58 protein-coding genes (1 of these 58 only partly in view) are annotated in these 55052 nt (G+C 61.4%); 35 read left to right on the top strand and 23 right to left on the bottom strand.

The window, feature by feature from the left end:
- Positions 1–723, bottom strand: the 5' portion of a protein-coding gene (locus ACZ9XP_RS13075) for a DHH family phosphoesterase (protein ID WP_147687909.1). 210 nt of this gene lie to the left of the window's left edge; 723 of the gene's 933 nt are visible here — the first part of the coding sequence; it begins with the start codon at positions 721–723; the stop codon falls past the left edge of the window.
- A 304-nt stretch (positions 724–1027) separates the two neighbouring features.
- Here ACZ9XP_RS13075 and ACZ9XP_RS13070 point away from each other — a divergent pair, with 304 nt between their 5' ends.
- The 5 genes from ACZ9XP_RS13070 to ACZ9XP_RS13050 are packed head-to-tail and all read left to right on the top strand — an operon-like array spanning position 1028 to position 3715.
- Positions 1028–1561 carry a septation protein A gene (locus tag ACZ9XP_RS13070; RefSeq protein ID WP_147687908.1) on the top strand — a complete coding sequence of 178 codons (534 nt, stop codon included), beginning with the start codon at positions 1028–1030 and terminating at the stop codon, positions 1559–1561.
- On the top strand, positions 1561–1863 hold the full coding sequence (locus ACZ9XP_RS13065; RefSeq protein ID WP_147688004.1) for a YciI family protein: 303 nt from the start codon (positions 1561–1563) through the stop codon (positions 1861–1863). The genes ACZ9XP_RS13070 and ACZ9XP_RS13065 overlap by 1 nt, the downstream gene beginning before the upstream one ends.
- Positions 1860–2120, top strand: coding sequence for a BolA family protein (locus ACZ9XP_RS13060; protein ID WP_147687907.1), 261 nt, complete (start codon positions 1860–1862; stop codon positions 2118–2120). Before ACZ9XP_RS13065 ends, ACZ9XP_RS13060 begins: the two co-directional genes overlap by 4 nt.
- Positions 2121–2122: 2 nt before the next feature.
- On the top strand, positions 2123–2914 hold the full coding sequence (locus tag ACZ9XP_RS13055) for a peptidyl-prolyl cis-trans isomerase (RefSeq protein ID WP_147687906.1): 792 nt from the start codon (positions 2123–2125) through the stop codon (positions 2912–2914).
- Between the two features lie 18 nt (positions 2915–2932).
- Complete coding sequence (locus ACZ9XP_RS13050) at positions 2933–3715, top strand: peptidylprolyl isomerase (RefSeq protein ID WP_147687905.1); 783 nt, start codon at positions 2933–2935, stop codon at positions 3713–3715.
- Positions 3716–3792: 77 nt separating this feature from the next.
- On the opposite strand, the gene ACZ9XP_RS13045 is transcribed toward ACZ9XP_RS13050, so the two are convergent.
- Positions 3793–4575, bottom strand: coding sequence for an enoyl-CoA hydratase (locus ACZ9XP_RS13045; protein WP_147687904.1), 783 nt, complete (start codon positions 4573–4575; stop codon positions 3793–3795).
- Between the two features lie 297 nt (positions 4576–4872).
- Here ACZ9XP_RS13045 and ACZ9XP_RS13040 point away from each other — a divergent pair, with 297 nt between their 5' ends.
- The gene (locus ACZ9XP_RS13040) at positions 4873–5535 is read left to right on the top strand and encodes a sulfite exporter TauE/SafE family protein (RefSeq protein WP_147687903.1); all 663 of its coding nucleotides are present in this window, start codon (positions 4873–4875) and stop codon (positions 5533–5535) included.
- Here the strand turns inward: ACZ9XP_RS13040 and ACZ9XP_RS13035 are convergent.
- From ACZ9XP_RS13035 to ACZ9XP_RS13015, 5 genes are all read right to left on the bottom strand, one after another.
- A complete protein-coding gene (locus tag ACZ9XP_RS13035) occupies positions 5525–6421 on the bottom strand; it encodes a metal ABC transporter solute-binding protein, Zn/Mn family (RefSeq protein WP_147687902.1) in 897 nt (298 codons plus the stop codon). The genes ACZ9XP_RS13040 and ACZ9XP_RS13035 overlap by 11 nt on opposite strands.
- Positions 6422–6429: 8 nt before the next feature.
- On the bottom strand, positions 6430–7305 hold the full coding sequence (locus ACZ9XP_RS13030; protein WP_147687901.1) for a metal ABC transporter permease: 876 nt from the start codon (positions 7303–7305) through the stop codon (positions 6430–6432).
- Positions 7305–8045, bottom strand: coding sequence for an ABC transporter ATP-binding protein (locus ACZ9XP_RS13025; protein ID WP_147687900.1), 741 nt, complete (start codon positions 8043–8045; stop codon positions 7305–7307). The genes ACZ9XP_RS13030 and ACZ9XP_RS13025 overlap by 1 nt, the downstream gene beginning before the upstream one ends.
- Positions 8046–8245: 200 nt before the next feature.
- Complete coding sequence (locus tag ACZ9XP_RS13020) at positions 8246–9178, bottom strand: CobW family GTP-binding protein (RefSeq protein ID WP_206211368.1); 933 nt, start codon at positions 9176–9178, stop codon at positions 8246–8248.
- A complete protein-coding gene (locus tag ACZ9XP_RS13015) occupies positions 9166–9600 on the bottom strand; it encodes a Fur family transcriptional regulator (protein ID WP_147687898.1) in 435 nt (144 codons plus the stop codon). The genes ACZ9XP_RS13020 and ACZ9XP_RS13015 overlap by 13 nt, the downstream gene beginning before the upstream one ends.
- Before the next feature lie 152 nt (positions 9601–9752).
- Between ACZ9XP_RS13015 and ACZ9XP_RS13010 the strand changes: the two genes are divergently transcribed.
- On the top strand, positions 9753–10184 hold the full coding sequence (locus tag ACZ9XP_RS13010; RefSeq protein ID WP_147687897.1) for a cytochrome c: 432 nt from the start codon (positions 9753–9755) through the stop codon (positions 10182–10184).
- Between the two features lie 106 nt (positions 10185–10290).
- Here the strand turns inward: ACZ9XP_RS13010 and ACZ9XP_RS13005 are convergent, their stop codons facing one another.
- Both ACZ9XP_RS13005 and ACZ9XP_RS13000 read right to left on the bottom strand, forming a co-directional pair.
- Positions 10291–10722, bottom strand: coding sequence for a cytochrome c (locus ACZ9XP_RS13005; protein ID WP_147687896.1), 432 nt, complete (start codon positions 10720–10722; stop codon positions 10291–10293).
- Positions 10723–10780: 58 nt separating this feature from the next.
- Positions 10781–11266, bottom strand: a complete 486-nt coding sequence (locus ACZ9XP_RS13000) for an AtaL-like protein (RefSeq protein ID WP_465188564.1) — start codon at positions 11264–11266, stop codon at positions 10781–10783.
- 339 nt (positions 11267–11605) lie between these two features.
- On the opposite strand from ACZ9XP_RS13000, the gene ACZ9XP_RS12995 reads away from it, so the two are divergent.
- Positions 11606–12487 (top strand): hypothetical protein, encoded by an 882-nt coding sequence (locus ACZ9XP_RS12995; protein ID WP_465188563.1) that lies wholly within the window; start codon positions 11606–11608, stop codon positions 12485–12487.
- Positions 12488–12531: 44 nt separating this feature from the next.
- On the opposite strand, the gene ACZ9XP_RS12990 is transcribed toward ACZ9XP_RS12995, so the two are convergent.
- Entirely contained in the window at positions 12532–13155 is a 624-nt protein-coding gene (locus ACZ9XP_RS12990) for a helix-turn-helix transcriptional regulator (protein ID WP_465188562.1), read from the bottom strand.
- A complete protein-coding gene (locus ACZ9XP_RS12985; protein WP_465188561.1) occupies positions 13155–14381 on the bottom strand; it encodes an MFS transporter in 1227 nt (408 codons plus the stop codon). The genes ACZ9XP_RS12990 and ACZ9XP_RS12985 overlap by 1 nt, the downstream gene beginning before the upstream one ends.
- 157 nt (positions 14382–14538) lie before the next feature.
- Here ACZ9XP_RS12985 and ACZ9XP_RS12980 point away from each other — a divergent pair, with 157 nt between their 5' ends.
- The 4 genes from ACZ9XP_RS12980 to msrB all read left to right on the top strand — a co-directional run bounded on the left by ACZ9XP_RS12980 (position 14539) and on the right by msrB (position 18033).
- Complete coding sequence (locus tag ACZ9XP_RS12980) at positions 14539–15903, top strand: deoxyguanosinetriphosphate triphosphohydrolase (RefSeq protein ID WP_465188560.1); 1365 nt, start codon at positions 14539–14541, stop codon at positions 15901–15903.
- A 121-nt stretch (positions 15904–16024) separates the two neighbouring features.
- Complete coding sequence (locus tag ACZ9XP_RS12975; RefSeq protein WP_465188559.1) at positions 16025–16900, top strand: AEC family transporter; 876 nt, start codon at positions 16025–16027, stop codon at positions 16898–16900.
- A gap of 46 nt (positions 16901–16946) precedes the next feature.
- Positions 16947–17594: a histidine phosphatase family protein gene (locus tag ACZ9XP_RS12970; protein ID WP_465188558.1), complete on the top strand. Its 648-nt coding sequence runs from the start codon at positions 16947–16949 to the stop codon at positions 17592–17594.
- 43 nt (positions 17595–17637) lie between these two features.
- Positions 17638–18033 carry a peptide-methionine (R)-S-oxide reductase MsrB gene (gene msrB / locus ACZ9XP_RS12965; protein ID WP_465188557.1) on the top strand — a complete coding sequence of 132 codons (396 nt, stop codon included), beginning with the start codon at positions 17638–17640 and terminating at the stop codon, positions 18031–18033.
- A gap of 88 nt (positions 18034–18121) precedes the next feature.
- Here the strand turns inward: msrB and ACZ9XP_RS12960 are convergent, their stop codons facing one another.
- The 4 genes from ACZ9XP_RS12960 to ACZ9XP_RS12945 are packed head-to-tail and all read right to left on the bottom strand — an operon-like array spanning position 18122 to position 24803.
- Positions 18122–18616 (bottom strand): MarR family winged helix-turn-helix transcriptional regulator, encoded by a 495-nt coding sequence (locus ACZ9XP_RS12960; RefSeq protein WP_465188556.1) that lies wholly within the window; start codon positions 18614–18616, stop codon positions 18122–18124.
- A 59-nt stretch (positions 18617–18675) separates the two neighbouring features.
- Positions 18676–20112: a metalloprotease TldD gene (gene tldD, locus ACZ9XP_RS12955; RefSeq protein ID WP_147687887.1), complete on the bottom strand. Its 1437-nt coding sequence runs from the start codon at positions 20110–20112 to the stop codon at positions 18676–18678.
- 11 nt (positions 20113–20123) lie between these two features.
- On the bottom strand, positions 20124–20933 hold the full coding sequence (locus ACZ9XP_RS12950; protein ID WP_147687886.1) for a carbon-nitrogen hydrolase family protein: 810 nt from the start codon (positions 20931–20933) through the stop codon (positions 20124–20126).
- Positions 20934–20948: 15 nt separating this feature from the next.
- Complete coding sequence (locus ACZ9XP_RS12945) at positions 20949–24803, bottom strand: YhdP family protein (protein WP_465188555.1); 3855 nt, start codon at positions 24801–24803, stop codon at positions 20949–20951.
- A 28-nt stretch (positions 24804–24831) separates the two neighbouring features.
- Between ACZ9XP_RS12945 and glnE the strand changes: the two genes are divergently transcribed.
- The 7 genes from glnE (at position 24832) to ACZ9XP_RS12910 (ending at position 31523) form a co-directional block, all read left to right on the top strand.
- Positions 24832–27528, top strand: a complete 2697-nt coding sequence (gene glnE, locus ACZ9XP_RS12940; RefSeq protein WP_147687884.1) for a bifunctional [glutamate--ammonia ligase]-adenylyl-L-tyrosine phosphorylase/[glutamate--ammonia-ligase] adenylyltransferase — start codon at positions 24832–24834, stop codon at positions 27526–27528.
- Positions 27529–27578: 50 nt separating this feature from the next.
- Positions 27579–28502: a branched-chain amino acid transaminase gene (locus tag ACZ9XP_RS12935; RefSeq protein ID WP_147687883.1), complete on the top strand. Its 924-nt coding sequence runs from the start codon at positions 27579–27581 to the stop codon at positions 28500–28502.
- Between the two features lie 48 nt (positions 28503–28550).
- Positions 28551–28757, top strand: coding sequence for a zinc-finger domain-containing protein (locus ACZ9XP_RS12930; RefSeq protein WP_017508367.1), 207 nt, complete (start codon positions 28551–28553; stop codon positions 28755–28757).
- A gap of 61 nt (positions 28758–28818) precedes the next feature.
- The gene (waaF, locus tag ACZ9XP_RS12925) at positions 28819–29874 is read left to right on the top strand and encodes a lipopolysaccharide heptosyltransferase II (RefSeq protein ID WP_147687882.1); all 1056 of its coding nucleotides are present in this window, start codon (positions 28819–28821) and stop codon (positions 29872–29874) included.
- Positions 29871–30464 carry a TetR/AcrR family transcriptional regulator gene (locus tag ACZ9XP_RS12920; protein WP_147687881.1) on the top strand — a complete coding sequence of 198 codons (594 nt, stop codon included), beginning with the start codon at positions 29871–29873 and terminating at the stop codon, positions 30462–30464. The genes waaF and ACZ9XP_RS12920 overlap by 4 nt, the downstream gene beginning before the upstream one ends.
- Positions 30465–30520: 56 nt before the next feature.
- On the top strand, positions 30521–30982 hold the full coding sequence (locus ACZ9XP_RS12915) for a YbaN family protein (protein ID WP_147687880.1): 462 nt from the start codon (positions 30521–30523) through the stop codon (positions 30980–30982).
- Positions 30963–31523, top strand: coding sequence for a hypothetical protein (locus ACZ9XP_RS12910; protein ID WP_147687879.1), 561 nt, complete (start codon positions 30963–30965; stop codon positions 31521–31523). The genes ACZ9XP_RS12915 and ACZ9XP_RS12910 overlap by 20 nt, the downstream gene beginning before the upstream one ends.
- Before the next feature lie 60 nt (positions 31524–31583).
- On the opposite strand, the gene ACZ9XP_RS12905 is transcribed toward ACZ9XP_RS12910, so the two are convergent.
- Complete coding sequence (locus ACZ9XP_RS12905) at positions 31584–31763, bottom strand: YjfB family protein (RefSeq protein WP_170253714.1); 180 nt, start codon at positions 31761–31763, stop codon at positions 31584–31586.
- A 116-nt stretch (positions 31764–31879) separates the two neighbouring features.
- On the opposite strand from ACZ9XP_RS12905, the gene trxB reads away from it, so the two are divergent.
- The 6 genes from trxB (at position 31880) to ACZ9XP_RS12875 (ending at position 37189) form a co-directional block, all read left to right on the top strand.
- Complete coding sequence (gene trxB / locus ACZ9XP_RS12900) at positions 31880–32830, top strand: thioredoxin-disulfide reductase (RefSeq protein WP_017508361.1); 951 nt, start codon at positions 31880–31882, stop codon at positions 32828–32830.
- Positions 32831–32902: 72 nt separating this feature from the next.
- A complete protein-coding gene (locus tag ACZ9XP_RS12895; RefSeq protein ID WP_240803468.1) occupies positions 32903–33442 on the top strand; it encodes a Smr/MutS family protein in 540 nt (179 codons plus the stop codon).
- A gap of 14 nt (positions 33443–33456) precedes the next feature.
- The gene (locus ACZ9XP_RS12890) at positions 33457–33900 is read left to right on the top strand and encodes a peroxiredoxin (RefSeq protein WP_147687874.1); all 444 of its coding nucleotides are present in this window, start codon (positions 33457–33459) and stop codon (positions 33898–33900) included.
- A 51-nt stretch (positions 33901–33951) separates the two neighbouring features.
- Positions 33952–35355 (top strand): PhoH family protein, encoded by a 1404-nt coding sequence (locus ACZ9XP_RS12885; RefSeq protein ID WP_147687872.1) that lies wholly within the window; start codon positions 33952–33954, stop codon positions 35353–35355.
- Positions 35352–36152 carry an alpha/beta fold hydrolase gene (locus ACZ9XP_RS12880; protein ID WP_147687870.1) on the top strand — a complete coding sequence of 267 codons (801 nt, stop codon included), beginning with the start codon at positions 35352–35354 and terminating at the stop codon, positions 36150–36152. The genes ACZ9XP_RS12885 and ACZ9XP_RS12880 overlap by 4 nt, the downstream gene beginning before the upstream one ends.
- A 101-nt stretch (positions 36153–36253) precedes the next feature.
- A complete protein-coding gene (locus tag ACZ9XP_RS12875; RefSeq protein WP_147687868.1) occupies positions 36254–37189 on the top strand; it encodes a DUF808 domain-containing protein in 936 nt (311 codons plus the stop codon).
- Between the two features lie 79 nt (positions 37190–37268).
- Here ACZ9XP_RS12875 and ACZ9XP_RS12870 read toward each other — a convergent pair whose 3' ends face one another.
- Together ACZ9XP_RS12870 and ACZ9XP_RS12865 are read right to left on the bottom strand one after the other, a co-directional pair.
- On the bottom strand, positions 37269–38528 hold the full coding sequence (locus ACZ9XP_RS12870) for an Hsp70 family protein (protein ID WP_240803464.1): 1260 nt from the start codon (positions 38526–38528) through the stop codon (positions 37269–37271).
- A gap of 40 nt (positions 38529–38568) precedes the next feature.
- A complete protein-coding gene (locus ACZ9XP_RS12865) occupies positions 38569–39081 on the bottom strand; it encodes an Mpo1-like protein (RefSeq protein WP_147687866.1) in 513 nt (170 codons plus the stop codon).
- 30 nt (positions 39082–39111) lie between these two features.
- On the opposite strand from ACZ9XP_RS12865, the gene ACZ9XP_RS12860 reads away from it, so the two are divergent.
- Together ACZ9XP_RS12860 and ACZ9XP_RS12855 are read left to right on the top strand one after the other, a co-directional pair.
- Positions 39112–39810 carry a Crp/Fnr family transcriptional regulator gene (locus tag ACZ9XP_RS12860; protein ID WP_170253713.1) on the top strand — a complete coding sequence of 233 codons (699 nt, stop codon included), beginning with the start codon at positions 39112–39114 and terminating at the stop codon, positions 39808–39810.
- Positions 39811–39858: 48 nt separating this feature from the next.
- Positions 39859–40887, top strand: coding sequence for a potassium channel family protein (locus ACZ9XP_RS12855; RefSeq protein ID WP_147687862.1), 1029 nt, complete (start codon positions 39859–39861; stop codon positions 40885–40887).
- Between the two features lie 45 nt (positions 40888–40932).
- Here ACZ9XP_RS12855 and ppnP read toward each other — a convergent pair whose 3' ends face one another.
- Together ppnP and ACZ9XP_RS12845 are read right to left on the bottom strand one after the other, a co-directional pair.
- Positions 40933–41244 carry a pyrimidine/purine nucleoside phosphorylase gene (gene ppnP / locus ACZ9XP_RS12850; protein ID WP_147687860.1) on the bottom strand — a complete coding sequence of 104 codons (312 nt, stop codon included), beginning with the start codon at positions 41242–41244 and terminating at the stop codon, positions 40933–40935.
- Positions 41245–41411: 167 nt separating this feature from the next.
- Complete coding sequence (locus tag ACZ9XP_RS12845) at positions 41412–42500, bottom strand: HD domain-containing phosphohydrolase (protein ID WP_170253712.1); 1089 nt, start codon at positions 42498–42500, stop codon at positions 41412–41414.
- Between the two features lie 317 nt (positions 42501–42817).
- Here ACZ9XP_RS12845 and ACZ9XP_RS12840 point away from each other — a divergent pair, with 317 nt between their 5' ends.
- Positions 42818–43021: a cold-shock protein gene (locus tag ACZ9XP_RS12840; protein WP_026107859.1), complete on the top strand. Its 204-nt coding sequence runs from the start codon at positions 42818–42820 to the stop codon at positions 43019–43021.
- A gap of 109 nt (positions 43022–43130) precedes the next feature.
- Complete coding sequence (locus tag ACZ9XP_RS12835; protein WP_147687856.1) at positions 43131–43691, top strand: DUF1415 domain-containing protein; 561 nt, start codon at positions 43131–43133, stop codon at positions 43689–43691.
- 115 nt (positions 43692–43806) lie between these two features.
- Here the strand turns inward: ACZ9XP_RS12835 and ACZ9XP_RS12830 are convergent, their stop codons facing one another.
- Positions 43807–44382: a lysophospholipid acyltransferase family protein gene (locus ACZ9XP_RS12830; protein ID WP_170253711.1), complete on the bottom strand. Its 576-nt coding sequence runs from the start codon at positions 44380–44382 to the stop codon at positions 43807–43809.
- Between the two features lie 260 nt (positions 44383–44642).
- Between ACZ9XP_RS12830 and ACZ9XP_RS12825 the strand changes: the two genes are divergently transcribed.
- The gene (locus ACZ9XP_RS12825; protein ID WP_017508347.1) at positions 44643–44810 is read left to right on the top strand and encodes a hypothetical protein; all 168 of its coding nucleotides are present in this window, start codon (positions 44643–44645) and stop codon (positions 44808–44810) included.
- Between the two features lie 156 nt (positions 44811–44966).
- Here ACZ9XP_RS12825 and ACZ9XP_RS12820 read toward each other — a convergent pair whose 3' ends face one another.
- Both ACZ9XP_RS12820 and ACZ9XP_RS12815 read right to left on the bottom strand, forming a co-directional pair.
- Complete coding sequence (locus ACZ9XP_RS12820) at positions 44967–46988, bottom strand: cache domain-containing protein (protein WP_147687854.1); 2022 nt, start codon at positions 46986–46988, stop codon at positions 44967–44969.
- Positions 46989–47008: 20 nt separating this feature from the next.
- Positions 47009–48424, bottom strand: a complete 1416-nt coding sequence (locus ACZ9XP_RS12815) for a sigma-54-dependent transcriptional regulator (RefSeq protein WP_147687852.1) — start codon at positions 48422–48424, stop codon at positions 47009–47011.
- Positions 48425–48642: 218 nt separating this feature from the next.
- Between ACZ9XP_RS12815 and fdnG the strand changes: the two genes are divergently transcribed.
- The 5 genes from fdnG to fdhE are packed head-to-tail and all read left to right on the top strand — an operon-like array spanning position 48643 to position 54963.
- Positions 48643–51699, top strand: a complete 3057-nt coding sequence (gene fdnG / locus ACZ9XP_RS12810) for a formate dehydrogenase-N subunit alpha (RefSeq protein WP_147687849.1) — start codon at positions 48643–48645, stop codon at positions 51697–51699.
- A 13-nt stretch (positions 51700–51712) separates the two neighbouring features.
- Positions 51713–52615, top strand: a complete 903-nt coding sequence (fdxH, locus tag ACZ9XP_RS12805; RefSeq protein ID WP_147687847.1) for a formate dehydrogenase subunit beta — start codon at positions 51713–51715, stop codon at positions 52613–52615.
- Entirely contained in the window at positions 52612–53232 is a 621-nt protein-coding gene (locus ACZ9XP_RS12800; protein ID WP_147687845.1) for a formate dehydrogenase subunit gamma, read from the top strand. The genes fdxH and ACZ9XP_RS12800 overlap by 4 nt, the downstream gene beginning before the upstream one ends.
- On the top strand, positions 53229–54089 hold the full coding sequence (gene fdhD, locus ACZ9XP_RS12795) for a formate dehydrogenase accessory sulfurtransferase FdhD (protein WP_147687843.1): 861 nt from the start codon (positions 53229–53231) through the stop codon (positions 54087–54089). Before ACZ9XP_RS12800 ends, fdhD begins: the two co-directional genes overlap by 4 nt.
- Positions 54079–54963, top strand: a complete 885-nt coding sequence (fdhE, locus tag ACZ9XP_RS12790) for a formate dehydrogenase accessory protein FdhE domain-containing protein (protein ID WP_147687841.1) — start codon at positions 54079–54081, stop codon at positions 54961–54963. Before fdhD ends, fdhE begins: the two co-directional genes overlap by 11 nt.
- Positions 54964–55052: the final 89 nt, after the last annotated feature.

The following is a 55052-nucleotide window of genomic DNA, read 5'->3' as shown; positions in this document are numbered from 1 at the left end:
GGAAATATTGCACTGCGGGTACATGGCATAGATGGCAAAGCGGTTGATCGGGTGGATCAGGTCTTCTTCACGCAGGTCCAGCACTACCAGGTTGCCGTGCACCGTGGCGCAACGCTCGATCTGCTCCCGCGCTTTGGGCTCATGCTCGAAATACAGCTCCACCCGCTCTTTTACGTCGGGCAGGGCCAGGATTTCTTCGATGGTATGGTTACGGCAATACTGGATCAGGTCCATCATCAGCGCGTAGTTGCTGATGCGAAATTCACGGAAACGCCCCAGACCGGTACGCGCATCCATCAGGTAGTTCAGCAATACCCAGTCTTTGGGCGCCAGAATCTCGTCACGGCTGAACTGGGCTGCATCCGCCTTGTCTACCGCCTCCATCATGTCGTCGCTAATGCCGGTAAAGCGCGCCTTGCCGCCATAGTAGTCGTACACCACACGGGCCGCCGAGGGCGCATCCGGGTCGATGATATGGTTGGTGATCTCACCACTATTGCGCAAAGTTTCGGAAAAGTGATGGTCAAATGCCAGGTAGGCACCCGGGACATAAGGCAGGTTTGTAGTGATGTCACGGTTGGTGATCTCTACCTTGCCGTCTTGCATGTCCTTCGGGTGAACAAACTTGATCTCGTCAATCAGATCCAGCTCATTGAGCAGGACAGCGCAGACCAAACCGTCAAAGTCACTGCGGGTTACCAAACGATACTTTTCATAGGCCATAATGGTTCTCCAGCTCGATGCCGTATTAATCAGGCGAACAGCTCATGATAGCGTGCTGCTTGCCTTTTGCGCGCAGGAAATCAGCTGACAATGACAGCCCGATACGCCTTGAAACCAGAATTTCCTTGTCATTCATCCACTTCAGCACTGCACCCACGCCCCGGACAACACACAAGCTGTGACCTAAATGATGCACACGACACCACCCGCCCGCCCCAACTGCGGCGATTAGCGGCAAATGAACAAAAAGCCTGCACCTTTGTCACACTTGTCTTGCATTTAGCCTGCCCCCATAATCCTGCACATGAAATTTCTCTCCGACCTGTTTCCAGTCATTCTGTTCTTTGGCTGCTACTGGCTGACCAAGGACATGTTCCTGGCCACCGGCATTGCCATCGTCGCCACCACCATCATGGTGGCCCTGACCTGGTTCAAACACAAAAAAGTGGAAACCATGCAATGGATCAGCCTGGGGCTGATCGTTGTCATGGGCGGTGCAACACTCTTGCTGCACGACAAGCATTTCATCATGTGGAAACCCACCGTGCTGTACTGGCTGATGGGTGTTGGCCTGTTAATCGGCCAGCTTACCGGCCGCTTTGGCATGAAAAGCCTGATGGGTGGCCAACTACAGCTTCCCGACGCCGTATGGAAAAAGCTGAATCTGGCCTGGGCTGCATTCTTCATCACCTTGGGCGGTGTCAATCTGTTTGTTGCCTTTACCTTCAGTGAAGAAACCTGGGTCAGTTTCAAGCTTTTTGGCGGATTTGGCCTGATGATCGCCTTTGTCATTGCACAAAGCCTGTACCTGTCAAAATATATTGAGGAGACACCTTGATGCTGTACGCCATTACCGGCCAGGACGTAGCCGACTCGCTAGCCCAGCGGCTGGCTGCCCGCCCCGCCCATCTGGAGCGCCTGCAAGCACTGCAGGCAGAAGGCCGATTGATACTGGCTGGCCCCTTTCCTGCTATCGACAGCAACGATCCGGGCAGTGCAGGTTTCAGTGGCAGCCTGATCGTCGCCGAATTCAGCAGCCTGCAAGCCGCGCAAAGCTGGGCCGAAGCCGACCCCTACGTCGCAGCAGGCGTGTATGCGTCGGTCAGCGTCAAGCCATTCCGCAAAGTATTGCCAGCATGAGCATCATCCATGCCATGGAAAGCCGCTTGGCCGTTCTCGCGCCAAGCCACCTCGACATACACGACGATAGCGCAGCCCATGCCGGCCATGCCGGCGCTGGCGCTGGCGGGCACTACGACCTGCTGATCGTATCCGCAGCCTTCAGCGGGAAAAACCGCGTTCAACGCCAACGTCTGGTTTACCAGGCACTGGGCGACCTGATGCAAAACGGCATCCACGCCTTGGCCATGCGCACCCTTACTCCAGAAGAAATCTGAACATGACAAAACTGAATAAAGCACTGGGCATCAGCATGCTCTGCTTCGCGGCCAACCTGGCCATCGCGGCACCAGTAGCCACCGTGAACGGTACCGTCATCGACCAAGCCGTGCTGGATAAAGCTGTCAGCCAGATTGTCAGCGCAAACGGCGGCCGCATCCAGGACAGCCCAGCCCTGCGCGAAGATGTACGCCAGCGCCTGATCAACCGTGAGCTCGTGCTGCAGGCAGCCAATAAAGCCGGCCTGGACAAGAGCCCCGAGTTCGCCAGCCGTCTGGCAGAAGCCCGCAATGACCTGCTGCAGCAGGCATTCTTCGAGGCAGCCAGCAAGAACCGTCCGGTAAGCGATGCCGATGTCAAAGCCGAATACGACCGCTACGCCAGCCAATTCAAGGATGTGAAAGAAGTCCAAGTCCGCCAGATCATCCTCGCGGATGAAGCTGCGGCCAACAAGGCTATCGCTGCACTCAAAAAAGGCGCCAAGTTCGACCAGATGGCCAAAGCCCAATCGCTGGATACTGCCAGCAAAGAACGCGGTGGCGACCTGGGCTGGGGTAATCTTGCCGCCATGGAACCACCACTGGCCGAAGCACTGAAAGCCATCGGCAAAGGCCAGATCAGCGCCAAACCACTGCAATCGCAAATGGGCTGGCACATTTTCAAAGTAGAAGATATCCGCAATGCCCAGCCCTTGGCGTTTGACAGCATCAAGGCACGTATTGCCCAGGATCTTCAGGAAAAAGCCGTCCGCGACGCTGTTCTCGAGCTGCGCCAGAAGGCCAACATTCAATAATCCGATTGGAACAGACTGATGAATACTCGCTTCAAGCACTCCCTGATTGCCGCCACCCTGCTGCTGGCCGGCTCCGCCGCCATGGCAACCCCATCCGTCAATGGCGTGACCATCAGCCAGCAACGCATTGACGCTATTGCCCGTATGATGGAAGCGCAAGGCCAACCCGCCAACCCGCAGATGAAAGAGATGATCACCGACCAGCTGATCACCGCCGAAATCCTGCGTCAGGAAGCCGTGAAAAAAGGCATGGATAAGTCTGCTGATTTCCAGGCTGAAATGGAAAACGCACAAGCCATGGCGCTGGCGAACCGCTTCATCAAGGAACACGTACGCACCAACCCGATTACCGATGCCCAGATCAAGGCAGAGTACGACAAGGTGAAAGCCGAGTTCCCGGAGAAGAAAAGCTACCGTGCACGCCACATCCTGGTCAAAACCGAATCCGAAGCGCAGGCAGTACTGTCGGCACTGAAAAAAGGCAAACCGTTTGACCAGCTGGCCAAAGAGAAATCCATCGACCCGGGCAGCAAGGTCAACGGTGGCGATCTGGGCTGGAACGAGCCTGCGACCTTTGTTGCACCGTTCTCCGAAGCAATGATCAAGCTGGCCAAAGGCCAGGTAACGGCCACACCAGTCAAAACCCAGTTTGGTTTCCACATCATCAAGCTGGACGATGTTAAAGTAGAAGCTGCGCCACCGGTAGATGCCCTGCGCCCACAACTGGAGCAGCGCATTCAGTCCCAGCGCATCGAAGCATTGATCAAAGACCTGAAGGCCAAGGCCAAGGTTCAGCAGTAAGCCTCATGGCCGCTATCGCGGCCATGAGCAATAAAAAAGCCAGCACTAGCGCTGGCTTTTTTATTGGCTTAAACCAATCAATCTTCATCGTCTTGCCATGAAGGCGGGCGTTTTTCCAGAAATGCCGCCACACCTTCGCGCTGCTCGTCACCGCCCACCAACTCCAGGAAAGCGGCTCTTTCCAGCAACAATTGCCGCTCCAGCGTATTCTGCGCACTCACCTCAATCAGGCGACGCGCCGCCAGCACAGCACTACGTGACTGGTTAGCTACTTTGCCGGCAAGGCTGATGGCCACGATTTTAGCCAGACCAGCATCGACGATCTCTTCGGCCAGGCCTATTTTCAACGCCGTATCGGCGTCAACCAGCTCGCCCCCCAGAATGATGCGCTTGGCCCAAGACACACCCACACGCTCGGTAAGCGCCTTGGTTCCACCTGCAGCAGGGATCAGCCCGACCAGCGCCTCTGGCAAGCCCAGCTTGGCACCACGCTCTATCACGATGTAGTCACACGCCAGAGCACACTCCAGCCCGCCCCCCAGCGCAAAGCCGTTTACCGCCGCCACGGTCACCCCACGGAACTGGCGAACACTATTGAAGGCCGCAGCAAAAGCATCAATCACACGCGCAGCCTGCTCGCGGTCTGCAGAGGCAAACTGGGCCAGATCGGCTCCCGCAGAAAAGAAGCGCTCCCCTGCACCGGTCAGTACGACGCTACGGACTTGTGAATCTGCATCCAGCGCCTCCATGGCCAGTGTAAGTGCCTTCAACGACTCCAGCGTCCAGGCATTGGCTGGTGGGTTGTTGATGGTAACAATGGCCGACTGACCCAATCGTTCAACCACAATATACTTGCTCATTCGTTACCTCCCCACCTGTGCTACACGGCTATTCGACTTTCTTGCCGTGCCTGTACGTCTAGACATTGAAACCACCCCATTCACGGAAAGGCGACCATTTTGTGACGAAATGTCGATATTTTCTAGTACTAAAAATGGACTATCACCATGATTTTTCAAGTATTTCCAACGCGTTGAAACCAATGTCATTATTAGTCAAATGTAATAAACCATAGGCGTATTTAGCCAAAAAAATAGCGGTTTTCGTTAATATCACTGCTACAATCTTTTTTTAGTTTTAGAACTGTTTTCACCAAAATGCTGGAAATCAGTCTGTTCTCCCTCTTCATTACCGGCCTGCTCGGCGGCGTGCACTGCCTGGGCATGTGCGGTGGCATTGTCACGGCCATCTCCGTTACCGGCACCGGCCAGAAACCATTACTGCTACTGGGGTATAACCTGGGCAGGCTGGGCAGCTATACGCTGATGGGGGCGCTACTGGGCGGCTTGAGCGAGTGGGGTATGGCACAGGCCAGCTATCGCCCGCTGCAAGTAAGCCTTTTTGCTCTGGCAAACGTTTTGCTGATCTTGCTTGGCCTGTACCTGGCAGGCTTCTCTGCCATGGTTGGCCGCATAGAGAAACTGGGATCGCCACTTTGGCAGTTTTTACAGCCGCTGGCACGGCGCTTTCTGCCGGTACGCCACCCGCTGCATAGTATCGTCGTTGGCGCCATCTGGGGCTGGGTACCTTGTGGCCTGGTCTATACCGCCAGCCTGGCCGCACTGGCCACGCAGTCGGCCAGCGGTGGTGCGCTAGCCATGCTGAGTTTCGGCTTGGGCACCCTGCCCAACCTGCTGCTGATGGGCGCCTTTGCGGCCAGGCTGCAGCAGCTAAAGCAACAACGGCCAGTCCGGCTGTTTGCCGGGCTGACCGTTTGCGCTATCGGGCTATGGCACTTGGCCAGCCTGTTTACTTCATAGCAGCCACCAGGGCACCCACATTGGACTTGAACAGCTGCAGATAGCTGGAAGCTTCCGGTGAGGCAGACAGCGCATCGGAGTACAGTTTGCCACCCACTTTCACCCCGGCCTCGCGGCTGAGCTGATCCAGCAAACGGCGATCAGCCATATTCTCGAAGAACACCGCCCCCACTTTTTCTTTGCGTACCTGGCGGATCAATGCTGCTACGCCTTTAGCCGAGGCCTCAGCATCAGTACTGACGCCTTGTGGCGCCATGAAACGTAGCTGGTAGCGTGCCGCCAGATAAGCAAAAGCGTCGTGCGAGGTCAGGACTTTGCGGCGTTCGGCCGGGATGGCAGCAAAACTCTTTGCTGCCCAGCCATCCAGCTCCAGCAACTGCGCTTTATAAGCCTGGGCGCGCTGACGGTAGTATGCGGCACCTGCAGGGTCGGCCTTGGCAAAACCCGCGGCCATCGCTTCGGCATACAGCACCACATTCTGCGGGTTATGCCAGGCATGCGGGTCTTGCCTGCCATGGTCGTGATCATGGCCATGATGATCGTCGTGCTCTTCGTGCTCGGCCATGGCTAATGGTTTTACCTTGGCCGCGGCGGTGACGGTCAAACCCTTGAACGCAGCAGATTTGCTCAGCCGTGCCATCCAGCCCTCAAAACCCAGGCCATTCACCACAAACACTTTGGCTGCGGCCAACTTGCGCACGTCGGCTGGCGATGGCTGAAACACGTGGGCATCCTGATCGGGCGCTACCAGCGACACCACCTCTACCCGCTCGCCACCAACCTCACGTGCCACGTCGGCAACAATACTGAAGCTCGCCACCACGGGCAGCTTGGCGCAAGCCAGCAGGGGCGACATGGCCAGGGTGAGGGCAAATAGTTTACGCATGACTCTTCCTAATTGGTGAAATGACGGGCACGCACCAGCTGTGGCAGCAAACCACCCTGGGGTGCAAACAACAGTGACAGCAGGTAGACCAGCCCCGCCAGCAGGATGATGGCCGGGCCGGATGGCAGCTCGTAGTGATACGACAGCAACAGCCCACCCACACCGGACAAAGCCGCAATGGCAAACGAAGTCATCAGCATGCCGCCCACGGAGGCCGCCCACAGGCGCGAGGCAATCGCCGGCAGCATCATCAGGCCCACCGACATCAGCGTACCCAGCGCCTGGAAGCCGGCTACCAGGTTCAGCACTACCAGCAGCAGGAACAGCATGTGCCAGATACCGCCACGCGCACCAATCGCCCGCATGAACACCGGGTCCAGGCTCTCCAGCAGCAGCGGCCGGTAAATCACGGCCAATACCAGCAAGGTGAAAGTAGCCACTCCGGCCACCAGCAACAGGGCAGCATCGTCTACCGCCAGCACCGAGCCGAACAACAGATGCATCAGGTCGACATTGCTGCCGGACTTCGACACCAGTAACACCCCCAAGGACAGCGACAGCAGATAAAAAGCCGCAAAGCTCGCGTCTTCTTTTACCTCGGTATAGCGCGTGGCCAGGCCAGCCAGCACCGCCACCAGCACCCCAGCCACAAAACCACCCAGGCTCATGGCCGGCAAACTCAGGCCCGCCAAGAGGTAAGCAACGGCGGCGCCTGGCAGCACGGCATGGCTCATGGCATCGCCCATCAGGCTCATGCGGCGCATCACCAGAAACAGGCCCACCGGCGCGCTGCCCAGCGCCAATGCCAGGCAACCCACCAGCGCACGGCGCATGAAGGCAAAATCGGCAAAGGGGGAAATCAGCATCTCTTGCAACCAGTTCATCACACCCCCTCCCCGTCTACCTGGCACAGCGGTGCCCTGGCCAGCCAGTGGGCGGCCGTTTCGCTGGCCTGGCGCAAGCGCTCTTCGGTTAGCACCGCCGCGGTATCGCCCCAGGCGATAACCTCGCGCGCCATCAATAATGTCTGGGGAAAATGGCTGCGTACCTGGGCAATGTCATGCAGCACGGCAATGACTGTGCGCCCTTCCTGCTGCCAGCGCGCAACCAGCTGCAACAGGTCTTGGGTGGTGCGGGCATCCACGGCATTAAAGGGTTCATCAAGCATGATCAACCGGGCATCCTGCACCAGAATGCGGGCAAACAGCACACGCTGAAACTGCCCGCTAGACAGCGCCGACACGGGCCGCGTGGCAAAATCTTCCAGCCCCACTGCCACCAGCGCGTCCCAGCTGGCTTCGTCGTGCCCGCGGCCAACCTGGCCAAACAGGCCACTGTGGCGCCAGTGGCCGCTGCTGACCAGGTCGATCACCGACACAGGCAGGGAGCGGTCGATCTCGGACTGCTGCGGCAAGTAAGCCAGATCGCGCCGGCTGATACCTTTGAACGCCACTTGGCCACTATCCGGCTTCAGCGCCCCCATGATGGTTTTCAGCAGCGTGCTTTTACCGGCACCATTCGGCCCGAAGATGGCGGTAGCGGTGGCGGCGGCAAAGCGCCCGCTCACATGGTGCACCGCCGGGTGGCGCTGGTAGGACACCGTCAGATTATCCAGCTCGATCATGCCTCCCCTCCCAGTGCCCAGCCTACCAGCAGCCAAAGCAGGCATAGGGGTACGGCAGCCAGCAACAGGCGCTGCCACGCAGACATGGCCAAGAGGCGCCAGCGCGGCAGATGGTTTTCCTCGCCCGCGCCGTGCGGATGGGGGTGAGAGTGGGCATGGTGGGTGTGACTATGGTGATGGGGCATGCAATACGTTCTTTATTATTTTGGTAAGACACAAGCGTGCAGCGCCGCCTCAACGCGGGCGACATCAATCTGGCTGGCAATCAGCTCAAAGCGGTTATCACGACGCCAGGCCACCTGGTTTGCCGCCCAACGGCCCTCTGTCCAGTTCAGCCACAGCCAGGTATCCAGCACGCGGAATACGCCTTTGGCGCGCACCAAGCCTGACACCATGTCGGGCAAGGCATCAAAGAAGGCGGTCAAGGCCTCGCCGGAAAACTCGGTATCCGGTGGCAAGGTCCAGCCTTGCGACTGCCAGCCGGCCTGATCTTCGCTTTTCACCGCAGGGCGATAACGTGCTTTGGGTTGCACCGCCGCATCTAGCCAGGCCGGGTTGGCCGCACCTTCATGGATTTCGGCCACCACAGACTTGGGTGGAAAGAGCCCTGCCGCCTTCTGGCGGTAGGCTTCCAGCGTGTCGGCATCGCACAAATCCGCCTTGGTAGCCAACAGCACGTCGGCAATCATGACCTGATCGCGATACAGTGGCTGGCGGAAGTAATCGTTATTGGCAAACTGGCGCGGATCGACTAGTGTCATCACGGCGCCCACTTCCAGTGCGTTGCCCAAAGGCTCGGCGCGCAGCTCGTCAATCAGCCCCGCAGCGTGCGCCAGGCCGCTGGCCTCGATAATCAGCCGGTCTGGCCGCTCGCGGCGCACCAGGTTAGCTACAGTCACCGTCATTTGCGGACCAGCCACGCAGCACAGGCAGCCACCGGCAATCTCGGCCACCGGCAGCTCGCCATTGTCCAGCACGGCGCCGTCAATACCGATTTCGCCAAACTCGTTAACGATGATGGCCCATTTTTCGTGTGCAGGGCGGTTGGCTATCATGTATCGCAGCGCCGTGGTTTTACCCACGCCCAGAAAGCCCGTCAGCACGTTGACTAATGTTTTTTTCATGTCCGACACGCCTCGCAACGCCCTGTCAGCATCAGATTCTGCTGGCTGATGGCAAACCCCGCACCACCGGCTTGCTGGCGCAGCACATCCAGCACCGGCGTCGCATCCAGCTCTTCTACACGGCCGCAGTCGCCGCACACCAGAATCAGCCCTTCGTGGCTACACCCTACGTGGTGGCAAACGATGTAGCCATTCAAGGCATCCACCTTGTGCAGCAACCCGGCGGCCACCAGAAAATCCAGCGCGCGATACACTGTTGGCGGCGCAGCAATGCCACGCTGTTTTTGCAGGTCGGCCAGCACCTGATACGCCTTGACTACGCCGCTGTAACTCAATACGAGCTCTAGCACCTGGCGACGCAGTGCAGTCAGCTTCACGCCCTGCTGCTGGCAATGGCGGTCAGCCGCCTCGATAAAACAGGCGATTTCCATAAGATGTAGGCATCCAAACAAAAGGAGTTCTCAAATGTTACGGTATAACAGGGTGATTAACAAGGCTTAATATTTACCTAAGCCAGCGCGTAAGCTTGCTGTGCTATGCTTTGTGGAAATCCAACCGTTAACCCGTAACCGCGAGGTGAAAGATGAAAAAACTGCTTCTGGCTTTATTGTCCTGCGCCATCCTGACCCCAGCACTGGCGGCCGACCCGATCAAGGCCCGCAAAGATGTGTTTGAGCAATACAAGAAAACCGTTGGGCCAATGTCCAAAGTCGTGAAAGGCGAAAGCCCTTTCAACAAAGACGAATTCGCCAAAATGGCTGCCCATCTGGATGAGCTTGCCCAGCAACCCTGGCAGTACTTCACACCAGGCAGCGATAAAGGCAAAACAGATGCCAAGGCAGAAATCTGGTCCAAGCCAGCAGAATTCAAAGCGGCCGTTGACAGCCACAAAGCTGAAGTTGCCAAGCTGAAACAAGCAGCAGCAGGCGCCAAGACCCTCGACGACATCAAGCCACAATTCGGTGCCGTCATGAAGACCTGTAAAACCTGCCACGATAGCTTCCGCGCAGACTAAACCCCGCCGCAATGCAAGCCAGCATTGCCGCCACAAAACAAACCCTGCTTGCTTGCGCCAGCAGGGTTTGTTTATTACGGCACCATGCAATTATGCGCCAATGTGCTTATTTCTTGGGGCCGCGAAACGCGTCGTGACAGCTTTTACAGCTCTGACTAATTGCGTTGTACTTATTGCGTACCGTCGCCAGGTCATCGTTCGCCGCACCAGCCTGCAAGGCAGAAACCGCCTGCAAGAAGCGGGTTTCTTCTTGCTTCCAGCGCGCAGGCTGCTGCCATATTTCCGGCTTTGCACGGCTAACATCATCAATAGTGCCGGGTGCAAACTGGCTGAAAGGCACGGGCGCCGCCAGTTTTAATGCATTGGCATGTTTAATGAATTGATCCTTGCGGAATGGACCATCCCGTAGCATCACGCCAATTGGCTCATAGCTCAGCAGCATTTTCTTGAAGCTTTTCTGCCGATCTTCACCCACCCCTGCCAGCGCCTGCATCCCTACAGCAGCCAGCACGAAAGCAATCATCAGTTTTTTCATCATTACCCAAATCAGTTTGACAAGTTTGCGGCCAACCTGGCACCTCACCCACCATCCGGCATCAAGCAGAACCCAGTACACCCTCTTGCGCCAGCGACAGGATAGTCTGGGCAGTCAAAGTATCCGCCTGCTGATACGCCGATTTCAGGTACGGCACATAGTAGCCAGGATCGTTCGTATCGCTTGTGACCGGCCCATCGGGCAAATCGTTCTCGTAGACGAAGCGGATAAACAGATGCCCCGGCTGCGGCTCTTCGATGAACATATCCAGCTTACTGGCAGTGTAATGCTCGCTAGGCTGTGTTTCGTACGCCACCTGGGTATCCGCGACAAAACGCACACGCTCCTTCACCACCAGGCTGCCAAACACCACCTCGCGCTGCATTTCCTGCTGGTCGTAAGACACGATGCGCGCCTCCGTGATGTTCTCGTCAAAGCGGCATGGATCTTCCGCACGCAACACCAGACCAAGCCATAGCTGGCGACGCGAAATCAGCGGCGCTGCGGCGCGCTCATCAAACATCTTTACCAGGTGCTCAAACCTCATCTTTCCGCCTTTCGTCACCAAACAAGCCGCAATTGTACGCCGGGTTGCCAAAAAGCAACAAAACCGGCAAAAAAAATTTAACGAAAATTTTGTCCAAAATAGCCAAACTTAAAAGCTTCTCTAAAAGTTCTTAAATCAAATAGTTTAATATTCAATGTCTTTGTCATTTAAAATTTGCTATCAAAATACAATTGCATATTGAAGGGTTGTGAAAAGAAATGAATGTGAGAGAATATAAATTGAGCCACGCACAAATGCCTTATTACAGAATGCTGGCCCAAACACGTAACGCTTAAGCACAACTTACCGCTCTCTGCTACTAGGGTCCTGTTCAAATATATGAATTTAACAAGCAAAACAGAATATCTTCAGCGTCAGCCTGTCCAGGATTTCATTGGACAGCTCACAAGCTGGATGGACGGTGAAAGTTTCGGGGAACATGCATTCAAGGTACGTGACAAGATCCTGCCGGCTAATTACGACCGGGATTTTTTTGCCAACACCCTGGAACAAGCATTTTCCCGCTTTTACTGGAATGGCAACTACTTCAAGGAAAATCAGGTTCAACTAAGCAGCATGCGCATCCGTTTGCGCCATGCACTGGCCACCGATGATGCTGCAGCTCTGGTAGCCGTCATTGACGATATCCTGCTGTGGGGATCCGGTGGCAAGGTCATCAAACTTTACACACTGAACCGCGACTGGGCGCGGCATAACCAGCACCAATTGGTGAGCAAGATCAAACAGGCATTGGACATCTTGCAGTCTGACGAGCCCGATGTGGCGCGGTTTGACGGCGAGTTGCGCATGAATGCCGGCTTTACCAAGGTGTATGCACTGGCAGCCGACAACGTCATGATCTACGACGGACGTACTGGCGCAGCCATGGGCTATCTGGTACGCCAGTTCTGTGAAAGCCGCCGCATGCTATTGCCGGAAGAGCTTTGCTTTCCGTGGGCACCCGGCGCTTCCACCATGAACAGAAACCCCAGCACCGAATTGCTGCACTTCAAACAGCTGGCCAATCGCAGCCGCTTCCATGCCGAGTGGAAAATCCGTGCGGGCTGGGTAGTCAATGCCGCACTGGCGCAATCCACTGCCGACTGGTGCCAACAGCCCGATGCGCTGCGCAAATTTGAATCAGCCATGTTTATGCTGGGTTATGAAATACCGACCAGCAGCCCTGGCAAAAACCAGTCACGCGTTACTGTCACCATCTGAGACATGTACACGCCAACTTCACACCCCGCTGCGGCGGGGTTTTTTCATGCTTGCACCAACGGGATAATCTGATAAACACACCGCTGCCCACCATCCAGCAAATGCTCGGCGCGACTCACCGTGGCGCCTGATAACAACTGCTGAAACTGCTGCAATTCGGAACGGCAAAACCCCTGGCACGCCTTTGCCGCAGCACAAATGGGGCAGTGATTTTCCACCAACAGCCAGCCCTGCTCCTGCGGCTGCAGCTCGGCCATATAACCTTCCTCGGTCCGCGCCTGCACCAGCTGTACCAACCGTTCTTGCAATGAGTGCGCACCAGCCAGCCTTTCTTGATAGTGGCTTAAGGCTTGCTGCTCCCGTGCCGCCACCAGCGTTTCCAGCGCTTCCTCGCCCAGGCTACTGCGCAGCAGGGTAATAAGCTGGGCGGTAAGCTCGCCATGGCGGTCTGGGAACCGCGCATGGCCGGCATCGCTGAGCAGCCAGAACCTGGCCGGCCTGCCCTTGCCTGCAGCTCTGTCCTCCACCACGACCAGGCCACGCTGCTGCAGCTGCTGCAGGTGCTTGCGGGCACCCATGCTGGTCAGTTCCATGGCCTCTGCTACCGCCTGTGCCGTCAAGGCACTCCGCGTTTTCAGCAGATACAATACTTCGTCCTGGCTACGCATCACGCTCTCCCGGCTACCGCACTGGCCCGCAGCAAGCGGTTCAACATCACCACGGCCAACAGACACATGCAACCACCCAGTGCGATGGTCAAACGGGTATCCACCAGCGTCAGCACACTGCCAAAAACGGCAATCAGCACATTGCTGATGCAAAAGATCGTACTCAGCAGGCCCATGACACTCCCCTGGCCATACGCCGAAAACCGCTCGGCGCACCAGCTGGGCAGCACCGCGTTATAGATGGATAGCGGCAAACCGATGACCACAAGCAAGCCAACGCCTGGCACTGCTGGCAGCAGCGCGAGTAAAACCAAGCTACTTCCCACCAGCACCGCCTGCTGCCGCGCACGATGCAAAGGGTCTGCCCCCAGCCCCAGCTTGCCCACCAGCGTGCTGGTCAGTGCCATGATCAGACACAGGCCTGCGGTTACCCAGGCAATGCCACTGCTACCCAGCCCGGCATACTCCACCAGCCACAGCGGGTAAAACTCGTAGAAGGCATTGACCCCCAGCGCGAAAGTCAGCTGCATCCAGAACAGCGCCGCCAGCAGCTTGTCCTGGCGCAGCAGGCGAAAGGCATGCTGCTCACGCACGGCGGCCAACAGGCTCATACCCTGCAAACCCTTGGCCTCCCCCGTTTCGGGCAGCACCCATAGCAAAATGGCCAGACAAGGCAGCAAGGCAAAGGCACCGATCAGGAACGGCACCGGCTCCCCCAGTGGCAAAGTAAAGCCACCAATCATCGGCCCCACCAGCCAGCCCACATACAGCACCGCATTCAGCGTGGCAAAGCTGCGCGTGCGGTCCAGCTGCGGGTGCAGGTCCGCCACGATCGCCCGTGCTACCGCGACATTGCCCTCGGTTACACCGGTCAGGAAACGGGCAAACACAAATAGCAGATAGCAACGCAGATCCAGCGCCCAGGCGGTCAGCAAGTAACCCGCCAGGGTCAAGGTCAAGGTAGATAGCAGCACGCGGCGCCGGCCCAGGCGGTCGGACAGCGCGCCGATAAACGTACTGCCCAGCAGAATGCCCAGCGGGTTGGCCGCCAAAGCCAGCCCCAGCAGCAGTTTGGGCGGCAAACCGGCAAAATGATTGAACCCGTCGGCCGGCGCATCGACAAAAATGGGGGCCAGTATCGGGTAGGGCATGGCCACCCCGGCCGTACTCATCAGCGCCACCAGGCACACGGCCAGTAAAATCAGTTTCGGATGCGCTACCGTCATGCCCGTCTTCCCGCAGCGTGGCTGCATTCATTGAATCCAGGCTGCAGGCTAAAAGACGCAGTTCATTTTGTAAACAAAAAAGTTTACTATCATGACAAGCGCTGCAAGCCAGCCGGTTTCTGGCATGATATTGGCAGCCTCCCAACGGAACACCACCATGAACACACCCCGCATGCAGTGGCAACAGCTGCTTTCCACCCGCCGCTTCAAGCTGATCGACCAGGAAGTACGCCAGACCCGCACCCCCGCCACGCTGGAAGGCGCCGCCGGCCTGCGTAGCGACTTTCACATCGACCACGACCGCGTGGTGTTTTCCAGCGCCTTTCGCCGCCTGGGCCGCAAAACCCAGGTACACCCGCTAGCCCACAACGACCACACCCACAACCGCCTGACCCACAGCGTAGAAGTTGCCAGCGTTGGCCGCAGCCTGGGTAACCGCGTGGGCGCCATGATGCAGGCACAGGGCCTACTGCCGGATGGCTACACCCCGTTCGATATTGGCGGCGCCGTACAGGTCGCCTGCCTGGCACACGATATCGGCAACCCACCCTTTGGCCACACCGGCGAAGACGCCCTGCGCGAGTGGTTCCGACACCCGCAGCACCAGCACCTGCTGGCCGGCCTGAGCCCTGCCGAGCGGCAAGACATCCAGACCTACGAAGGCAACGCCCACAGCCTGCGCATGGTAGCTAGCCTGGAAATGTACCAGGGCGAAGGTGGCATGCGCCTGACCAGTGCCGCGCTGGGCGCGCTGATCAAATACCCGTGGACCTCCGACGCACCGCGCGCGCAGGCACGGGGCAAATTCAACATCTACCGCGCCGAGCTGCCGTATTTCGAGCATGTGGCCGCCGAGCTGGGCCTGCTGCGCAAGGGCGAAAACGAATGGGCACGGCACCCGCTGTCGTACCTGATGGAGGCTGCCGACGATATCTGCTACGCCATTCTGGACCTGGAAGACGCCGTGGAAATCGGCATTCTGGACGTGCGCGAGTTCGAGATGCTGTTCAGCCACTTTGGCGAAACCGAGCGCATCTGGCAAACCCACGACATCAGCCAGAAATGCGCCATGTTGCGCGGTATTGCCGTAGGCCGCTGCGTGGCCGAAGTCGCCGAAAAATTCATGCTGCACCAGGACACCCTGCTAGCGGGCACCTTCCCCGGCAAAGACCTGATCGACGTGTGCGCCCCCGAGATCAAACACACCCTGCTCAACGCCAAGGCGCTGGCCAGCCAGAAGGTCTACCGCCACCGCACCAAGCTGGTCACCGAGCTGGCATCCTACCCCTGCATCGGCACCGTGCTGGATATCCTGGTACCCGCCGTACACACCCGCATCACCCAAGGGGACAGCGCCCTGAATGCCCGCCAGGCACTGGCACTGGGCCTGCTGCCCCAGCCACTGGCCGAGGGACAGACCCTGTACCAGGCCTATATGGGTGTACTGGATTACATTGGCGCCATGACCGACAACTATGCGGCCAACCTGGCGCGCGAAATATCCGGCGTCGGCATTCTGTAGCGGCGACAGGCTGTTTGCCGAACAGCCTGTTCCCCGCCACACACCACAACCAAGGGTAAACCCTCAGTCACGCCAGGTAGCCACCCAGCGACAATGCCTATCCCCCACCCGGCACGCCATCATGATTGAACGCATCCTCACCATCATCCTGCCCGTCCTCATCATCGTGCTGATAGGCTGGCTGTACGCCCGCCGCGTGCGGCCCGACATGCGCGCGGCCAACAAGCTCAATATGGATGTCTGCGTACCACTGCTGGTATTCAGCGCGCTGTCGGCAAAAGACTTTCAGCTGGTCGCACAATGGAAACTGATGCCTGCCGCCGTCGTCGTGGTGCTGCTGTCCGGCCTGCTCGCCTGGCCTGTTGCCCGCCTGGCCGGGGCCAGCCCGCGCACCCTGCTACCGCCGGTCATGTTCAACAACTGTGGCAATATGGGGCTGCCACTGGCCCTGCTAGCCTTTGGCCGCGACGGCTTCAACGCTTTTGTGGTGCTGTTTGTGGTGTCCAACCTGCTGCACTTTACCCTGGGCGCTTTTATTTTCAGCCGCCACACCAGCCTGCGCGGGCTGAGCCGCAACCCCATCGTCATCGCCACCCTGCTGGGCTTGCTGTTTGGCCTGGCCGGCTGGCACCTGCCAGACTGGCTGATCCTGGGCATGAAGATGCTGGGCGACATGACCATCCCGCTGATGCTGTTTGCACTGGGCGTGCGCATGGTCGATGTCAGCCTGGCCGGCTGGCGTATTGGCCTGCTGGGCGCCGTACTCTGCCCGCTTACCGGCCTGGCCGCCGCCCTGCTGGCCAGCCCGCTACTGCAGCTAAACACCAGCCAGCACGCGCTGCTGATCTTGTTTGGTGCCCTGCCGCCTGCGGTGCTGAACTTCCTGATGGCCGAGCTTTACCAGCAGGAGCCGGAAAGCATGGCTTCCATCGTGCTGATCGGCAACCTGGCCAGCCTGCTGTTTGTGCCGCTGGGCCTGGTACTGGCGCTAGGCTAGGGCCGGAAATCCATTACACTGCCGGCATAGCACCTTGGAACACGCCATGCCCACCCGCGACCTTACCCGCTTCTGCCTAGTACGCCACGGCGAAACCGACTGGAATGCCGAGCGCCGCCTGCAAGGCCAGCTCGACATCCCCCTCAACCAGCAAGGCCAACAGCAAGCCAGCCAGCTGGCTGCTGCCATCGCGCAAGCCGGCCACCGTTTTGACGCGCTGTACAGCAGCCCACTACAGCGCGCCTTTGCGACCGCCCAGCCGCTTGCCAGCGTGCTGCAGCTGCCCGTGCACACCGCCCCCGCGCTGATGGAACGCCACTTTGGCGCCATGCAAGGCGCCCGCCTGGACGAGGCAGCACAGACCCACCCCGAAGCCTGGGCCGCCTACAGCGCCCGCTCGCTACAGCACGACCTGTACGGTGGCGAGAGCATCCAGACCTTTGCCGAGCGTATTCACCAAGCCGTAGACCGGCTGGCACAGCAGCATCGCGGCCAACGTATCCTGCTGGTGGCCCATGGCGGCGTACTGGACATGATCTACCGCCTGGCCAGCGGGCAAAGCCTGCAAGGCCAGCGCATGGTCGTGGTACCCAATGCCTCGCTGAACTGGCTAAGCTACGATGGCCAGCAATGGCAGGTAGACCACTGGGCCGACACCCGCCACCTGGGCGAGATGTCGCTGGACGAGATCTGACCACCCACTTATCAGGCCAAAGGTTGGCCGCAAGGACACCCCCATGAGCGATAAAATCTTCAAAACCCCGCAACAATGGCGCGCCCAGCTCTCGCCGGAGCAATACTACGTGACCCGAGAAGCCGGCACCGAGCGCCCGTTTACCGGCGAGCACTACTTTCACAACCGGGCTGGCCGCTACTACTGCCTGTGCTGCGACAGCCTGCTGTTTGAATCAGCCACCAAATTCGACGCTGGCTGTGGCTGGCCCAGTTTCTGGGAAGAAGCCATCCCCGGCAGCATCCAGCGCATTCGCGACACCAGCCACGGCATGATCCGCACCGAAGTGCGCTGCGCCCGCTGCGACGCCCACCTGGGCCATGTATTCGACGATGGTCCGCCTCCTACCGGCGAACGCTACTGCATCAACTCGGTCGCATTGCGCTTTGAAGATGCCTGACCGATCGTCACTGCCGCACACACAAAAGCCCCTGCATCATGATGCAGGGGCTTTTTGTTTAACGGGGCTAAGCCTACGTTGGCCGCACTTACTCGGTAAACGGCAGCGGTTTGTCGCTACCGTCCGCCAGCGGCACGTTCATGGCAGCCAGCATACCGCCCAGGCCAGAAGCCAGGCCCTGCAGCTGCTCGGGCGGCAGTTTGCCCAGCGCCTCGGGCAGCCAGCCACGCGGTGCACAACCCGTGCCGGCCATTAGCGTACGGCCCTGCTCGGTCAGCGACACCTCCACCACGCGCTGGTCTTTCTCGCTGCGCTGGCGGGCCAGGTAACCCAGCTCCACCAACTTGATCAGCATATTGCTCAGCGTGGCCGGTTTGATGGCCATGCGCGCAGCCAGGTCACCGGCTTTTTGCGGCCCGTGTTCGTACAATTCGGCCATCAGCCAGGCCTGCGCCCCGGAAATGCCCAGCTGCTTTTCGGTGTCGGCGGAATACTGCTGTGCCGCGCGAAACACCACGCGAAACAGCTGCAAGACTGCCAGTGGGGTTGCCGCATCGGGCTGCGCTGTGTTGCTGTTTGCCATCTGTTATAGCTTTTATGTAAGTAATGAAAGGCCGCCCGCCCGCGGCAGGCGGCGCACGCTTAGCCGGTACCGCCTACGGTCAGGCCACCATCGATGCGCAGCGTGGGCTGGCCTACGCCTACCGGCACACTCTGGCCTTCCTTGCCGCACACGCCTACGCCTTCGTCCAGCGCCATATCGTTGCCGATCATGGCCACGTAGTTCAACACTTCCGGGCCGTTGCCGATCAGGGTGGCGCCTTTTACCGGGTAGGCCAGCTTGCCGTTTTCGATCTTCCACGCTTCGGAGGCAGAGAACACGAACTTGCCGCTGGTGATATCCACCTGCCCGCCGCCAAAGTTGGCCGCATAAATGCCGTCCGGCACCGAGGCGATGATTTCTTCCGGTGTTTTGTCGCCACCCAGCATGTAGGTGTTGGTCATGCGTGGCATGGGGATGTGCGCGTAGGACTCGCGGCGGCCGTTGCCGGTGGGGGCTACCCCCATCAGGCGCGCATTCATGGCGTCCTGCATATAGCCTTTGAGGATGCCGTCTTCGATCAGTACGGTGCGGTGGGTGGCATTGCCTTCGTCGTCGATGGATAGCGAGCCGCGGCGGTCGGCCAGCGTACCGTCGTCCACCACGGTGACGCCCGCGGCGGCCACGCGCTGGCCGATCATGCCGCTAAAGGCCGAGGTGCCCTTGCGGTTGAAGTCGCCTTCCAGGCCGTGGCCGATGGCCTCGTGCAGCAGCACGCCGGGCCAGCCGGCACCCAGCACCACTGTCATCTGGCCGGCCGGTGCCGGGCGCGCTTCCAAGTTGACTAGCGCCTGTTTCACCGCTTTTTGTACATGATGGGCGATTTGCGCATCGCCAAAGCGGGTCAGGTCGTAGCGGCCACCGCCGCCACTGCTACCCACTTCGCGGCGGCCGTTCTGCTCGGCAATCACGGTAACGGACAGGCGCACCAGCGGGCGCACGTCGGCGGCACGCACGCCGTCGTGGCGCGCGATGTATACCACGTCGTACTCTGCGGCCAACCCTGCCATCACCTGGATGATGCGCGGGTCGGCGGCGCGGGCCAGCTTTTCTACCTGCTGCAAAATGGCCACCTTGGCCTCGGCCGGCAGGCTGTCCAGCGGGTCTTGCGCCACATACAGGCCGCTACCGTGACGCAGGGCGACGGCACCGGCGTTGCCATGGCCACCGGCGGCGCCAATGGCGCGCACGGCGTCGGCAGCTTTGCCCAAAGCAAACGGGCTGATGTCGTCCGAGTAGGCAAAGGCGGTTTTGTCGCCGGCAACGGCGCGCACGCCCACGCCCTGGTCGATGCTGAAACTACCCGCTTTGACAATGCCTTCTTCCAGACTCCAGCCTTCGCTGCGGGTGTACTGGAAATACAGGTCGGCGTAGTCCACCTGGTGGCCCAGCATGCGGCCCAGGGTGGCGTCGATCACGCCTTCATTCACACCGTAGGGTGCCAGCAGCAGCTGCTCGGCAATGGCTATTTGGCTCATGTCTTGTTCTTTCAGGAAAACACGCGGTGGTCTAGCGCCGGCAGGCGGCTGCGTACCGAGTGTAGGGTATTCGGGTCGATGTCGCCCACTACCACGCCTTCGCCTTTGCCGATCTGGGCCACAATATTGCCCCAGGGGTCGATCAGCAGGCTCTGGCCATGCGTGTGGCGGCCGTTTTCGTGTTCGCCACCCTGCGCCGAGGCCAGCACGTAGCACTGGTTTTCGATGGCACGGGCGCGCAGCAGCACTTCCCAGTGCGCAGCGCCCGTGGTGGCGGTAAAGGCTGCGGGCAAAACCAGCAGGTCAAACGGCGTCATGCGGCGAAACAGCTCTGGAAAGCGCAGATCGTAGCAGATACCAAACGCGATATCGGCCAACGGTGTGCTGGCACGCAGCGGCTGGGTACCCGCCAGAATGCTGTCGGATTCGCAATAGCGCTCGCCCTGCCCGGTAAAGCCGAACAGGTGAATCTTGTCGTAGCGGCTGTGCACGCTGCCATCCGGCGCGTACAGCAGCAGGGTGTTATAGACGCGGCCATCGTCCGGGCAGGCCAGCGGAATCGTACCGCCCACCAGCCACACGCCGTTATCACGCGCCATGGCGGCCAGCGCAGCTTGCAGCGGGCCGCTGCCGTAGGCTTCGCGGATGGCGACCTTGTCGCCATCGTGCCGGCCCATCAGGCAAAAATATTCTGGCAGCACCACCAGCTGTGCCCCCTGTGCGGCAGCCTCGGCCACCAGCTGTGCGGCACGGGCCAGGTTGTGCTGTGGCTCGGTGCCCGACACCATTTGCACGGCGGCAACTTTAAACGCTTTATCCATCTCGATACTCCAGCATCAAGGGGCAGCCGGGGCTGCCGCCGGTTTGTTTTCTACCCGTTGCCCTACCTTGCGCACCTGGGGGTCGGTAAGGCTGCCGGTGACATCGTAATCAAATGACAGTATCTGGCTGACCGGGTCTTTCAGCAGTTTTTGCGCGGCAAAGGTAATGGCGCCCAGCACCGGGTTCAATAACGAGGCGCCAGTCAGCACCGCCACACCTTCCGACAAAGTGGGGGTAATACGCACCGCCACCTGCTGACGGTTATTGGCCAGGTCAGCCTCTCCCTGCAAGGTAACTTTGGCGGCTGGCCCCTGCAATAGCACATTGCTGGAACGGAACACCCCGGCGTCGATGTCGGCGCTACCGGTGAGGCTGTCAAAAGCGAAGCCGCTGCTGAAGACGTCGGTGAAATCCAGGCGGATGCGGCGCGATAGCGACTGCAGGCTCAGCACCCCCAGCAGACGCGCTGCGCCAGGGTCTATCTGGGCAAAGCGGCCCTTGCGCAGGTCCAGCTTGACGCTGCCGCTCATGCGCGCCAGATCAAATGCCGCTGCATGGCCCAGCCAGTTTACCCGACCATTCAGCTCGCCCTCGCCGCCCACCAGCGCGTCGGGCACCCCCAGCCGCGCCAGCAGTGCACCAGCGTTCTGGCTGTTGGCCGCAAAGCTGATTTCCGTACGGCGTGCGCCGCTGCTTTTGCCTTCCGGTGCGGCGCCGCTCATGGTGAGCTTGCCTTCGGGTGTTTGCAGCAGCACTTCGTCCAGCAGCCACAGCTGCGGCTGGTGCTGTGCTTTTAGGCTCAGGCTGCCCAACACTTTGTCCTTCCATTGCAGCGCCGCAATATCCACATCCAGCCCGGGGATGCTGATCTCCGGCTCGGGTTCGCTGGCGGCCGGCAGGCCGTCGTCGTCCAGCGGCAGCGCCAGGTGGGCCAGCCGCGCCTGCAGCCTGCCCTTGCCATGCGGCATGTACTGCAGCGTGCCGCTGACTTCACGCGATTTCACGTTCAGCTGTAGCGGGCTGTCGCCACCACGCCAGCCCAGTGCGGCCTGCACATTGCTCAGCACCTTGCCCTGCGCCATGAAACGCGGCGTGCTGATACCTAGCGATAACGGCAGCGGCCACAGCCCGCCATCGGCCGCCCCGGCTGGCAGCGCTGCCAGCCACGGGCCCAGCTGCAGTGCCGGTGCGTCTACCTTGATGGCAATGCGGCCTTGCGGGTCGGGTGCGTCGGCACCCACGCCCACGCCAGCGCCCAGCAGCTGGCCATCATGACCCAGCGCTACCAGCCCCTGCGCGTGCTGCGGTATCTGCCAATCGACCTGCCAGCCCGCTTGGGTGGCAAACACCCCCAGCTGTAGCGGCCAGCTTTGCTCTGCTGTTTTGGCCAGCGGGGCGGGCACTGTGGTGCGCACGCCTTGCAGGCTGGACTGTACGGTCAGCGCATCCAGCGTGTTGCTGACGGTAAAGTCTGCCCGATAGCCGGTTTGACCCAGCGCATAAGGGGCGAGAAATGGCACGTACTGCTGTAATACCTGCGGTACGTCTACCTGGCCCTGGCTGGTGAACTGCATGTGCCCGCGCGCATCCAGGCTAGCCTGCAGGCGGCTACGCCCACCAAAGGCGCTGTAGTCTATGCCGGGGCTGGCAATGCCATGTTCGTTGAAGTGCAATACGCCGTCTATGCCGGTGAGCAGCGGTAGCGGCAAGCTACGCAGCTGCAGGGTATTCCCTGCCAGATACACGTCACCACTGACACGGGTTTTCTCGACGTTATCCAGCGGTATGGCCAGGCCCAGCTTGAGTTTGCCCGGGCCCGTGCTGTCCAGCGCGGACAAAAAGCCGCCCAGCCAGCCATCCACCGGGCTCAGGCGGGTGTAGCCCAGCATGGCAGACAGCTCGCCCTGTGCCAGGCCATCTATCTGCAAGGTTTGCGTGTCTTGCATGGTGTCAGGCAAACGCACCGCAACCTGCTGCAGGCTGATACCCGCCGTGCTGGCACGCGTGGCGGCCACGTCGATGGCGTCGTTACGCATGCGGTACTGGCCTTCTATACCTTCGATCAGCGGCCAGGCCGGGTCAAAGCGCAGCTTGCCACCTGCCACCTGGGCATCCACGGTAAAGCGGCCACCGCGGCCACCGGCAAAGGGGAACTGCAGCACATCGCCCTGCAGCGTGGCACGCACCTGGCGCGCCTGGCCGCCTTGCAGCGCGCTCTCCAGCCACGTCAGCGTGTCGCTGCCGATAAGCTGCGGCAGGTAAGCTGGCACACGGTTAATGGCCACGCGGTCGATCGCCAGCTGCAAATCACTCTGGCTAGCGCCCTGCGCGGGCAGCCGCACCAGCCCCTGCAGGCGGGCGCTGAAATCCGGGGTGGCCACGGCCATGGCCGGGATGGCCAGCTGCCAGCCTGTGCCCTGGCGCTGCCAGCGCAGCTCGCCCTCGCCGCCCAGGATACGCAGCGGCTGCTTCAGCTGGCCAGGCAGTGCCAGCTGCATGGGGCTAGCCACCAGGCTGAGCCTGCCCTGCTGGCTACCGGCCACCAGCTCGCCAGACAAGCCGCCCGACAGCGTCATGTTGGCCGCATCGGTGAGCGGCGCCACTTCTGAAAAGCGGGTTTTGAACAAGTATTTCCGCGGCTGCTGTAGCGGGCCCTGCCACTGCCAGCGCATGCCCTGCAGCTGGCCGGCCAGCTGGCGTACAGGGCTGTCGGCCAGGGCTGCCACGTGCGGCTGCAGTAGTGGCAATACAGGGGCCAGCTGTAGTCCGCTAGCCTCCACAAAGCCGCCTTGCACATCGTGCCAGCGCGCGTTGACAGCTGCGTCCTGCAGCAGGCTGCCAAAACGGGTTTGCAGATAGAGGTGCTTGGCAGACAGCTGGTGCTGGCCGGCGGCCGGGCTGCGGTAATCCACCTCGCCCGCCAGGCGTGGCACGGCGGTGGCGGTTTCACCCGGCAGGCCCAGTGCGGCATTTTCCAGCTGCCATTTGCCTTGCAGGGCGGTCAGGCGGCCCGCCTCGAACGACAGCTGCACCCGGGAAGACGCCGCGCCACGGCCAGATAGCGGCGACCCGGGCCAATAGCGTTGCAGCCAGTTCAGCTGCGGGGCATCGGCCTGCAGGGTGGCACTGCCCTGCCATTGCGCCCAGTCACGCAGGCGCCCGCCCTGCCAGCTGGCCTCGAAATCCACATGCGATAGCTGGCTGGCCGCCGGCAAGGCCTGCACCTTCAGCTGGTGGCCCAGCAGGGTGTTGTTCAAGGTGGCGGTAAGCTGGCGCGCGGTAAACGCGGGCAAACCCAACAGGTGGTCCTGCCAGGAAAAGCGCTGCAGGCTGATGCTGACTTCGCCCTGGCGCAGCAGCCAGTCCACCCCGGCGCCATCGCCTTTACCGGCAGACAAATCCACGCCATTCAGGTAGAGGTGGCCGTTAGTACGTCGTTCCAGGTCCAGGCTCAGGCCGTCCAGCCGCAGCAGCGCCAGACGGGGCTCCAGGTACAGCAGGCTCTGCCAGGAAGGCTGCAGCAGCGCGCTGCGTACGGTCACAGCCGGGCTGGCCGGGTCCGGGCGCACTTGCAGCTGGCTGATGGTAAAACGCGGGCCCAGCCACTGCCACTGGCCCTGCAGCTGGCCCAGCGACACCGGCATGCCCACCGCCGCGCTGGCCTGGCTGGCCAACCACGGGCGCCAGCTATCCAGATTGGGCAGCACATAAAAGCGGAACAGCAAGAAAGCCAGCGCCAGCAGCAGCACGACGCCCGACAACAGCCAGCCCAACCAGCGGCAGACACGGCGCAGCCAGAAAATCACCCGCAAACTTTGATCTGCGGGTGCTGCTGCGGGGGCGGGAGTGGGGGTAGAATGTTCTGTCACGATTTCGTCATTGCGTGGAAAGCGCATTATGCCAGCAAATACCGCCGCCATCGCCTGTGCCCGTACATTCAGTTACTACCTGGACCGCCAGCTGGCGGCTCGCCCGGACGAGGCCGACAGGTTGGCCGCACGGCTGGATCACCCGTTTGATGCCAGCGAAATGGCCAGCTTTGCCCCCTGGCACAGCTACGACAGCATCGACGCGCTCACCCCTGCCCTGCGCAAGCTGCGCATCGCCGTGATGGCACGCCTGATTACCCGCGACCACGCCGGGCTGGCCGACCTGCACGAAGTGGTGACCACCATCAGCCTGCTGGCCGACTTTGCCGTGCAAACCACGCTGCCGGTGGCACGCCGCGCGCTGGCCAACCTGGGCGACCCCATCGGCGAGGAAAGCGGCGAGCTGCAAGAGCTGATCGTGATCGGCATGGGCAAGCTGGGCGGCCACGAGCTGAATGTTTCCAGCGACATCGACCTGATCTTCATCTACCCGGAAGACGGCGACACCAGCGGCCCACGCCGGCTGTCCAACCACGAATACTTCACCCGTCTGGGCAAGCTGCTGATCAGCGCCATCAACGACGTCACCTACGACGGCCAGGTGTTCCGTGTCGACATGCGCCTGCGCCCCTACGGCGACAGCGGCCCGCTGGTGATGAGCCTGGCGGCGCTGGAAAACTACCTGCTGACCCAGGGGCGCGAATGGGAGCGCTACGCCTGGATCAAGGCCCGCGTGATGAGCGGTGACGCCAGCCAGCTCGAACCGCTGGTTCGCCCCTTTGTGTACCGCAAATATCTGGATTACGGCGCCTACGGTGCCATGCGCGAACTGCACGCACAGATCCGCCGCGAGGTCGCCCGCCGTGACATGGCCGACAACATCAAGCTGGGGCCTGGCGGCATTCGCGAGGTAGAGTTCATTGCCCAGGTGTTCCAGCTGATCCGCGGCGGCCGCGAACGCCGCCTGCAGCTGAAAAGCACGCGTGACACCTACGCCGTGCTGGCCGAGCTGCGCCTGCTGGAACCGGACACCGTCACCGAGCTGCTGGCTGCCTACACCTTCCTGCGCAATCTCGAACACCGCCTGCAATACCTGGACGACCAGCAAACGCAAAGCCTGCCCGCCAGCGACGATAACCGCCAGCGCATTGCCGCCAGCATGGGCTTTAGCGGCTGGCAAGCCTTTCTGGACGAGCTGAACCAGCACCGCCGCCGCGTTACCCGCCACTTCGAACAAGTATTCTTCTTGCCCACCGAAGGCGCCGCCGCGCATCCACTGGAGTCCGACTGGCGCGATATTGCCAATGCCGACATCTCGGCCAAGCTGGCCGCACTGGGCTACCACGACGCCGCAGATATGCAGCGCCAGCTGCGCAGCCTGGCCTGCGGCCAACGTTACCAGCAGCTACCAGACGCCAGCCGCAAAAAGCTGGACGCCCTGATGGGCCCGCTGATGGAGGTATCGGCCAGCTTCGACAACCCCGACACCACGCTGCAGCGCATCCTGCAGCTGATCGAAGCCATCAGCCGCCGCGCCGCCTACCTGTCGCTGCTGCTGGAATACCCGCAAACCCTGCAACGCCTGGCCTCGCTGTACTCGTCCAGCGCCTGGGTGTCCGACTACCTGTCGCGCCACCCTATCCTGCTGGACGAGCTACTGGACGCCCGCGTGCTGTACGCCACGCCAGACTGGCCGCAGTTGGCCGCACAGCTGGAACAACAGCTGGCCGAGTGCCATGGCGATGTCGAAGCACAAATGGACGCATTGCGCCATTTCCAGCACGCGCAGACCTTCCGCCTGGTAGCGCAAGACCTGGCCGGCATGTGGACGCTGGAAGCCCTCAGCGACGAGCTGTCGCGCCTGGCCGACCTGGTGCTGGATGTCACCGTGCGCCACGCCTGGCGAGACATCCCCAAACGCCACCGCGACACGCCACAGTTTGCCGTGGTGGGCTACGGCAAACTGGGCGGCAAGGAACTGGGCTACGCCTCGGACCTGGACGTGATCTTTCTGTACGACGACGACCACCCGGACGCCGCCGACCTGTACTCGCGCCTGGCGCGCAAAATCATCACCTGGCTTACCAGCACCACCTCGGCCGGCGTGCTGTACGACATCGATATCCGCCTGCGCCCCGATGGCGCCAGCGGCCTGCTGGTCAGCAGCGCGGAAGCCTTCGAGCACTACCAGCACCACAAAGCCTGGCTGTGGGAACACCAGGCCCTGACCCGCGCCCGCTATGTGTGCGGCAGCCACAGCATAGGCGCCCGCTTCGACACCATCCGCCAGCAAGTGCTTGCACTACCGCGCGACAGCGCCGCCTTGGGGGCCGAAGTGGTCGCCATGCGCAACAAGATGCTGGAAAGCCATGCGGCCAACGTAGACGACGTAAAGCACGCGCGCGGTGGCATTATCGACGTGGAGTTCATCGTGCAATTCCTGATTCTGGCCCACGCCGGCCAACACCCGGCATTGCTGGCCAATAGTGGCAACATCGCCCTGCTGGCAGCTGCGGCCGATGCCGGCCTGATCCCCGCGCAGCTAGCCGAAGAAGCGCGCAAAGCCTACCGCTTGTACCGCCGCCTGCAACACGCCAGCCGCCTGGATGGCAACGATAAATGCAGCCACCCGCCGCTGGAAGCCTATGCACAGGTACAGACACTGTGGCAAAGCGTGCTGGGCACCGTGGCGGGCACGGCGGAAAAGCCGGTTCACTTTCAGTAGGGCAACTGTATAATCGCAACACACTAAAAACAGGACTCGGAGAATTCACCATGTCGATGGCAGACCGCGACGGTTTCATCTGGTACAACGGCGAACTGGTCGAGTGGCGCAACGCCACCACCCACGTACTGACCCACACCTTGCACTACGGCATGGGCGTATTCGAAGGCGTACGCGCCTACGAAACGGCGCGTGGCCCGGCTATCTTCCGCCTGCAAGACCACACCGATCGTCTGTTCCGCTCTGCCAAAATCCTGGGCATGGACCTGCCATTCAGCAAACAGCAGGTCAACCAGGCCCACCTCGACGTGGTCAAAGCCAACCAGCTCAAGTCGTGCTATTTCCGCCCCATGGCGTTTTATGGCTCCGGCAAGCTGGGCGTGGCCCCGAAAAAAGACGATGTACAACTGATCGTGGCCGCCTGGCCGTGGGGTGCCTACCTGGGCGAAGAAGGCCTGGAAAAAGGCATCCGCGTGAAGACCAGCTCCTTCACCCGCCACCACGTGAACATCACCATGTGCAAGGCCAAGGCCAACGGCAACTACATGAACTCCATCCTGGCCAACAACGAAGCCACCGCAGACGGCTACGATGAAGCCCTGCTGCTGGACGTAGACGGCTTTGTGGCTGAAGGCTCGGGCGAAAACATCTTTATCGTACGCAAGGGCAAGCTATACACTCCCGACCTCACCAGCGCACTGGAAGGCATTACCCGCGACACCGTGGTGCAGATTGCTGACGAAATGGGCCTGGAGCTGGTAGAAAAACGTATTACCCGTGACGAAGTCTACAGCGCCGACGAAGCCTTCTTCACCGGTACCGCCGCCGAAGTCACCCCGATCCGCGAGCTGGACCGTCGCGCCATCGGCGAGGGCAAACGCGGCCCGATTACCGCCGAAATCCAGAAACGCTACTTTGACTGCGTCAAAGGCCTGGACGAAAGCAAGCAACACTGGCTGACCTACGTCGCCTGATTACAGCAAGACGGCCCGCACTGCGGGCCCCAACCGGAAGCTAACAGCATGGCCGAACTGAAAGAAAACACCGCACGCATCATCGAAGTCACCGCCAAGGACCTGCCACTGCACTGTCCTACCCCGGACATGGTGGCCTGGAACTCGCACCCGCGCGTCTTCCTGCCGGTAGCCAAAAATGGCGGCGAAGCCCTGTGCCCTTACTGTGGCACCCGTTACAAGCTGACCGGCCCGCTGCCGCACGGCCACCACTAAGCCTCTTTAATGACAGCCTGAACAAAGGTGTGGCCTGGCTACACCTTTTTTGCTTGTATACATGATCAAAAAAATACTGGTAATCGGCCCGTCCTGGGTAGGCGACAGCGTCATGGCCCAGCCCCTGTACCGCCGCCTGCACGAACGCCACCCGGGCCTGGAGCTGCACGTGTTTGCCCCGGCATGGACCCTGCCCCTGCTGTCGCGCATGCCGGAGGTGGCCAAGGCACACCTGAACCCCTTCGGCCACGGCCAGCTGCGCCTGGGCGAACGCTGGCGGGTAGCCCGCGCCCTGCGGCGCGAGCATTTCGACCAGGTTGTAGTGCTGCCCAACTCGCTGAAAGCGGCGCTGATACCGTTCCTGGCCCGCATCCCGCTGCGCACCGGCTTTACCGGCGAGCTGCGCTACGGCCTGCTGAACGACACCCGCGAGCTGGACGAGCACGCACTGCCTACCATGGTGGAGCGCTTCTGCGCACTGGGCGAGCCCCCGCGCCAGGCCCTGCACCGGCCCATTGCCCACCCGCAGCTGCGCTCTACCCCGGCCGCGCAGGAGAACACTGCCCGCAAGCTGGGCCTGTCACTGGCGCAGCCCATCGTGGCCATGTGCCCCGGCGCAGAATACGGCCCGGCCAAACGCTGGCCGGCACGCCACTTTGCCGAGCTGGCACGGCAATACCACGCCGAAGGTTATCAGGTATGGCTATTCGGCTCGGGCAAGGACAAGGACATCGGCGACGACATCGCCCGCCTGGCGGATGGCTGTGCGCTGAACCTGTGCGGCAAAACCGGCCTGGAAGAAGCCATCGACCTGATGGGCCTGGCCAAGCTGGCCGTATGCAATGACTCGGGCCTGATGCACGTTGCCGCGGCACTGGGCGTGCCGCTGGTAGGCGTCTACGGCTCCTCCAGCCCGGACTTCACCCCGCCGCTGAGCCACAACGCCAGCATTGTCTCGCTGAACATGGACTGCAGCCCCTGCTTTGAACGCACCTGCCCGTACAAACACACGCACTGCCTGGAGAACCTGACACCAGGACAGGTACGCAGCGCGGCGGACAGTCTATTGAAACACGCTGCCAACCCCAGCGAACCCACCACCACGAGCAAAGCATGAGCCGCAACGATCTGAACAACCCCCAGGAAGCCAACAGCCGCCGCATGGAGCTGATTCGCGCCGCTGCCAAGCTGTTTCGCGACCAGGGCTACGAACGCACCACCGTGCGCGACCTGGGCAATGCCGTAGGCCTGCAATCGGGCAGCCTGTTTTATCACTTCCGCACCAAAGAAGAGATCCTGGTGGCCGTGATGGCCCTGGGCATTACCGCCACCACCGAACAGCTGGCGTTGACCTTGGCGGCAGCCAGCGATACGCGCAGCAAGTTGGCCGCACTATTCCACGTACACCTGCACTCGCTACTGGGCGACAACCAGGCCGCGCTGGAAGTGATGCTGTACGAGTGGCGCAGTGTTTCCGACAGCGCCAAACCCGGCCTGATCGTGCTGCGCGACCGTTACGAAGCCCTGTGGCAAGGCGTACTGGACGAAGCCGCCGCAGAAGGCCTCATCAAACAGGACACCCACCTGCTGCGCCGCACCCTGCTGGGCAGCCTGCATTGGACCGTACAGTGGTACCGCAACAACGGCGAGCTGTCGGTAGCCCAGCTGGCCGAACGCATGCTGGCACTGACCCTGCAAACGCGCTAGCCGTATGACAAGGCAGGCACTAAGCTGCTAGTAAAGACTCGGCAAGCGGGGGGAATATGGCGATACACACTGCGCGCAAACACCTGTGGGCCGCACTGGGCTGGCTAAACCTGGCGCTGGGCATCATCGGTGCCGTTACCCCCTTGCTGCCCACCACGGTATTCATCCTGATGGCTGCAGCATGTTTTTCCCGCAGCCACCCGGCACTGGAACATAAGCTGCTGAGCCACCCGCGCTTTGGCCCCGCCATCCGCGACTGGCGAACTTATCGCGGCATGCGCAGACAAACCAAGCGTATCGCCCTGCTGACCATGGCCGTATCGTTTGGCACCAGTCTGGCGATGCTGGGCAGCCAGCCACTGCTACAAGCCGTGCTGGCCGCACTGTGGCTAGGCTTGTCGGCCTGGATACTGCACCTGCCCACGATTACCGCCAGCAGCGCAGCGCAGCCCTTACCGCAATGCGCACTGCGGCAAGGCATGCACAAGGAGGAGTCTCATGGACATCAGCAGCACTAACCCGCTCAGCCCCAGTCCGCTGTACCGTGACAGCGTCGCTGCCCGCCAGCGCGAGTTGCCGCAAACCGGCAGCCTGGAGTCCGCCGGGCAACAGGCGCTGGAAGCCGGCACGGCACGTGAAGCCCAGCTGCAAGCCGCCACCCAGCAGGTAGCCGGCAAGCCACAAAATGCCGCCGCGCAGCTGAACAACCGCGCTACCGACCTGCAGTTCAGCCTGCAAGCGCAACTGCTCAGCACCCAAGCGATACGTGTGCAGCAACAGCAGCAGGCTGATACCACCGCAGCGGCAACCGGCTTGCCTGCGGCCAACCTTGAGGGCAATGGCAGCAGCAGCCAAACCGATGTCGCTGCGCAGGGCCCGACGCCACCGGCAGCTCCCCAGCAAACGTCAGTCCCGCGTAGCACCCCACAGCCTGCCGCCCGCGCCGAAGACAGCAACCGCGCCGAGCTGAATGCCAGCGCCCAGCAACAGGCGGTCGCACAATACCAGGCGTCACAATCGCTACTGCAAAGCAGCAGCGGCATGAAGTTCAGTGCCTAAGCGGCCAGCCATGAAAAAACCCGCCGTGACCGGCGGGTTTTTTCATGGCTGGCGGGCAAATCAGGCCTTTACATCCACATTCTGCCCCAGGTGGGCAGGGTTATTGGTTTTGGGCGCGCTTTGCTCTACAGATGCCATCAGCGTCTGCATGGTGTCACTGGACACCTCCATGGCTTTTTTCAACACAAACGTTTCCGTGGCCTGCTTCACGTTTGAGCTGGCGTTAGCACCAATCTCCATAGCATCACTCCTTCCGGTAGCCATAAACTATTTGGCAAGTAGAAACACTTTATCGGCCAGATTCCCGATTACTGATAAAATAATACTAATCCGTTCGCACTAACAGGAAAACCCACATGAGCCAAACTCGTCACTGCCCCCTGCTGATCCTCGGTTCCGGCCCGGCTGGCTACACCGCCGCCGTCTACGCTGCACGCGCTAACCTGAAACCCGTGCTGATCACCGGTATGGCGCAAGGTGGCCAGCTGATGACCACGACCGAAGTGGACAACTGGCCAGCCGACGTAGCTGGCGTGCAAGGCCCGGAGCTGATGCAGCGCTTCCAGCAGCACGCAGAGCGCTTTGGTACCGAAATGATCTTTGACCACATCCACACCACCAAACTGGATGAAAAACCGATCCGCCTGATTGGCGATAGCGGCGAATACACCTGCGACGCGCTGATCATCGCCACGGGTGCCTCGGCCAAATACCTGGGCCTGCCGTCCGAACAAGCCTTCTCCGGCAAGGGCGTATCCGCCTGCGCTACCTGCGACGGTTTCTTCTACCGCAACCAGGATGTTGCCGTGGTCGGCGGCGGCGACACTGCCGTAGAAGAGGCCTTGTACCTGGCCAACATCGCCAAACACGTTACCCTGATTCACCGCCGCGACACCTTCCGTGCGGAAAAAATCATGATCGACAAGCTGATGGCCCGTGTTGCCGAAGGCAAAGTCACCCTGAAGCTGAACGCCAACCTGGACGAAGTGCTGGGTGACGACAGCGGCGTGACCGGCGCCCGCCTGAAGTTCAACGACGGCAGCACCGAAGACATCAAGCTGATGGGCGTGTTCATTGCCATTGGCCACAAGCCGAACACCGACATCTTCAAAGGCCAGCTGGAGCTGGATGAAACCGGCTACATCGTGACCCGTGGCGGCCGCGAAGGCAACGCCACCGCTACCAGCGTGCCGGGCGTGTTTGCCGCAGGCGATGTGCAGGACCACATCTACCGCCAGGCCATCACCAGCGCCGCTTCGGGCTGCCAGGCCGCACTGGATGCCGAGCGCTACCTGGACCACGGCTAAGCCACGTTGAAGTCGCTCAAAGAGCAGCTCAAGCCGATCAAACCACAGGCAAGGCCCGCAAGGGTCTTGCCTGTGGCCGTTGCGGCGCCGCCGGAGCCGGACTTCCCCAGCCTGATGCGCGATGTACGCCCACTCAAGCCGGACGGCCGCGTGCAACACCCGCTGCCCCGTCCCCGGCCACGGCCACTGCACCACGCAGCGCACCGCATCCACCACCCGGGCGAGAACGAACACGGCCTGTTTGCGCAGATGCTGGGCTGGTTCGAACCAGCGCACATCGACATCGAGCACCGCAGCCCAGGCATGCCGGCCCACACGCTGAAAAAGCTGAAAGCCGGCCACTGGCCGGTGTGTGCAGAGCTGGACCTGCACGGTCTGGACCGCTTCGAGGCGCACGAACAGCTAGCGCTGTTCCTGCACCGCGCCCGCCACCAGGGCCAGTGTGTGCGCATCATCCATGGCAAGGGCCTAAGCTCGCGCGGCGAACCCGTGTTACCCAAAATGGTCCGCAGCTGGCTGACCCACCACCCCGAAGTACTGGCCTTTTGTGAAACCCGCACCCAGCATGGCGGCAGCGGTGCCGTACTGGCACTACTCAAACGCCCCGGCTGAAACAAGGAAACAAGATGGAACACTGCCCAAGCTTTACCGCCCCTGCCACCTCCGGCCAGAGCATCACCCTGCCAGGCAGCGGCCTGACCGTACTGTACTTTTACCCCAAGGACAGCACGCCGGGCTGCACCACCCAGGCTATCGGCTTTCGTGACCACCACGCCGCCTTTGCTGCGGCCAACGTGACCATTGTGGGCGTATCACGCGACAGCCTGAAATCGCATGAAAACTTCAAGGCCAAATACGAATTGCCATTTGAATTGATCAGCGATCCGGAGGAAACTGTATGTAATCTGTTCGCTGTCATGAAGCTGAAAAATATGTACGGCAAACAGGTAAGAGGAATCGAACGCAGCACTTTCGTCATCGACAGCGCGGGCAATATCCTCAAAGCCTGGCGCGGCCTGAAGGTCCCCGGCCATGTCGAAGAAGTGCTGGCATTCGTGAATACCATTTAAGCGACGGGCCTGGCATACCGCGAGGCCCCGCTCATCAAGGGGCCTCACATCATGGCAAGCCGCAAAAAGACCAAAACCGTCAAGCTGTTTGTTCTCGATACCAACGTGCTGCTGCACGACCCTACCTGCCTGTTCCGCTTCGAGGAACACGACGTTTTCATCCCCATCATCACCCTGGAAGAACTGGACACCCACAAAAAGGGCATGACCGAAGTGGCCCGTAACGCGCGCCAGGCCAGCCGCTTTCTGGACGAAATCGTCAGCCAGGCCGCCGGCAATATCGACAGCGGCATTCCGCTCAAAAGTGCCAGCCGCGATGCCGCCACCGGCAAGCTGCGCCTGCAAACCCAGGCCATCCACGCCGTACTGCCCGCCAGCATGCCGGTAGGCAAAGCCGACAACCAGATCCTGGGCATCGTGGTGGCCCTGAAAGAGCGCGAACCGGAGCGCAGCGTGATTCTGGTGTCCAAAGACATCAATATGCGCATCAAGGCCAGCGCGCTGGGGCTGGAGGCAGAAGACTACTTCAACGACAAGGTGCTGGAAGACACCGACCTGCTGTACACCGGTACGCGTGAAATCGACGCCACCTTCTGGGAACGCAACGGCAAAGACCTGAAATCATGGCAGGAACACGGCCGCACCTACTACCAGATCAAAGGCCCCGACGTGACCAGCCTGCACCTGAACCAGCTGCTGTGGCAGCAAGGCGAGCAGCTGCTGCAGTGTCGCGTTACCCAGATCGACGGCAAAAGCGCCGTACTGGAAACGCTGAAAGACTACAGCCACCAGAAGAACAATGTGTGGGGCATCACTGCGCGTAACCGCGAGCAGAACTTTGCCCTGAACCTGCTGATGAACCCCGAGGTAGACTTTGTCACCCTGCTGGGACAGGCCGGCACCGGCAAAACCCTGCTTACGTTGGCCGCAGGCCTGGCCATGACGCTGGAACAAAAACTGTACAGCGAAATCATCATGACCCGTGTTACCGTGCCGGTGGGCGAGGACATTGGCTTTCTGCCCGGCACCGAGGAAGAAAAAATGCTGCCGTGGATGGGCGCGCTGGAAGACAACCTGGACGTACTCAACCGCAATGAAGACGACGGTGGCGACTGGGGCCGCGCGGCCACGCGCGACCTGATCCGCAGCCGTATCAAGGTCAAATCGCTGAACTTCATGCGTGGCCGCACCTTCCTCAACAAATACCTGATCATCGACGAAGCGCAGAACCTGACACCCAAGCAGATGAAAACTCTGATTACCCGCGCCGGCCCCGGCACCAAGGTCGTCTGCCTGGGCAACATCAGCCAGATCGATACCCCGTATCTGACCGAGGGCAGTTCAGGCCTGACCTACGTGGTAGACCGTTTCAAAGGCTGGGACCATTCCGGCCATATCACCCTGCAGCGCGGCGAACGCTCGCGCCTGGCAGACCACGCCGCCGAGGTATTGTGAGTTCCCTACATCTTGAATTGATACACCAAGCCGCAGCAGGGGCAGCGCACAGCGCGCCACCCCTGCTTTTTATTCACGGCGCCTATAGCAGTGCCAGCTGCTGGCAGGTCAATTTCCTGCCGTGGTTTGCCGCACAAGGCTACGACTGCTGGGCACTTAGCCTGGAAGGCCACGGCCACAGCGACGGCAAGGCCTGGCTGGCCGCCGTGAGCATAGACGACTACGTAGCCAACGTAGGCCAGGCCATCCGCCAAATCGGCACCCTGCCGGTACTGATCGGCCACTCCATGGGCGGCTTTGTCGCGCAACAATACCTGCAACAGCAGCAGGCTGCAGGGCTGGTACTGCTGGCGTCGGTGCCGCACACCGGGCTGGCCGCCTCCACCTGGCGGCTGTTCCAGCAAGCGCCAGACGTGCTTATCGGGCTGAACATGTTCCAGAGTGGCCGCCAGTCCCCTGCCGTAGGTGACCTGCGCCATATGCTGTTTTCGGATGACGCGCCGGCCAGCACCGTGGCCTGGATGGCGGCCAACAGCCAGGTAGAAAGCCTGCGCGCCATTATGGACATGTCCATGGTACCGCCGTTTAACCGCACTCAACTGCGGCTGCCCACCCTGCTGCTGGGTGGCGAGCACGACCACCTGGTCAGCGCCGCCGAAGTACGCCAGATGGGCACTGCCCTGAACCTGCCCGTCGAGATCCTGCCCGATATGGCACACATGATGATGCTGGACACGCGCTGGCAGCAGGTGGCACAGCGCATTGATCAATGGCTGCAACAACACTTGATGACATAGTCACGCTTTGCTACCGTGTACACCCCCGCCCGGCCATCGCCGGGTTTTGCATATATGCCAGGCTTTGCTGGCAGCGTTTTTTTACCGACAGGAAACAAATCATGGCTGGTAGTAGCCTGCTGATGCTGATTGATGACATTGCCACCATCCTGGACGATGTCGCCGTAATGACCAAGGTTGCCGCCAAGAAAACCGCCGGCGTGCTGGGTGACGACCTGGCACTGAACGCACAACAAGTCGCAGGCGTACAGGCCGACCGCGAGCTGCCGGTCGTCTGGGCCGTCGCCGTGGGCTCGCTGCGCAACAAGGCGATTCTGGTGCCGCTGGCCCTGGCCATCAGTGCCTTTGCACCGGTACTGATTACCCCGCTGCTGATGGTAGGCGGCGCGTTCCTGTGCTTTGAAGGCGTAGAAAAACTGGCGCACAAATACCTGCACGCCGCCGAAGAAAGCGCCGAACACCACGACAGGTTGGCCGCACTGACCAACCCGGCAGTCGATATGGTGGCCTACGAAAAAGACAAAATCAAAGGCGCCATCACTACCGACTTCATCCTGTCTGCCGAAATCATCGCCATTACACTGGGCACCGTGGCCAGCCAGCCTTTCATGTCGCAGCTGGTGGTACTGGCCGGCATCTCGCTGATCATGACAGTGGGCGTATACGGCCTGGTGGCCGGCATTGTGAAGCTGGACGATATCGGCCTCTACCTCGCGCGAAAACCCGGCGCGGGCAGCCAGCAGCTGGGCCGTTTGCTGGTGAACGCAGCCCCGCCGCTGATGCGCTTTCTGGCCGTGGCCGGCACCATTGCCATGTTCCTGGTAGGCGGCGGCATCCTCACCCATGGCCTGCCGTTTGCCCACCACGCCATTGAAGCTGCCACCCATAGCGTGGCAGGCATCGCCGGCATGGGCGGCCTGCTAGCGGCCATCGTACCGGCTGTGCTGGATGGCCTGTTCGGCATCGTAGCCGGTGCGCTGGTGCTGGCCGTGGTGATGCTGATCGGCAAACTGCGCGGCGGCGCTGCTGCACATTAAGCCAACCGCACAGTAAAAAACCCCGCCAATCGGCGGGGTTTTTCTTTGGTTGGCAGGCAGCCCTGCGGCCAACCTTTACTCAGGCAAAGCGCCGCGAGGCGTCCAGTGCCAGGCCGCTACCGATACTGCCATAGCGGTCGCCTTCCACCGCACGGGCGGCGGGGAACATGGCGGCAATGCGCTCGCGCAGCAGCGGCACACCGCTGGAGCCGCCGGTAAAGAACACGGTATCCACCTCGGCCGCCTGCAGCTGTGCGTCGGCCAGCAAGCGCGCAACCGTGCTTTCGATGCTGACAATCTGCTTTTCAATGGCCTCATCAAAATCGGCACGCGCAATATCATGGAACAGCGCTTTTTCGATCTCGCCCATGTCCAGCCGCGTTTGCGCCGCGTCGGACAGTGCAATCTTGGCAGCTTCTACCTGAATGGCCAGCCAGTGGCCGGCGCGCTTGTCGATCAGCGAAAACAGGCGGTCCAGCTTGCCCTGCTCCAGCGCGTCCGGGTATACACCCTGCAGGTCAGACAGGGCTTTGCGGGTGTAGGCAAAGTTAATGGTGTGCCAGGTAGCCAAGTTGAAGTAAAAGCCGGACGGCACCTCGGCGTTATTCTTCAGGCGCGAGCGGTAGCCCAGCTGCGGCATGACAGAATGCAGGCTGAGCTGCTTGTCAAAGTCGGTACCACCAATATGCACACCACCGTTGGCCAGAATATCGGCGCGACGGTCCAGCAGATGGGCGCGCTCGGGCGCCAGGCGCAGTAAGGAAAAGTCGGAGGTACCGCCGCCGATATCCACAATCAGCACCAGCTCTTCGCGCTGGATGCGGCTTTCGTAGTCGAAAGCAGCCGCGATGGGCTCGAACTGGAAGGCAACCTCTTTAAAGCCCACCTTGCGGGCGATCTCGCCTAGCGTATCTTGTGCCAGGCGGTCGGCTACCGGGTCGTCATCCACAAAGAAAACCGGGCGGCCAAACACGGCCTGCTCGAAGCCACGGCCGGCGTTCTGTTCGGCACGCTGCTTGAGCTGGCCGATAAACATGGACAGCAAATCCAGAAAACGCAGCGGGCGGCCTTGCACTTCGGTCTGGCCATTCATCAGGCTGGTGCCCAGAATGCTCTTGAGCGAGCGCATCAGGCGGCCTTCGTAGCCATCCAGGTACTCGGCAATAGCCGCGCGGCCCACGGAGGTGCTTTCTTCTTCGGCATTGAAAAAGATCACCGATGGCAGGGTTGTCTTGCCCTCTTCCAGCGCCAGCAGGCTGGGCACACCGGGGCGGCACCAGCCCACTGTCGAATTGGACGTACCAAAGTCCACGCCACAGGCTTGTACGGTCATGTTCATCCACCCCCTCAGGCAAAAGGAGCGGGATTATAGCGAATCTTCAGCCACCTGCCGCGACTTTCTGCACTGTACGCACGGGGCCGGCCGCTTCTATGATGCATGCCTGCAAATCACGATAAAAACCCAGCAAAAACAGCCACTCAGCCACCACAAACAGCGGCCCCACCAGCAGGCCCACCAGGTCATCCACAAACGCCGGCTTGCGCCCTTCGTAAGCATGGCCGACAAACTGTATTACCCAGCCCGCCACAAACAGCGCCAGACCTAGCCACAGCCCCCACGGCAAAGCCGCCAGCACGGTACCCGCCCAGCCTGCCAGCAACATCACCACCGCCATCAGCGCCCCCAGCGCCAGGTCCAGCCGCAGGTAAAACAAAATGGCACCCAGCAACACCGGGTGCAAGGCCAGCAGGCCCATCCCCAATGGCAGGCAAGCCAGCAACACCGCCACCGCCAGCACGATGAGCGGGATGCCCACAAAATGCGTATGGATATTGCGCAGATCGCGGTGATAACAGGCGTAATTGACTAAATGCGCTTGCAGCGTTTTCATGGTGAACCTCCATCGTCGGGAAGCAACATCATGCCTTTGCACCACCAGGCTTTCTGTCAAGCAGGCGACAAAACCCTCGCTTTACGCCTGCTGACCAGCAGCAGCTGGTTTGCCGGCCTGCCAGACACCCTGCAAACCAGCCTGCAATCGCTGGGCCGTAGCCGGGCACTGTCTGGCGGTGACTACCTCTTTTTACAGGGCGACCCGGCCGACGGGCTTTACTGCGTGCTGCAAGGTAGCGTGCTGATTGGCAGCAGTTCGGTGGTGGGTAAGAACAGCGTATTGGCGCGCCTCGCCCCCGGGCAGTGGTTTGGCGAGGTGGCGCTGTTTGATCACGGCCCGCGCACACACCACGCCCACACCGATGGCGGCTGCCTGCTATGGCATGTACCGCACGGCCCGCTGCAGGCCTGGCTGGCCACCTGGCCGCAGGGCTGGTACTACCTGGGCCAGCTGATGGCCGGCAAAACCCGCCAGCTGATGAGCGGGCTGGCACAACAAACCCTGCTATCGCCTGAGGCCCGGCTGGCACAGCGCCTGTTACTGCTGGCCGGCAGCGGCCACGCGGTGAGCCTGAGCCAGGAGGCGCTGGCCAGTGCCACCGGCATCAGCCGGCAAACCTGCAACACCATCCTGGGCCAGTTGGCCGATGCTGGCTTGATCACGGTGGCGCGCAAGCAGCTTACCTTGCTGGACAAACCTGCCTTGCAACAGCTAGGCAACCGCTAGCTATACAAATCACCGCCATCTGCCGCACAAGCGCATTAAAATGCGCACATGAGCCTGCTAAACACCCATGCCATGGGCCGCGCCCTGGCCACCCGTCTGCTGTTCCTGTTTGCCCTGGTACTCAGTGCCGTGGTGATGGGCACGCTGGGCTACCACTTGCTGGAAGGCTGGAGCCTGTTCGACAGCCTGTACATGACCGTTATCACCCTGGCCACCATCGGCTATGGCGAAACGCACCCGCTGGATACCGTTGGCCGCATTTTCACCGTGGTGCTGATCATCTTTGGCACCGGCGTGATGGGCTACGGCATTTCATCCCTGACCCTGCTACTGTTTCAGGGCGACCTGCCCCACTACCTGCGCGTACGCAAAATGGACAAAATCATCTCCCGCCTGGAAAACCACATCATTATCTGCGGCCTCAGCCGCACCGGCCTGTACGCGCTGGAAGAACTTACGCGCAGCGGCCACGACGTGGTGATCATCGAAAAGAGCGAAGCACAAATACAGCAATGGTTGGCGGGCAAAGAGCGCCCCTATATCGTGGGGGACGCCACCGAGGACGATAACTTGCTGGCCGCAGGCATTGAACGCGCCCAGGCCATCATCACCAGCCTGACATCGGACGCCGACAACGCCTTTGTGGTGGTGACGGCCCGCAGCCTGAACAGCCAGCTGTCCATCGTATCGAAAGCCGAAACCGAAAGCGCCCGCAAAAAGCTGCTGGCTGTCGGCGCAGACCAGGTGGTGATTCCGTCCTACCTGGGCGGCATGAATATGGCCAACCTGGTGATCAAGCCGGAAACCCTGCACTTTTTCGAGCGCCTGCACTCGCGCTACCCCAATACTTTCCGCGCCCAGGTGGTGCCGGTAGAGCCGCTATGGCTTGGCCGCAGCATTGCCGAGTGTCTGCCGGTGAGTGATGGCAGCGTGATTGTGGTAGCGCTGGAAATGCCGGGTGGCGAGGTGGCATTCAACCCCCCGGCAGAAACCCTGCTGGGCGAAGGCCAGTCGCTGATGATCATCGGGCGCAAGGCAGTACACTCACCCGCCCCGCCCGAGGCGGCACAGGCATGAAAAAAGGTTGGCCGCGGCCAACCTTTTTTCATGCGTCAGGGCAGATCAGCCGAAGTGGCACACGTAGTGGACGGTTTCCAGCACTTCGATCTGGAACGAGCTCTCGCCCGGCACAGTAAACGACTGGCCAGCACCATAGGTCGTCGCCTCTGTCTCGCCCGCCAGCGTCACCTTGCACTGGCCGTCGATCAGCTCCATCACCTCGGGGGCACCAGTGCTGAACAGCAGCTTGGCCGGCAAGATCACCCCTACAGACTTGCGGGTACCATCCGGCAGCACCACGGTATGGCTCACGCACTTGCCATCAAAATAGACATTGGCCTTCTTGACCACACTTACATTATCGAACTGGCTCATGATTTCTCCTTGTTTGGGCACGGCCGTTACACGGCTCTTATCTGCATCATGCCCGCAGCCGATTTGCAGCGTCAATAAATGAAACGGGGCGTCAAACGCCCCGCCATGGCCCCAGACGCCGCCACCAGCCCACAAGCCAAGCGGATTCAAGCACTTGCCCGCCCCCGCTAGCGCACATGCGGCAGCACGAAGCCCCGCGCTATCATGTCGCGCACCACCAGGTTGAAACAGGCAATCCAGGCCGGGTCAAACTGTGACTCGCACGCATTCACCTCGGCAACCGCGCGCAGCAGCGAGCGCACCTGACGGCGCTGGCCGTGTTTCAGGATGACCGCCTCAAAGGTATCGATAATGGCCAGCAACTTGGCCCCCTCGCAAATCATGCCTGCGCGCTTGCCTGCCGGGTAGCCGGTACCATCGATACGCTCGTGATGCTCGCGTACAATGCGCGCGGCCTCGTCCCAACCGCTCATGCGGGCCAGCATGTCTGCCCCCCAGCCTGGGTGAGCAGCCAACTGCAGGCGGTCTGTATCGCTTAGCTTGCCATGCTTGAGCCAGAGCTCTTCCGGCAAGAACATCATGCCCACATCGTGCATGTATACGGCCGCTTCCAGCTGCAGCGGGTCAATAGGCTGGGTAGACGCCTCATTACACGCTGCGGCCAGCAGCAGGTTACGCTCGGTACGCCCCTGAAACAGTAGCGAGCGCTGCTCGAACTGCAATGCCAGGGTGCGAAAGTACATCAGATCGGCATCAACCTGCGACGAACGCGGTACGGTGACCTGCGCCGGCTGCTGCGGCAAGAAGCCGGTCAGGCGCTTGATCACCAGCCACGCCTGCGCTTCTACCAGTGCCGGCGGTGTATCGTTCAGCTGGCTCATTTCGGCGACCAGCCGGTTAAAGTCGGCCAACGATACCTCCCGCCCGCTTTCCAGTTCGCTGATCACCAGCTCCAGCCGGTCCATGGCCAGCAGCAACAGCTGCTCCAGCGCCGCATCAAATGGCAGGCTGCCACTGCGCACACGGGAAAGCAGGTCTTCAGCGGCATGCACCATCGGCTCCACAAACGCCAGCCGGCACAAGCCGGCATCGCCTTTGATAGTGTGAAAAAGCCGCATCAGCTCGGCCAGCATGCCGCCATCGTTCGGGCTTTGCCGCAAGGCGGCCAGCAAATTGGCAGCACGCGGGGCGTAGTCGTCCAGCGCGTACTGAAAGTCGGAAAAACTTTCTTCATCTTCAATGCGGTAACGATCCATGGCTATCTCCAGAGGCTCAGGCTTATAAGCTGCCAGCGTGAATCTACTATAGTGTTTGCCCGGCAAACCCTGATAGCAAATACTGCCAATACCTGTATGCATGTCATGAAACCCCTATCGCCGATGCATTTTTTTTACGCCAGCCCGCAAAAAACACTTGCCGAGGCAATGAAGCACAGGCAGACTGCGTGCTGCAGTTTTTCAAGTCGTGATCTGTCAGTTGTTGTAGTGGCGTTGCCCGTACCACAGTTTGTCATTTCCCTTGATTGACATGCGCTTTTCTCATACTCAACGCTATTCTCATAAGGGAACAGAACATGGCAACCGGTACCGTTAAATGGTTTAACGACTCCAAGGGCTTCGGCTTCATCACTCCGGACAACGGCGGTGACGACGTATTCGCTCACTTCTCCCAGATCAACGCTAAAGGCTTCCGCACCCTGGCTGAAAACCAGCGCGTTAGCTTCGACATCGTTGACGGCCCTAAGGGCAAACAAGCTTCCAACATTCAGCCTCTGTAATTCAGAAGCTGGCTGTTACTAGCCTGTGAGAAAAACCCGGATGACTTCATCCGGGTTTTTTGTATTAGCGCATTAGCCGCGGCGACTTATCCGCCGCAGGAGCCACACAGTGGAAAGCTCACACGACGATATCATCGCTGCCACGCGAAACTGGCTGGAAAAAGCCGTCATCGGCCTGAATCTGTGCCCGTTTGCCAAGTCGGTATACGTAAAAGACCAGGTACGCATTGTCATCAGCGACGCCAAAGACCCTGCCACCCTGCTAGAACACCTGATGGCAGAGCTGCGCCTGCTGGCAGACAGCGAGCCGGAGGAGGTAGATACCACCTTGCTGGTACACCCCTACGTGCTACAGCGCTTTCTGGATTTCAATGACTTTCTGGAGATCGCAGACGCTGCCCTGGCCGATATGGGCCTGGAAGGCACGCTGCAAGTGGCCGACTTCCACCCCAAATTCCAGTTTGCCGGCACCACCATTAACGATGTCAGCAACAACACCAACCGCTCGCCATTCCCTACCCTGCACCTGATACGCGAAAGCAGTATCGAACGTGCGGTAGAAGCGTTCCCGGATGCCGCCACCATCTACGAGCGCAATATCGCCCTGATGCAAGAGATGGGTCGAGAAGGCTGGGAAGCGTTGAATGTCGGCGCGCCCAAAGCCAAATAAACCGCCACGATGTACTCTGCTTTGCGCCCGGTCGCAGAGAATAAAAAAGCCAGCTTACGCTGGCTTTTTTTATTCTCTGCCTTACTACCGGCTACCTGAATAAGACGGCTAAAACTTATTGATTGTGCGGGCACTTGCCGGTAACACTCTGGTAGCGGGCACGAATAAGCGGCATGTCGCGGGCAATATCACCGCTGGGTTCAAACATACCCATCACCCCACCCTGCTTTTTGGCGAAGTCCAGATAACCCAGCGCAATCGGCACCCCCGCGCCGCAAGCGATGTGATAGAAACCGGTCTTCCATTCTGCCACCTTGGCACGCGTCCCTTCCGGAGGAATCGCCACGGCCAACTGCGAGCTTCGGTTAAATACCTCTACCATTTGCTCTACCAGCGAATTCTTCTGACGGCGATCCACCGGGATGCCCCCCAGCCAGCGCATGATCGGGCCTTTCATGCCGGTAAACAGCGTGTGCTTGCCCATCCAGTACAGTTTGGCCCCACCGGCAAAGCAGAACATCAGGGTATAGGGGAAGTCCCAGTTACTGGTATGCGGCGCGCCAATCAGCACGTATTTCTTGTCTGCGGGAAACGCACCGTGCAAGCGCCAGCCCAGCAGCCGCAGCATGGCCAGGGAAAACCAGCGCAACAGCGTACGCAAGATCGGGGTATCAAATATGGTGAAATGCATCAAAAGCTACCGCAAGACTAAACGGCGCACTCTATAGCAGCACGCGCCCGTGGTAAATCAGCCATAGAAAAGAATACTCGAACCAGTCTATTCGATAGATTTTGCCAGACGAATACAACACTTACCCACCAGATGCCACACACAAGTTACACAACACGCACATGATACTTGCGCACTACGCTGGCACGGCGTAATAAAGCAGTAACGCTAAGCGGTCAGATTGCTAGATAGAGCAGCATCCCTTCAAAGGAGAAGCCGTCATGTCGCAGTATCAGTCCAAGTCTTCGTACTATGAAGTTCGTGCCGAAGTGCGCAGTAACGCACTCGCTGGCAAACCCATGCCACGTAGCCGCCCTTGTGATATCCGCAATGCCGCAGCACGCCGCGAAATAGAGCGGCGGCGGATAGAACGCGAAGCAAGGGAATAAACCCGCCAGCCTGCTGGCACACCTACTCACCCCAACACACCCTGCTGCATGGCACCACGCAGCGGGCGGTAGCTGTCACCGTTTTACAGGCCGCCTGGACGACCACAAAAAAAGCGCCCCACCGGGCGCTTTTTCAATACCAAATGCTTGCCACACCTACAGCTCGCCCACCACGTCGCCAGGGCTGGCCAGCGCCGGCTCGCAGGGAAGCCATACGCGGAACACCGCGCCGCCGGCATCCAGGTTGGCCGCATGGATATCACCGCCATAGCGCTCTACCAGACCCAGACACACCCACAAGCCCAGGCCACTGCCGTCCGCCTTGCGCGTAAAGAAAGGCGTAAACAGCTGCGCCATGTCACCCGGTGCGATACCCGGCCCGCTATCCGAGACAGACAACAACACACCCGCCTGGCCATCCCGCCCTGGGCAATCCTGCGTGGCCAGCGCCAGCATGCCGCCATCCGGCATGGCCTGCAGCGCGTTGAGCAGCAGGTTGATCAGCACCTGCTGCAGCTCGTAGCGATTCACCAGCAAGGCGCCCGCGGCTTGCCAATCCTTGCTCACGGCCACGTGGCTACGCCCCAGCTGGTGACTCACCAGCACCAGGCCATCCTGAAAAACCTCCTCTGGCCGCACTTGCTGCAGGTAGCCTGCGTATTCGCTGGGGCGTGCGTACTGCAGCAACTTGGCCACGATCAGGCGGATACGCTGCACTTGCTCGTTCAGCAGGCGGAACTCCTCGGCTACCGGCGCGGCGGCCTCACCCAGCAGCTCGCGCATCAGTTCCAGGTTGCCCTGCATTACCGCCACCGGGTTGTTAACCTCGTGCGCAATGCCTGCAGCCAACTGGCCAATGGCCGCCAGCTTTTCCGATTTGAACAGCTGCTGCTGCGCCGTGAGCAGCGTCTGGTTGGCCGCCGCCAGCTCGCGCGTACGCTCGGCCACTTTGTCGTCCAGCTCGGCGGCCCAACGGGTAAGCGCCTGGTTCTGTGACTGGATGCGGTCCAGCAGGTGGTCAAAATGGCTGGCCAGCAGGGCCAGCTCGTCGTCTTGCGGCAGCGTGCCAACGCGGGCATCCAGCTGCCCGGCCTCTACCTGGCGCATGGTGGCGCGCAGCCGCCCTACCGGGTGAATAACCGACTGCGCAAAACGCCAGCTCACCCAGGCCGCTACGGCCATGGTGATGGCAAACAGCACAAACAGCACGGCCAGCGCCATCCATTTGGCCAGCACAAAAGGCTGCTCCAGAAAGCCCACGTACAACATGCCTACCCGCTCGCCACGGCTATCCTGCAGTGGCTGGTAGCCGGAAACATACCAGTCGCCCACCACCAGCGCGCGGTCCAGCCACAGCTGGCCATGCTCCAGCACACGCTCGGCTACCGCACCGGACACGCGGGTACCAATGGCGCGCCCGCCATGGGGCAGCGCGACCGTGGTGGCAATCCGCACATCATCCAGAAACAGCGTCGTTGAGCCACGGCTACGCTGCGGCAGCGAGCCCGGCGGGTAAACCAGGTGCTGGATGCGGTCGACAAAATCCACATTGCGGTTCAACAACAAGCCCCCCACCAGCGCCAGGCGCCGGCCCGGTACAGCGGCCGCAGCGTGCAGCACCAGCCCGGTCTGGCTTTGCTGCTGCAGGCTGGGCCGTGCGCCGCGCGTAGGGCGCAGGTCGATACGCGCCCGTTGCTGCAAGGCCGGTGACAGTGCGGCCAACTGTGCGGAGCTAAACGCATCCAGCGCCACACGGCTTTGCCCGCTCAGCCCGGCAGCTGGCACTCCGCCGGCGGGGTAGATGTGGTGCCGCGCACCACTGAGCGAGCTGGCCAGCACCTGGCGCTGCTCGTCGACCAGCAACAGGTAGTCCAGCGCCAGCGACTGCGCACGTGCCTGCAATAGGGCATCCAGCCCGGGGCCCGGGCGGCGCTGGGCGTCGGCCAGGGCCTCGGAGTTAGCCAGGGCCTCGATGCTGCGGCCAACGTCACCCTGTACCCGTTCAAAATAGGTGGTAGCCACCGCCAGGTCGCTGCGCACCTTGAACACCAGCAGTTCCTGAAACGCCGCCCCACCCCAACCGGCCAGCAGCAATAACAGCACCGGGAAGCCCACCACCAGCGGAAACAGCGCCAGCGCCACAAAGCGGGTGCGTACCGAGCGGTTCAGCGGCTGCATCAGCCGCTGCCATAACCGTGCTACTCGCCCCAAGCCAGACATTTCCGCTCCAGTGTCTTGCGCGAGATACCCAGGCGGCGCGCCGCCTCGGACTTATTGCCGCCACAGGCCGCCAGAATGGCGCGGATATGGCGGTTTTCCACCTCGGCCAGGCACTCGTCAGCCCCTGCCAGGTTGGCCGCAGGCTCGTCAGCCGGGCTCGCGCCCCCCACCGCACGGGTACACGGCAGGTCGCGCGGCACGTAGCCCAGGATCAGCGAACGCTCTACCAGGTTTTTCAGCTCGCGCACATTGCCTGGCCAGTCGTAGGCGGCCATGGCCGCCAGAATGGCCGGCTCCACCTCTACCGGCTGCACCCCCAGCGCAGGGCTGAGCAGGTCCATGAAGTGCGCGGCCAACTCGGGCAGATCCTCGGTGCGCTCGCGCAGCGGCGGCAGGTGCAGCTCCAGTACCTGCAGGCGGTAATACAGGTCGGCGCGGAAGCGCCCGGCGGCCACTTCGTCCGCCAGCGGTTTGTTGGTAGCGGCAATCACGCGCACGTCTACCTTGATCTCTTGCTCCGAGCCCACCGGCCGGATGCGCCGCTCCTCCAGCACGCGCAGCAGCTTGGCCTGGATCGGCAGCGGCAGCTCGCCGATTTCATCCAGAAACAGCGTACCGCCACGAGCGTAGTAAAACAGGCCATCGCGGCTGCCGGTGGCACCGGTGTAGGCGCCCTTTACGTGGCCGAACAGCTCGCTTTCGATCAGCTCCTGCGCGATGGCCGCGCAATTTACCGGCACAAAGCTGGCATTGGCGCGCGGGCTTTGCTGGTGCAGGGCGCGCGCCACCACCTCTTTGCCAGTACCCGACTCACCCTGGATCAGCACGGTAGAAGGCATGGGCGCAAAGCGCTGCAGCAGCGTGCGCAGCTCGGCAATGGCGGGCGAGTGGCCGATCAAGCCATCGCGGCTAACGTGGCTGCGGCTGGCGTGCGATGCCACCTCGCGGCGCAGCACCCAGTTTTCCGCCTCTAGCCGCGCCCGCTCGAAGGCACGCCGTGCCGAGTTGATCAGCTGCGCCAGCGAAAACGGTTTGAGCAGAAAGTCGGACGCGCCGGCGCGCAGCGCGTCGATGGCGGTTTCCACGTCGGCAAACGCCGTCATCAGGATGACTTCGCTGTTTACCCCGCGCTCGCGCAGCTGCTTGAGCCAGTTCACGCCCGACATGCCGGGCAGCGAGATATCCAGCACGATCAGGTCAAAACGCTGCTGTGCCACGAGTGGCTCGGCGTCTTCCACGCTACCGGCGGCATGCACGCTGCCGCAGCGCACTTCCAGCGCTCGGCGGATGAAATTCACCATACCCGGCTCGTCATCCACCACCAGCACGCTGTAGCTGCCCCATGGTTTGGCCGCGCTATCAGCGGCGGCCGCCAAGGTATTTTCTCGCTGCAAGACCCTACTCCTTCTGCGGACAAATAGTCGCACCGCGCGCAGGGCCATTGCGACTATTTGTCTGGTGCGCCATGCGGCCAACCTTGGCCAGCCACACGCAACACCTTGTTTATTCGTGAAAAATATAAAAACCCTACCATGGGCACGGCAAATGCTATGCCAAGGCTATTGCGCAACCCGACGCACGTCAAACGAATAGCGATAAAAAGGAGAGTCCGATGGAAGTGAACCGGCGGCAGTTTTTCAAACTCAGCGCGGCGCAAGTAGGCGCCTCCAGCCTGGTGGCCATGGGCTTCAGCCCGGCCCAAGCGCTGGCCGAGGTGCGCCAGTACAAGCTGCTGGGCGCCCGCGAAACGCGTAACACCTGTACCTACTGTTCGGTGGGCTGCGGCCTGATTCTGTACAGCCTGGGTGACGGTGCCAAAAACGCCAAATCGGAAATCATGCACATCGAAGGCGACCCGGACCACCCGGTAAGCCGTGGCTCGCTCTGCCCCAAAGGCGCCGGCCTGCTGGACTTCATCCACAGCCCCAAACGCCTGAAATACCCGGAAGTACGCGAAGCCGGCAGCAATGAATGGAAGCGCATCAGCTGGCACGACGCCATCCACCGCATTGCCAAGCACATGAAGGCCGACCGTGACGCCAACGTGCTGGACAAAAACGCCGACGGCGTGCCGGTAAACCGCTGGCTAACAACCGCCATGCTCACCGCGTCGGCCGGCTCCAACGAAACCGGCATCATCACGCAGAAATTCCTGCGCAGCCTGGGCATCATCGCCACCGACGCCCAGGCCCGCGTGTGCCACGGCCCGACCGTATCGGCACTGGCATCTACCTTTGGCCGCGGCGCCATGACCAATAGCTGGGTGGATATCAAAAACGCCGACTTTATCCTGGTAATGGGCGGTAACGCCGCCGAGGCGCACCCGGTAGGCTTCAAGTGGGCCATTGAAGCCAAGAAAACCCGCGGCACCAAGCTGATCGTGGTGGACCCGCGCTACAACCGCACCGCCGCAGTATCCGACCTGTACATGCCGATTCGCGCCGGCGCCGACATCCCTTTCCTGGGCGGCGTGATCAACTGGCTGATCAGCCACGACAAGATCCACTGGGACTACGTCAAAGCCTATACCAACGCCAGCTTTATCGTGGGCGAAGGCTTTGGCTTTGAAGACGGCCTGTTCAGCGGCTACGACGAAGCCAAAGGCAAATACGACCGCAGCAGCTGGGCCTACGAGCTGGACGCCGACGGCAATGCCAAGACCGACCCCACGCTGCAGCACCCGCGCTGCGTGTGGAACCTGATGAAAGCCCACTTTGCACGCTATACGCCCGAGGTGGTCACCAACCTGTGCGGCACGCCGGTAGAAGGCTTTCTGGAAGTGTGCAAACAGCTGGGCGAGACGGCCCGCCCGGACAAAGTCGGCACCATCCTGTACGCCCTGGGCTGGACCCAGCACACCGTGGGCGCGCAAAACATCCGCACCATGGCCATGATCCAGCTGCTGCTGGGCAATATGGGCATGCCCGGCGGCGGCGTGAACGCGCTGCGCGGCCACTCCAATATCCAGGGCCTGTCCGACCTGGGCCTGCTGTCCACCGCCCTGCCCGGCTACCTGACGCTGCCCAACGAAAAAGACCACCCCGACTACGCCAGCTACATCAGCAAAACCACGCCCAAGGTGCTGCAGCCCAACCAGTTCAACTACTGGAGCAACACGCCCAAGTTCTTTGTCAGCCTGATGAAATGGTTCTGGGGTGACAAAGCCACCGCAGACAACAACTGGGGCTTCGACTGGCTGCCCAAATGGGACAAGCTGTACGACGTGCTGCACATCGTGGAGCTGATGCACCAGGGCAAGATGAACGGCTTTATCGTGCAGGGCTTCAACCCGCTGGCGTCCTTCCCCGACGCCACCAAGGTCACACAGGCGTTCAGCAAGCTGAAATACATGGTGATCATCGACCCGATCGCCACCGAAACCTCTACCTTCTGGCAAAACCACGGCGAGGCGCACGATGTGAACCCGGCCGACATCCAGACCGAGGTATTCCGCCTGCCATCTACCTGTTTTGCCGAGGAAGACGGCGCCATTGTCAGCTCGGCCCGCTGGCTGCAGTGGCACTGGAAAGGCGCCGACGCGCCGGGTGAAGCCAAGGGCGACAACGAGATTATCGGCGAGCTGTTCAACACCCTGCGCCAGATGTACCTGCAAGAAGGCGGCAAGGTAGCCGAGCCTATCCTGAACGTGGCGTGGAACTACCGCGACCCGAACGCCCCGAGCCCGGAAGAGCTGGCGCGCGAAATGAACGGCAAGGCGCTGGCCGACCTGCCAGACCCGAAAGAACCGGGCAAATTCCTGGCCAAAAAAGGCGAACAGCTGCCCGGCTTTGCGGCCCTGCAGGACGATGGCAGCACCAGCTGCGCGTGCTGGATTTTCTCCGGCAGCTGGACGCAAGCCGGTAACCAGATGGCACGCCGCGACAACACCGACACCGGCCTGGGCAATACGCCGGGCTGGTCTTGGTCGTGGCCGGCCAACCGCCGCATCCTGTACAACCGCGCCAGCTGCAACCCGGCCGGCGCACCATGGGACCCGAAACGCAAGCTGATCGGCTGGAACGGCGAAAAATGGGCCGGGGCGGACATACCCGACTTCAAGGCCGACGCTGGTCCGGACAGCGGCATGAACCCGTTCATCATGAACCCGGAAGGCGTGGCGCGGCTGTTCTGTACCGACAAGCTGGCCGACGGCCCCTTCCCCGAACACTACGAGCCGATGGAAAGCCCGATCGGCACCAACCCGCTGCACCCCAAAGTGGTCAGCAGCCCGGCGGTGCGCATCTTCAAGACCGACCGCGAGCGCCTGGGTACGCACAAGGACTACCCGTACGTGGGCACCACCTACCGCCTGACAGAGCACTTCCAGTTCTGGACCAAATCGGTGCTGCTGAACGCCATTGCCCAGCCGGAACAGTTTGTCGAGATCGGTGTGGCGCTGGCACAGGAAAAAGGCATTGTGCAGGGCGACACGGTGAAGGTGAGCTCCAAGCGCGGCTTCATCAAGGCCAAGGCGGTGGTGACCAAACGGCTGATGGCGCTGCAGGTCAACGGCCAGACCGTACACCAGATCGGCATACCGCTGCACTGGGGCTGGGAAGGCGTGGCGCAAAAAGGCTACCTCACCAACAGCCTGCCCCCCGCCGTGGGCGACTGCAATACGCAGACCCCCGAGTACAAATCCTTCCTGGTAAACCTGGAAAAAGCCTGAGGAGCCCCGGACCATGGCACTGCAATCACTTGATATTACCCGCCGCTCCGCCAGCCCCACGGCCAGCCCGCAGGCGCGCAAGACCATCGAAATCGCCAAGCTGATCGACGTTTCCACCTGTATCGGCTGCAAAGCCTGCCAGGTGGCCTGCTCGGAGTGGAACGACATCCGCGAGGAGGTTGGCCACAACATCGGCGTGTACGACAACCCGACCGACCTGAGCGCCGATGCCTGGACGGTGATGCGCTTTGCCGAAGAAGAAAGCAACGGCAAGCTGGAGTGGCTGATCCGCAAGGATGGCTGCATGCACTGCGCCGACCCCGGCTGCCTGAAAGCCTGCCCGTCGCCGGGCGCCATCATCCAGTACAGCAACGGCATTGTGGATTTCCACCAGGAAAACTGCATCGGCTGTGGTTACTGCATTTCCGGCTGCCCGTTCAACGTGCCGCGCATCAGCCAGAAGGACAACAAAGCCTACAAATGCACGATGTGCTCGGACCGCGTGTCGGTAGGCCAAGAGCCCGCCTGCGTGAAAACCTGCCCGACCGGTGCCATCCAGTTTGGTAGCAAGGAAGACATGAAAGACGTGGCCGCCACCCGCGTGGCGGACCTGAAAACCCGTGGCTACGCCAACGCCGGCCTGTACGACCCGCAAGGCGTGGGCGGCACCCACGTGATGTACGTGCTGCACCACGCCGACAAGCCAGAGCAGTATTCCGGCCTGCCGAAAGACCCGGCCATCAGCACCACCGTGCAGCTGTGGAAAGGCTGGCTCAAACCGCTGGCCACCATCGGCATTGCCGCGGCCGGCCTGTTCGGCTTCTTCCACTACATCACCGTGGGCCCGAACCGCCCGGACGACGAAGACGAACACGCTGCGGCCAACCCTGCCGCCAAACAGGAGGACAAGGCATGAAAGAGCAACTGATCCAGCGCTACAGCGCCGCCGAACGCATCAATCACTGGATTGTGGCGGTGTGTTTCATCCTGCTGGCGATTTCCGGGCTGGCGTTTTTCTACCCGGCTTTCTTCTGGCTGACCGGTGTATTCGGCACCCCGCAGCTGGCGCGCATCGTGCACCCCTTTGTGGGCGTGATCATGTTCGTGGCCTTTGCGCGGCAGTTCTTCCGCTACTGGCACCATAACCTGATCAACAGCGAAGACATCCGCTGGATGAAATCGGTCAGAACCGTGCTGTCCGGCCACGAGGTAGGCGACACCGGCAAGTACAACGGTGGGCAGAAAGGCATGTTCTGGCTGATGTGCGCGTGCATGGCCGTGCTGCTGGTGTCCGGCTTTATTGCCTGGCGGCCCTACTTTGCCGGCTACTTTCCCATCCCGGTGATCAGGCTGGCGCTGCTGGCGCACGCCTGGGCCGCCACCGGGCTGATTGCCGGCATCATCGTGCACGTATACGCCGCGTTCTGGGTAAAAGGCACCATCCGCGCCATGGTGGAAGGCGTGGTAACCCACGCCTGGGCCAAAAAGCACCACCCGCGCTGGTACCGCGAGATGACAGGCAAACAGAAATGAGCTGCACCCTGCCACTGCCCGCCGATGACACCCTGCCTGCCAGCCAGTGCCTGCCGGTGCTGCGCCTGCAGGCGGGCAGCGCAGTGGCGGCCACCGACCAGCTGATTGCCGAGGTGCCGGTGGCCATGGTCTACAACGGCATCTCGCACGCCGTGCTGCTGGCCAGCCCTGCTGACCTGCACGATTTCGCGCTGGGCTTTGCCCTGAGCGAAGGCATTGTCACCCACGCCGGCGAGCTGTACGACTGCGAGGCCTGGCAAAGCGAGGCCGGCATCGAGCTGCGGCTGGATATTGCCAGCGCACGCTTCAGCCAGCTCAAGGCGCGGCGGCGCAATATGGCCGGGCGCACCGGCTGCGGCTTGTGCGGCGTGGATAGCCTGGACGCCGTGGCACAAACCATCGCGCCGCTGCCGCTGCGGCCAATCCTGCACGCCGACAGCATTGCCCGCGCGGTGGCCGCCCTGCCCGCACAGCAGCCTCTGCACGCCGCCACAGGCGCCGCGCACGGGGCCGCCTACTGCCACGCTGACGGCAGCATCGTACTGGTACGCGAAGACGTCGGCCGCCACAACGCGCTGGACAAGCTGATCGGCGCGCTGCGCCGCCAGGGCGTCGACACCCGCGAGGGCTTTGTGCTGGTCTCCAGCCGCGCCAGCTACGAAATGGTGCAGAAAACCGCGCAGGCCAGCATACCAGCCCTGATCGCCGTCTCTGCCCCCACCGCCTATGCGGCCCAGCTGGCTGGGCAATGTGGCCTGCTACTGGCAGGCTTTGCCCGCCCCGGCCGCCTGGTGGCCTACACCCATACCGAGCGGCTTATCACCGCCACCGCAACGGAAACACACCATGTTTATTGATGATCTGGCCATTCAGGACACCGCCATCCCGCAGCCGCTACGCCCGCCGGGCCAACACGTCTTTGCCCGCCGCGCCGAGCGCCTGCGCAGCCTGGCACAAGGCCATGCCATGGCCGACTTCCTGCTCTGCTGTGCCGATATCGCCCAAGCCCAGCAAGCCTGCCATGACAGCCTGGCCGAACAAGCCGTCAACAGCACAGCCAGCCTGCGCGACATGCTGGCACAGCTACGCCAGACACTGGGGCAGGTGCTGGGCGACGCCCCGCACAGCGCCGTGCATTGCCTGCTGGCCATGGACGACGACGCCCTGCAGGCCCTGGCGCTGGCCTTGCGCGCCGGTACGGTTGCGGCCAACCCGGCGCTGCAGGCCGGCTTACCGCTGCTGGGCGCCGCCTTGCAGGTGCAAGCCGTTATCAGCGCGCGCCAGCGCGACCTGAGCCGCCTGCAGCACAGCGAAAGCCCACACTGCCCGGTATGCCACGCACCGCCGGTGGCATCGCTGCTGCGCCGTGGCGACAGCGGCCACGCCGTGCGCTACGCCTGCTGCAGCCAGTGCGCCAGCGAATGGCACGTTACCCGGGTGAAGTGTCTGGGCTGTGGCAACACGCGCGAGCTGCAATACCGCAGCCTGGCGCACCGCGATGCCGAACCCGCAGCGCCCAACCACAAGCAGCCGCACCAGCACCGCGCCGTACACGAGGCAGAGTGCTGCGACAGCTGCCACGGCGAACTGAAAATGGTGTCCACCCTGCTGGATGCGCAGGCCGAACCGTTTGCCGACGACCTGGCCAGCCTGATGCTGGACATGCTGGCTGGCGAAGCGGGCTATGGCCGCATAGGCGTGAACCCGTACTTTATTGCTGGCGGCACATAAATCTGGTCAGCCATCAGATAAGCATCACCATAAATGGCCGCACACTGTGCGGCCATTTTGATTAGCGGTCTGACTGCGGGCACGCCAAG

The organism is Vogesella perlucida, assembly GCF_979366545.1.
Note: the sequence above shows the minus strand (reverse complement) of the source record. Positions and strands in the feature narration are given on the sequence as shown.

Coding starts and splice junctions, on each gene's coding strand:
- ACZ9XP_RS13070 (WP_147687908.1), top strand. CDS start 1,028: ATGAAATTTCTCTCCGACCTGTTTCCAGTCATTCTGTTCTTTGGCTGC.
- ACZ9XP_RS13065 (WP_147688004.1), top strand. CDS start 1,561: ATGCTGTACGCCATTACCGGCCAGGACGTAGCCGACTCGCTAGCCCAG.
- ACZ9XP_RS13060 (WP_147687907.1), top strand. CDS start 1,860: ATGAGCATCATCCATGCCATGGAAAGCCGCTTGGCCGTTCTCGCGCCA.
- ACZ9XP_RS13055 (WP_147687906.1), top strand. CDS start 2,123: ATGACAAAACTGAATAAAGCACTGGGCATCAGCATGCTCTGCTTCGCG.
- ACZ9XP_RS13050 (WP_147687905.1), top strand. CDS start 2,933: ATGAATACTCGCTTCAAGCACTCCCTGATTGCCGCCACCCTGCTGCTG.
- ACZ9XP_RS13045 (WP_147687904.1), bottom strand. CDS start 4,575: ATGAGCAAGTATATTGTGGTTGAACGATTGGGTCAGTCGGCCATTGTT.
- ACZ9XP_RS13040 (WP_147687903.1), top strand. CDS start 4,873: ATGCTGGAAATCAGTCTGTTCTCCCTCTTCATTACCGGCCTGCTCGGC.
- ACZ9XP_RS13035 (WP_147687902.1), bottom strand. CDS start 6,421: ATGCGTAAACTATTTGCCCTCACCCTGGCCATGTCGCCCCTGCTGGCT.
- ACZ9XP_RS13030 (WP_147687901.1), bottom strand. CDS start 7,305: ATGAACTGGTTGCAAGAGATGCTGATTTCCCCCTTTGCCGATTTTGCC.
- ACZ9XP_RS13025 (WP_147687900.1), bottom strand. CDS start 8,045: ATGATCGAGCTGGATAATCTGACGGTGTCCTACCAGCGCCACCCGGCG.
- ACZ9XP_RS13015 (WP_147687898.1), bottom strand. CDS start 9,600: ATGGAAATCGCCTGTTTTATCGAGGCGGCTGACCGCCATTGCCAGCAG.
- ACZ9XP_RS13010 (WP_147687897.1), top strand. CDS start 9,753: ATGAAAAAACTGCTTCTGGCTTTATTGTCCTGCGCCATCCTGACCCCA.
- ACZ9XP_RS13005 (WP_147687896.1), bottom strand. CDS start 10,722: ATGATGAAAAAACTGATGATTGCTTTCGTGCTGGCTGCTGTAGGGATG.
- ACZ9XP_RS13000 (WP_465188564.1), bottom strand. CDS start 11,266: ATGAGGTTTGAGCACCTGGTAAAGATGTTTGATGAGCGCGCCGCAGCG.
- ACZ9XP_RS12995 (WP_465188563.1), top strand. CDS start 11,606: ATGAATTTAACAAGCAAAACAGAATATCTTCAGCGTCAGCCTGTCCAG.
- ACZ9XP_RS12990 (WP_465188562.1), bottom strand. CDS start 13,155: ATGCGTAGCCAGGACGAAGTATTGTATCTGCTGAAAACGCGGAGTGCC.
- ACZ9XP_RS12985 (WP_465188561.1), bottom strand. CDS start 14,381: ATGACGGTAGCGCATCCGAAACTGATTTTACTGGCCGTGTGCCTGGTG.
- ACZ9XP_RS12980 (WP_465188560.1), top strand. CDS start 14,539: ATGAACACACCCCGCATGCAGTGGCAACAGCTGCTTTCCACCCGCCGC.
- ACZ9XP_RS12975 (WP_465188559.1), top strand. CDS start 16,025: ATGATTGAACGCATCCTCACCATCATCCTGCCCGTCCTCATCATCGTG.
- ACZ9XP_RS12970 (WP_465188558.1), top strand. CDS start 16,947: ATGCCCACCCGCGACCTTACCCGCTTCTGCCTAGTACGCCACGGCGAA.
- msrB (WP_465188557.1), top strand. CDS start 17,638: ATGAGCGATAAAATCTTCAAAACCCCGCAACAATGGCGCGCCCAGCTC.
- ACZ9XP_RS12960 (WP_465188556.1), bottom strand. CDS start 18,616: ATGGCAAACAGCAACACAGCGCAGCCCGATGCGGCAACCCCACTGGCA.
- tldD (WP_147687887.1), bottom strand. CDS start 20,112: ATGAGCCAAATAGCCATTGCCGAGCAGCTGCTGCTGGCACCCTACGGT.
- ACZ9XP_RS12950 (WP_147687886.1), bottom strand. CDS start 20,933: ATGGATAAAGCGTTTAAAGTTGCCGCCGTGCAAATGGTGTCGGGCACC.
- glnE (WP_147687884.1), top strand. CDS start 24,832: ATGCCAGCAAATACCGCCGCCATCGCCTGTGCCCGTACATTCAGTTAC.
- ACZ9XP_RS12935 (WP_147687883.1), top strand. CDS start 27,579: ATGTCGATGGCAGACCGCGACGGTTTCATCTGGTACAACGGCGAACTG.
- ACZ9XP_RS12930 (WP_017508367.1), top strand. CDS start 28,551: ATGGCCGAACTGAAAGAAAACACCGCACGCATCATCGAAGTCACCGCC.
- waaF (WP_147687882.1), top strand. CDS start 28,819: ATGATCAAAAAAATACTGGTAATCGGCCCGTCCTGGGTAGGCGACAGC.
- ACZ9XP_RS12920 (WP_147687881.1), top strand. CDS start 29,871: ATGAGCCGCAACGATCTGAACAACCCCCAGGAAGCCAACAGCCGCCGC.
- ACZ9XP_RS12915 (WP_147687880.1), top strand. CDS start 30,521: ATGGCGATACACACTGCGCGCAAACACCTGTGGGCCGCACTGGGCTGG.
- ACZ9XP_RS12910 (WP_147687879.1), top strand. CDS start 30,963: ATGGACATCAGCAGCACTAACCCGCTCAGCCCCAGTCCGCTGTACCGT.
- ACZ9XP_RS12905 (WP_170253714.1), bottom strand. CDS start 31,763: ATGGAGATTGGTGCTAACGCCAGCTCAAACGTGAAGCAGGCCACGGAA.
- trxB (WP_017508361.1), top strand. CDS start 31,880: ATGAGCCAAACTCGTCACTGCCCCCTGCTGATCCTCGGTTCCGGCCCG.
- ACZ9XP_RS12890 (WP_147687874.1), top strand. CDS start 33,457: ATGGAACACTGCCCAAGCTTTACCGCCCCTGCCACCTCCGGCCAGAGC.
- ACZ9XP_RS12885 (WP_147687872.1), top strand. CDS start 33,952: ATGGCAAGCCGCAAAAAGACCAAAACCGTCAAGCTGTTTGTTCTCGAT.
- ACZ9XP_RS12875 (WP_147687868.1), top strand. CDS start 36,254: ATGGCTGGTAGTAGCCTGCTGATGCTGATTGATGACATTGCCACCATC.
- ACZ9XP_RS12870 (WP_240803464.1), bottom strand. CDS start 38,528: ATGAACATGACCGTACAAGCCTGTGGCGTGGACTTTGGTACGTCCAAT.
- ACZ9XP_RS12865 (WP_147687866.1), bottom strand. CDS start 39,081: ATGAAAACGCTGCAAGCGCATTTAGTCAATTACGCCTGTTATCACCGC.
- ACZ9XP_RS12860 (WP_170253713.1), top strand. CDS start 39,112: ATGCCTTTGCACCACCAGGCTTTCTGTCAAGCAGGCGACAAAACCCTC.
- ACZ9XP_RS12855 (WP_147687862.1), top strand. CDS start 39,859: ATGAGCCTGCTAAACACCCATGCCATGGGCCGCGCCCTGGCCACCCGT.
- ppnP (WP_147687860.1), bottom strand. CDS start 41,244: ATGAGCCAGTTCGATAATGTAAGTGTGGTCAAGAAGGCCAATGTCTAT.
- ACZ9XP_RS12845 (WP_170253712.1), bottom strand. CDS start 42,500: ATGGATCGTTACCGCATTGAAGATGAAGAAAGTTTTTCCGACTTTCAG.
- ACZ9XP_RS12840 (WP_026107859.1), top strand. CDS start 42,818: ATGGCAACCGGTACCGTTAAATGGTTTAACGACTCCAAGGGCTTCGGC.
- ACZ9XP_RS12830 (WP_170253711.1), bottom strand. CDS start 44,382: ATGCATTTCACCATATTTGATACCCCGATCTTGCGTACGCTGTTGCGC.
- ACZ9XP_RS12825 (WP_017508347.1), top strand. CDS start 44,643: ATGTCGCAGTATCAGTCCAAGTCTTCGTACTATGAAGTTCGTGCCGAA.
- ACZ9XP_RS12820 (WP_147687854.1), bottom strand. CDS start 46,988: ATGCAGCCGCTGAACCGCTCGGTACGCACCCGCTTTGTGGCGCTGGCG.
- fdnG (WP_147687849.1), top strand. CDS start 48,643: ATGGAAGTGAACCGGCGGCAGTTTTTCAAACTCAGCGCGGCGCAAGTA.
- fdxH (WP_147687847.1), top strand. CDS start 51,713: ATGGCACTGCAATCACTTGATATTACCCGCCGCTCCGCCAGCCCCACG.
- ACZ9XP_RS12800 (WP_147687845.1), top strand. CDS start 52,612: ATGAAAGAGCAACTGATCCAGCGCTACAGCGCCGCCGAACGCATCAAT.
- fdhD (WP_147687843.1), top strand. CDS start 53,229: ATGAGCTGCACCCTGCCACTGCCCGCCGATGACACCCTGCCTGCCAGC.
- fdhE (WP_147687841.1), top strand. CDS start 54,079: ATGTTTATTGATGATCTGGCCATTCAGGACACCGCCATCCCGCAGCCG.